Raw genomic sequence first — 57,551 nt, 5'->3', positions numbered from 1 at the left:
CACGCTGGTGATGACCGCGACGCCGATCCCTCGCACGGTGGCGATGACGGTCTACGGCGACCTCGAGGTGTCGATCCTCGACCAGCTGCCCGGCGGCCGCTCCCCGATCGCCTCGCACGTCGTGCCCGCGGCCGACAAGCCGGCCTTCCTCGACCGGGCCTGGCGCCGGCTGCGCGAAGAGGTCGACGCGGGTCACCAGGCCTACGTGGTCTGCCCGCGGATCGGTGACGGCGCGGCCTCCGACGCCGACGAGCCGCCGCCCGACGACGACGGCAGCGCCCGCCGGCCGCCGCTCGCCGTGACCGAGGTGGCGCCGCTGCTCGCCGAGGGTCCGCTGCACGGACTGCGGATCGGCGTGCTGCACGGCCGGCTGCCGGCCGACGAGAAGGACGCGGTCATGCGCACGTTCGCGGCCGGCGACCTCGACGTGCTGGTGGCGACCACGGTGGTCGAGGTCGGCGTCGACGTGCCGAACGCCACCGTGATGATCGTGATGGACGCCGACCGGTTCGGCGTCTCCCAGCTGCACCAGCTCCGCGGCCGGGTCGGCCGGGGCTCCGCCGCCGGGCTGTGCCTGCTGGTGACCGAGGCGGTGGAAGGCTCCGCGGCCCGCGAGCGCCTCGACGCGGTGGCGTCGACGACGGACGGTTTCAAGCTGGCCGAGCTCGACCTCGAGCAGCGCCGCGAGGGCGACGTGCTCGGCGCGACCCAGTCGGGCCGCCGTTCCCACCTGCGTCTGCTCTCACTGCTCAAGGACGAGAAGCTGATCGGCGAGGCCCGGCAGGAGGCCATCGACCTGGTCTCCGAGGACCCGGAGCTGACGGCACACCCCGCCCTCGCCCGGTCGATCGCCCTGCTCGTCGACGAGGAGCGCGCGGAATACCTCGAGAAGGGCTAGCCTGCCGAGGCATGGATGACTGTCTCATCTGTGCCAAGCACCGCGGCGAGGGTCCGCTGGTCGGTCCCGAGATCTGGCGCGATGACCTCGTCGCCGTCTCGCACGGTTCGCCGGGTGATGACGGCGTCCTGCTCGGCTACCTGTTCGTCGAGACGCTGCGGCACGCGCCGCACCTCGACGACCTGACCGATGTGGAGGCCGCGGCGGTCGGCTCGGTCGCGCGCCGGGCCGCGATCGCGATCCGCTCCGAGCTCGACCCGGAGCATGTGTTCTCCGCCGTCATCGGCCGCGGCATCCCGCACTTCCACCAGCACGTCTTCCCGCGCCACCGCGGCGTCCCCGACGAGACGCCGTGGCACGACAGCGCCTACGCGCCCGAGGCGCCACGCGGCGGCGCGGCCGAGGTGACCGCGCTCGCCGAGCGCCTGCGCCGGTATTTCACCGCCGTCTAGAAGAGGTCAGTGCAGGCCGCTGCCACGGCGCAGCGCCGTGCGGATCAGCCGGTCAACCAGCTTCGGATATTCGAGCCCGCTGGCCGCCCACATCCGCGGGAACATCGAGGTGGCGGTGAAGCCTGGCATCGTGTTGATCTCGTTGAGCAGCACCTCGCCGGCGTCCGTGACGAAGAAGTCGACGCGGGCCAGCCCGGCGCAGTCGAGCGCGGCGAACGTCCGCACCGCGTAGTCGCGCACCTGCTGCGTCAGCGGCTCCGGCAGCCGGGCGGGGATGTCGTACTCGCAGTCCTCGCCGAGGTACTTGGCCTCGAAGTCGTAGAAGTCGTGGCCCCCGCCGGTCACCCGGATCTCGGCGAGCACGGACGCCTCCGCGCTGCCGCCGGCCTCGGCCTCCAGCACGCCGCACTCGATCTCGCGGCCCACGATCGCGGCCTCGATCAGCACCTTGGGGTCGATCTGGCGCGCGGTCGCGACGGCCGCGTCGAGGTCGGCCCAGTCGGAGACCTTGGTGATCCCGTACGACGAGCCCGCCCGCGACGGCTTCACGAACACCGGCAGCCCGAGCCGCTCCTTGTCGGCCTCGCTGAGCGAGACGCCGTTGCGCAGCACCACGTAGTCGCCGACCGGGATGCCCTCGGCCGCCGCGAGCTTCTTGGTGAACTCCTTGTCCATCGCGGCCGCGCTGGCGAACACGTTCGCCCCGACGTAGGGGATGCCGGCCATCTCCAGCAGCCCCTGGATTGTGCCGTCCTCGCCGTAGGCGCCGTGCAGCGCGGGGAAGACCACGTCGACGTCGCCCAGCGCGCTCAGCCCGGCGGACGGCTCGACCACCATCAGGCCGCGCGAGGTCGGGTCGCCCGGCAGCACGACCGCGGTGCCGGCGGCGGCGGTGACCTCCGGAAGGCGCGCACCTTCGATCGCGAGGGCGCTGGGGTCACCGTCGGTGAGCACCCACTGACCTTCCCGGGTGATCCCGACCGGAATGACCTCGTACTGGTCTGGGTCGAGCACCCGCAGGATGCTCCCGGCGCTGACGGCCGAAATCGCATGCTCGGTGCTCCGGCCGCCGAACACGACCGCGACGCGGATCTTCCTAGGTCTTGTCACGGTCAGGACCATACTCTGCCGGGGCACGGGAGGCGGGCTGGTCCGGCGATCACGCTCCGTACGCGCCGTTTTCCAACCTGCCCCACGGGGAACACCCGGGCCCATGACGAAATGGGAGTACGCGCTGCTGGTGCGCCGGCGCATGGCGCGGGTCGACGCGGCCGGCTGGGAGGTCACCTTCCACTGGTACGGGCCGGACGGCTCGATGCTCGACGTCTCACCCTTCGGCGAGACCGCGCTGGCCCACCTCAACCGGGCCGGCGAGCAGGGCTGGGAGCTCGTCTCGGTGAGCGAGAACCCGAGCCTGGAGGGCACCTCCGAACTGCACCGCTACCACCTCAAACGGACGGCACCGGCACCCGCGCCCCGAGCCCGGCTCGGCGGCGGCTCCCGCGGCGTGCGCCGCTCACGCGACTAGGCTGCGTCGAGCGCGGCGGTGATGTCGGCGACCAGGTCGGCCGCGTCCTCGATGCCGCACGAGAGCCGGACGAAGCCCGGCGCGGTGTCGTCGCCCCACTGCTCACGCCGGTCGGCGCTGGTGTGCACCCCGCCGAACGACGTGGCGGCCGCGACCAGCCGGGACGCCGCGAGGAAGCGGCCCACCCGGTCGGCCGAACCGAGGTCGAACCCGACGATGCCGGGGATCCGGCGCATCTGCCGTGACGCCACGTCGTGTGCCGGGTCGCCCGGCCGGCCCGGCCAGCGCAGCGCGGCCACGTCCGAGCGCGCGGCGAGCGCCTCGACCACCGCGGCGGCGTTGGCGGACTGGCGGGCCAGCCGCAGGTCCAGCGTGAACAGCGAACGGTGGGCGAGCCAGGCGTCGAACGCACCCGGGATCGAGCCGGTCGTGTTGCGCCACCCGGTCAGCGACTCCAGCAGCTCCGGCGAGCGGGTGGCCACGTACCCGAGCAGCAGGTCGGAATGCCCGGTCAGCGCCTTGGTGCCGGACGCCAGCGAGATGTCGGCGCCCAGGTCGAGCGGCCGCTGGCCCAGCGGGGTCGACGCGGTGTTGTCGACGGCCAGCAGCGCGCCGGCGGCGTGCGCGCGCTCGGCGAGCGCCGCGACGTCGCAGACGTCCAGGCCGGGGTTGGCCGGTGTCTCCACCAGCACCAGGCGCACGCCGGTGTAGTCCGGCCGCGGGCCGGCGGTCGGCGCGAACACCGCCGTGACGCCGAGCTCCGCGAGCGTCGAGGTGGCGAAGCCGCGCACCGGGTAGTAGCCGTCCGACGGCAGCACCACGGTGTCGCCGGGCCGCAGGATCGACAGCAGCACCGCGGTCACGGCCGCCTGACCACTGGCGAAGGCCAGCGTCGGGCCGCCCTCCAGCTCGCCGATCGCCGCCTCCAGCAGCCGCCGGGTGCGGTTGTCGGGCCGGCCGTAGCCGTTGGGCGACGCGGACGGACCGGCTGCCGGATCGAGGTGGTACGGCGCCGCGAACACCGGCCCGGGCAGGAAGGGCTCACCAGGGACCGCCGGCGGCAGTCCCGCGTGCACGGACCGCGTGCCGTCGCCGTATTCCTTCACGTCACTCGGCTTTCGTGGTGCGGGTCATCAGGATCGTCAGCGCCTCGCGCGGGTCGGCGCCCTCGTGGCAGACCCGCTCCACCTGCTCGGTGATCGGCATCTCCACGTTGTTCTTGTGGGCCAGGTCGCGAATCGCGAGGCAGCTCTTGACGCCCTCGGCCGTCTGCCCGACCGCCGCCTGCGCCTGCTCCAGCGTCTCGCCCCGGCCGAGCCGCTCGCCGAACGTGCGGTTGCGCGAGAACGGCGAGTGGCAGGTGCCGACCAGGTCGCCCAGCCCGGACAGGCCCGCGAAGGTCAGCGGGTCCGCGCCGAGTGCGACGCCGAGCCGGGCGGTCTCGGCCAGGCCGCGGGTGATCAGCGTGGCCTTGATGTTGTCGCCGAGCCGCATCGCCTCGGCGATGCCGTAGGCCAGCGCGATCACGTTCTTGACGGCGCCGCCGAGCTCGGCACCCACCACGTCGTCATTGGTGTACGGCCGCATGTAGGGCGTGGTGATGGCGTCCTGCACCAGCGTCGCGCGGCGCAGGTCGATGCCGGCCGCGACGGTGGCCGCCGGCTGCCCGGCGGCGATCTCGGGTGCCAGGTTGGGTCCGGAGACCACGACGACCCGGTCTGCCGGGACGTTGGCCGCCTCGATCACCACTTCGCTCATCCGCTTGGTGGTCCCGAGCTCGATGCCCTTCATCAGCGATACCAGCGTGGAGTCGGAGTCGAGGAAGGGCCGCCAGTCGGCGAGGTTTCCGCGAAGCGTCTGCGACGGCACGGCGAGCACCACGATCTCCGCACCGGCGATGGCCTTGCCGGCGTCGGAGGTGGCGGTGACCCGCTCCGGCAGGCGCACGTCGGGGAAGTAGTCGGGGTTGCACCCCGTCTCCCGGATGCCCACGGCGACGGCCTCCCGGCGCGACCAGATGGTCACGTCCCGACCGGCGTCGCCGAGCACCTTGGCGAACGCCGTGCCCCACGAGCCGGCGCCGAGGACGGCGACGTGACTCATACGAGGTCACCACCCGTCGCGGTGTCGGCGGGCTCGTCCTGCGCCGCGGCCCGGGCGGCCGGCTTGCGCGGAGGCGACCACAGCGGCGGCGGATCGGTCACGCCCCGCAGGTCGGCCAGCATGTCGCGCAGGTGCAGCATGATGGTCTCGGTCATCGCGTCGAGGGTCGCCCGGGTGGGTGCCGCGCCGGCCCACCTGCTCAGGTCGATCGGCGCACCGGCGTTGACCCGCACCGGGATCCGAGCCCGCAGGCCCACCTTGCCGGTGCGCGGGTCGAACAGCGCCTGCGGGCCGTCCATCACGACCGGGATCACCGGTGCGCCGGTGATCAGGGCCAGCCGGGCGGCGCCGGTCTTGCCCTTCATCGGCCAGAGGTTCGGCTCCTTGGTGGTGGTGCCCTCGGGATAGATGATCACGCTGCTGCCGTCTTTGACGGCAGTGACCAGCGTGTCCAGCGACCGCGCGGCGTCGACCGAGCCGCGCTCGACCGGGATCTGCTGGCAGCGGCCGATGATGTAGCCGATCACCGGCACCCGGAACACGCTGGCCTTGGCCAGGAAGCTCGGCCACCGGCCGGTGTCGTAGACGTAGTGCCCGATGACCACCGGGTCGGCGTGCGACAGGTGGTTGGCCACGATGATCGCGCCGCCGCTGCTCGGGATGTGCTCCATCCCGGTCCAGGTGCGCTTGGTCCAGCCGGTCAGCACCGGCTTGACCAGGGCGACCACGAACCGTCGCCAGAACCCGAGCCTCCGCCGTGCCACCCTGCCTCCTCGCCCACCGCCGACCGCGCCCGCCCGCGCGGCCCGCAGCGAAATCATGCCTGCTCCGGGGCGCGGAGGGCCAGCCAGGGACGGCCGACGTGCCTGGCACCATGGGCGGGTGCGCGGGAACTGGGCGGTGGTGCTGGCGGTGAAACCGCCCGCCGCCGGCAAAAGCCGCCTGCGCGGCGCGCTGCCGAACGTCCCGCACGAAGCGCTCGCCCTGGCGCTGGCACTGGACACCGCGACGGCGGCGCTGGCCTCCCCCGACGTGGCCGAGGTGGTGGCGGTCACCGGCGACGCGGGCGCGGCGGCGGCGTTGACCGCGCTGGGCGTCCGCACCGTGTCGGAGCCGGCCGGGGGTGGGCTCAACCCGGCGTTCGCGCACGGCGCGGCGGCCACGGCCGGCCGCCCGGTCGCCGCGCTGCAGGCCGACCTGCCGGCGCTCGACCACCACGAGCTCACCGAGGCGCTGAGAACCACGGGCACCCTGCGGAGGTACGCGGCCGACTCCCCCGGCACCGGCACCGTTCTCCTGACGGCGCCGGCGGGCGTACCCCTGGATCCGAGGTTCGGTCCTGGGTCCGCGGCAGCGCACGCGGCGTCGGGCGCCGTGCCCCTGGAGGGTGCCTGGCCCACCCTGCGCCGCGATGTGGACACGGCGGCCGATCTCGCCGCGGCGGCCGCGCTCGGTCTGGGACCGCACACCGCTCGCCTCGTGGGCTACGGTGCTGGCATGCAGGGCACCGTCGCCACCTATGACCCGGACAGCCGCTCCGGCACTGTGCTGCTCGACGACGGCAGCGAGCTCACCTATCCGGCGGCCGCGTTCGACGCCTCGGGCCTTCGCCTGCTCCGCCTGGGCCAGCGCGTCAGCATCGAGCAGGATCCATCGGGAGCGGTGACCCGCCTCACCATCCCCACCATGCCCTGAGCCGCCACGAGTCGACTGAAGTGCATTTCACGTTCAGCTCGATCAGGTAATGATGATGGGGTGACCCAGACACCACCCGGCCGACGCATGCCACGACCGCGGGGAACCGACGGGCGGTTCCTCCCGATCATCACGTCCGGTGAACATGCGGCCCTGGTGTCCGTCGCGGAACAGCCCGTGGCCGGCCCGACCGGGACCCGCAGCGCCCCTGCTCCGCACGGCCGGGGCGCACCACGCGCGGGGCACGGGCCGGCACCGGAGAACCCGGCCCCACCGACCGCCAACGACCACGTCGACGGCCCGCCGCCGGACGACGTGCCGCCGCTGGGCTCGGACCCGTTGCCCGAGGACCGCTTCCTCAACCGCGAGCTGTCGTGGCTCGACTTCAACGCCCGGGTGCTGGCCCTCGCCGAGGACCCGTCGACGCCGTTGCTGGAGCGGGCCAAGTTCCTCGCCATCTTCGCCAGCAATCTCGACGAGTTCTACATGGTGCGGGTCGCGGGCCTGAAGCGTCGGCTCCAGGCCGGCCTGCCGGTCCGCGGTGGCGACCAGATGCCGCTGCGCACCCAGCTCGAGTTCGTCGCCGAGAAGACCGCCGACCTGGTCGCCCGCCAGGCCGCCTGCTTCGTCGACGAGGTGCTGCCCAAGCTCAGCGCCGAGGGCATCGAGCTGCTCCAGTGGGACGACCTCGCCGCCGACGAGCGCGAGCAGATGCGCACCTACTTCCGCGACCACGTGTTCCCGGTGCTGACGCCGCTCGCGGTCGACCCGGCGCACCCGTTTCCTTACATTTCCAACCGGTCGCTGAGCCTCGCCGTCTCGGTGAAGGACCCCGACGGTGGGCAGGTGCTGTTCGCCCGGGTCAAGGTGCCCAACAACGTGCCGAGGTTCGTCCGGGTCGGGCGCACCAACCGGTTCCTGCCGGTCGAGGAGCTCATCTCCACCCACCTGAGCCAGCTCTTCTCCGGCATGCAGGTGGTCGAGTGCCACCTGTTCCGGGTCACCCGCAACGCCGACCTCGAGGTCGACGAGGACCGCGACGAAGACCTGCTGCAGGCCCTGGAGCGGGAGCTGGCCCGGCGCCGGTTCGGTCCGCCGGTGCGGCTCGAGGTGGCGGCGTCGATCTCCGACCACGTGCTCGACCTGCTGGTCCGCGAGCTCGACATGGAGGACAGCGACGTGCTGCGCGTGCGCGGCCTGCTCGACCTCTCGTCGCTCTGGCAGATCTACGGCGACGTCGACCGCCCCGACCTCAAGGACCGCCCGTTCGTGCCGGCCACCCACCCGCGGCTGGTCGAGGGCGAGGTGCCGCGCAGCGTGTTCTCCGTGCTGCGCGACGGCGACGTGCTCGTGCACCACCCGTACCACTCGTTCTCGACCAGCGTCCAGCGGTTCATCGAGCAGGCCGCGGCCGACCCGAACGTGCTGGCCATCAAGCAGACGCTGTACCGCACCAGCGGCGACTCACCGATCGTCGACGCGCTGATCGACGCCGCCACCGCCGGCAAGCAGGTGGTGGTGCTGGTCGAGGTCAAGGCACGGTTCGACGAGGTGGCCAACATCGGTTGGGCGCGCATGCTGGAACGCGCCGGCTGCCACGTGGTCTACGGGCTGGTCGGCCTCAAGACGCACTGCAAGACGGCCCTCGTCGTGCGCCAGGAGGGCAACCAGATCCGCCGCTACTGCCACATCGGCACGGGCAACTACCACCCCAAGACCGCTCGGCTGTACGAGGACTTCGGCATGCTGACGGCCGATCCGGAGGTCGGCGCCGACCTGACGGACCTGTTCAACGTGCTGACCGGCTACAGCCGGCAGACCGCGTACCGCCGGCTGCTGGTGGCTCCGCACGGCATCCGCAGCGGGCTGATCGAGCGGATCGACCGCGAGGTCGACAAGGTCCGCATGGGCGGCCAGGGCCTGGTCCAGATGAAGGCCAACGGCCTGGTCGACGAGGAGATCGTGGACGCCCTCTACCGGGCGTCCCAGGCCGGCGTGCACGTCGACCTGATCATCCGGGGCATGTGCACGCTGCGGCCGGGCGTGCCGGGGCTGTCCGACAACATCCGCGTGCACTCGATCCTCGGCCGGTTCCTCGAGCACTCGCGCGTCTTCCGCTTCGGCGTCGACGGCAACGACCCGGAGACCGAGTTCTGGATCGGCTCGGCCGACATGATGCACCGCAACCTCGACCGCCGGGTCGAGGCGCTGGTGCTGGTCACCGACCCGGTCGCGCGGGCCGAGCTCGACAGCGTGCTGACGGCCTCGATGAGCGACGACGCCGACACGTTCGTGCTGCACGGCGACGGCAGCTGGACCCGACGCACTTCCACTTTGGACAAGCCACTGGAGCACGTACAGGACCGGCTGCTGCGCCGTATCGTCGGCACGGCAAGCTGATTAGGCTAGGTCGATGATCGAAGAGGAGCGCAAGTTCGGCGCCGACGACGCCTTCCATCTGCCCGATCTGACCGACCGACTCCCCGCCGGCGGCTCCGTGGTCTCGGCGCCGCCGGCCACGCTCACCGCGACCTACTACGACACCCCTGATCTGCGGCTGGCCCGCGCCGGGGTGTCCCTGCGCCACCGCAAGGGCGACAGCGCGCCCTGGACCGTGAAGCTGCCGGCGGCGGTGCCCGGCCTGCGGCACGAGGTCTCCCGCAAGGGCCGTGCCGGCAACCCTCCCGCCGAGCTGCTGGCGCTGGTCACCGCCTGGTCCCGGGGCGCGGCGCTGGCTCCCGCCGCGAAGATCCAGACAGTGCGGCACGCGTACGACCTGACGGACACCGACGGCACGGTGCTGGCCGAGGTGGCCGACGACGCGGTCACGGTGTTCGACGGCAAGGCTGTGCGGATGGCGTTCCGCGAGATCGAGGTGGAACGCAAGGGCGGCGATCGCGCGCTGCTCGACTTCGTCGCCGCGGCGTTGCTCGATGCCGGCGCGGTGGAGGGCGAGTTCACCCCCAAACACGTGCGGGCACTGGGCGCGGCGGCCGCGTTGCCGCCGGACCTGACGCCACCGGGCGACCTGCCCGAGCAGCCCTCGGCGGCCGATGTGGTGGTCGCGGCCGTGCGCTCCGGCGTCGGCCGGATCCTGGCGCACGACCCGCTGGTCCGGCTGGGCCAGCCGCTCGAGGACGGCGACACCGCGGTGCACCAGATGCGCGTGGGCTGCCGCCGGCTACGCAGCGACCTGCGTACCTTCGCCGCGCTGCTGGACCGCGAGTGGGTCGGCCGGATCCGCGACGAGCTCCGCTGGATCGCCGGCGTGCTCGGCGAGGCGCGCGACGCCGAGGTGCTCCGCGAGCGCCTCCAGCACACCGCGAACGCCGACCCCCTCTGCCCGGTCGACCCGGCCGCCGTCGCCAAGTTCGACGAGGCGCTCGACGCCCGGCAGCGACAGGCCCTGGCCAACGTCGACGAGGCGCTGCGCGGCGCCCGCTACCACGCGCTGCTCGAGCTGCTCGTCGACGCGGCCCGCGAGCCACGGGTCGCACCGACCGCGGCCCAGCCGGCGCTGCGGCTGCTCCCCCGCATGGTCGCCAAGCCCTGGCGGCGGTTGGCCTACGGCGCGAAGGGCGTCGACGGCGCCGCCGACCTCGACCCGCTGGCCGCCGACGAGCGTTGGCACGCGGTGCGGATCAACGGCAAGCGGGCGCGGTACGCCGTCGACGCGGTCGCCTCCGTGATCGGCGGACCGGCCGCCAAGCTGGCCAAGGCGCTGGGCAAGGTGCAGAACCTGCTGGGCGAGCACCAGGACGCCGCGGTCGCCGCCGACACCTGGGTTGCGCTGGCCGCCGGGTCACCCGGCGACACCGACCTCGCGGTCATCGCGGGCCGGCTCTACGAACGGGAGCGGGCGTCGATCCGGGCTGTCCGGGCCGCTTTCCCCGAGGCGTGGGCGGTCGCCGCGGAGCCGACGAGGACACGATGGTTGCCGTGATCCGCGCCGCCGGCGGCGTGGTGTGGCGGCCGGCGCGGCGCGGCGTGGAGATCTGTCTCGTGCACCGCGAGCGGTACGACGACTGGTCCCTGCCCAAGGGCAAGCTCGAGGCCGGCGAGCATCCGCTGGCCGCGGCGGTGCGTGAGGTGGCCGAGGAGACGGGTGTGCACGCCGTGCCGCAGGTCCGTCTGCCCGGCGTGCGCTACACGGTGCGGGAGGGCTTCCCGAAGACCGTCGACTACTGGTCGATGCGCTACTCCAGCGAGGAACCCGCGCTGGTCGAGGACTCCGACGAGGTCAACGAGACCCGCTGGCTCTCGGTCGACGACGCGCTCGCGCTGCTCTCCTACTCGCACGACACCGGGGTCGTGCGGGACTTCGCCGCGCTGCCACCCGTCACCGCCGTCTGCGGTCTGGTCCGGCACGCCCACGCCGGCAAGCGGAGCACCTGGTCCGGCCCGGACTCCGCGCGGCCGTTGGACCGGCCGGGCCGCGACCGGGCCGCCGAGCTCGCCCCGCTGCTGGCCCTGGTGCGGCCGGCCCACCTGGTGTCGGCCACCCCGCTGCGCTGCGTGCAGACCATCGAGCCGCTGGGCGCGCTGCTCGACCTGCCGGTGGTCGCGGACTCCGCCCTCGACGAGCCCAAACCGGGCCAGGACCCGGACGAGAAGGCCCTCTCCACCGCCGGCCGGCTGGCCGAGCTCGCCGCCGAGGGCAGCGACTTCGTCGCGTGCAGCCAGGGCAAGGTGATGCCGGGCGCCCTGTCCCGGTTGCTGGGCACGGGACCGTCCGCGGACTACCACACCCCCAAGGGCGGCGGCTGGCTCGTCGCCTTCACCGCCGAAGGCGCTCTCGCCGCCGACCGCCTCTGATCCTTGGCTGGACCACCCTCGGGCGAGCCGATCGCAATCTGGTGGATCTGAGCGGGCGCGACGGGTGTCTCAGGAGACCTTGAGGGTGGCCGCCACCGGGAGGTGGTCGGACGCCTCGGTCCGGGGCGCGACGACCTCGCTCACGCCGATCGACGGCGACACCAGCAGGTGGTCGATCTGCTCCCGGGGCGCGTCGGCCGGCGAGGTGAGCAGTGGACGGTCGGCGGCGAACCCGTCGACCAGCCCGACGTCCGTGAACGCGGCGAAGGCCGGGTCGCCCGGCTGCGTGTTGAGGTCCCCTCCGACCACCAGGGGCCGGCCTGCGGCGAAGCCACGCGCGAACGCGGCGACCTCACGCGCCTGGCTCAGCGGCCCGCCGTCCGGCGGCGGTTGCAGGTGCGTCGAGACGACCGCCACCTCCGTGCCGCTGACGTCGACCACGACGCCGAGCGCCTGAGCGCCGGTTGGCGCGCCCACCGCCCGGAGCCGGGTGGTCGCCGTGTAGACCACGGGAAGGCGGGTCAGCACCGCGTCTCCCCAGACCGCGTCGGCGGCGGGTGCGAAGCGGAACGGCATCTCGAGCCGGTGCGCGAGCAGCGCGAGCGTGTCGTGGCCGCCGTTGAGCAGCCACGCCCGGTCGACCTCGCTCAGCAACACCACGTCAGGGCGCTGCGCCTCGATCGCGGCGGTGAGCCCGGCCAGGTCGAACCGGCCGTCGAGACCGAAGCCCATCCGGATGTTGTAGGCCACCACCCGGATCGCGCCGGGCGCCGCCGGGCCGCTCGTTCGCCCCGTGCCGGCCGGCATCAGCAGTGCGGCCGACAGGGTGACCACCACCGCCACCGGAACGCCGGTCCAGGACCAGGAGCGGTCGATGCCCATGCGGGGGTACGGCGGTCGTCCGGCGACAACCGCGACGACGGCCGCGACCGCGGGCGGCACCCACTCGTTGGGGTAGCCGATGTCATATGAGGCGTAGTAGAGCACGGCTGCGACGGCGAACACGGTCAGTCCACCGACCGCCGCGAAGCCACGCCGGCGCGCACCGGTCGCCGGATCCGGGTCGGAGGTGCGCCAGCCGGCGGCGCACAGCAACAGGCCCAGCCCCAGGGCGGTAGCCGGAATCGCCAGCAGCAGACTGGATCCCCAGGACAGCCCGAAGGTGGCTGTGCCGACCCCGAGCGTGACCAATCCGGCGATCGCGACCAGGAGGGAAGGCCGCGGCAGCGACGCACCCGCGGCGAGGAGACCGACCGACAACGCCGCCAGTGCCGCGAGCGGGACCGCCGAACCGGGGCCGGGGCCGGCGATCCCCGACTCCTCGCCGAGCGCGTAGGAGAGGGCGGTGCCGGCCAGTGCCGGCGAGCCCGCGACCATCGTCCACAGCAGCAGGACGGGTCCGACGACGAACCACGCCGCGGGGCCAGGCACGGATCCGGTGGTGTGATTGGTCAATGCCGGCAACAGAGCGCCGAATGCCAGGCACAGCAGGGTTGTCGCCGACCATCCGAGCGCCCCACCGCGCCACGTCAGGTCGAACGTGCCGGCGGCCGCGTGCAGGGCGGTGCCGGCCGCGAGCCCGAGAACCAGGCCTGGCACGGGTTGCGCGCCGCTGACCGCGATCGCGGCGAGCCAGACGAGACCGGCCAGCAGACCGGCGCTGGCGAGATAGAGCTGTGGCTGCCCACCGTCCGTGGCGAGCAGACCGATCCGGCAACCGGCGAGTGCGAGCCCTGCGACGAGCGCCACACCGCGTGGCCCCAACGGGCGCAGCAACGGCACGACCGCGAACGCGCCGGCGAACCACAGCAGCGCGAAGCCACCCATCAGCTCGGCCGGCGTCGACGCGGCCTGGCCGAAGATGGTGATGATCGACGGAAGCCACACCCGCAGCACGTCCGTCAGCAGGATCACACCGAGGGCGATCCCGGTGGCGGTAAGAAAGGGACGGCGCACCCGAGACATTCTCGCTAGCGCACCGACCCGCGTCTACGGCTGGTCGGGCACCGGTCCACAGCGGACCGGTGCGGACAGACCAAGGCGCCCACCGAGCTCCGGTGGGCGCCTTCGTCGTCTCGTCAGGTCAGCGGGCCTTCTTGGCCGGCGCCTTCCGGGCCGGGGCCTTCTTGGCCGCGGCGGTGGTGCGTGCCGTGGTGGTCTTCTTGGCAGCCGCGCTGCTGGTCTTCTTGGCGGTCGCCGCCTTGCGGGCGGTGGTGGTCTTCGCCGCGGTCGACTTGGCGGCCGTCTTGGCGGGAGCGGCCTTCTTCGTCGCGGTGGCGGTCTTCTTGGCAGCCGCCGCCTTCGTGGCGGTGGTGGCCTTGGCCGCAGTCGACTTGGCCGCGGTCGACTTGGCGGCGGTCGCCTTGGCGGTGGTCTTCTTGGCGGCAGCGGCCTTCGGCACGCGGCCGGCAGCGACCATCTCCTTGAAGCCCGCACCGGCGCGGAATGCCGGGACGGACGTCTTCTTGACCTTCACCGCTTCGCCGGTGCGCGGGTTACGGGCTGTTCGGGCACCGCGCACGCGCTTTTCGAAGACACCGAAACCGGTGATGGCCACCCGGTCTCCCTTGGTGACCGCCTGCTGGACCTCGGCGAGGACCGCGTCGAGCGCCGCCGTCGCCGTCTTCCGGTCCCCCAGGCGAGCGGCGAGCGCCTCGATGAGCTCGGCTTTGTTCACAACTTCCCTCCGATGTTTGCATGGCCTCAACGCGAGCCATTCTGCGCGCACCGTATGCCCATTGTCATCGGTACACAAACATCTCGCCGAAAAAAGGCGTTGTGTCGTAACGGATTCGCCCCCTCCGGTGGAGTCCGGAGGGGGCGAATTAGCGCCTGGGACCGGCCGTGTGGCCGACAAAGAGCTAGCCGATAGCCGGCAGGAACGCCGGTCGGTGCTGCTCATACTGCGTGATTTCCGCCTCATGACGCAAGGTCAGGCCGATGTCGTCAAGCCCTTCGAGTAGCCGCCAACGGCTGAAGTCGTCGAGCGGGAACGCCCAAACGTGGTCACCCGCACGGAGTTCCCGCTTCTCGAGGTCGACCGTCACCTGTGTGGTGGGTTCGGCCTCGACCAATGCCCACAGCTCTTCCACAGCCGGCAGTTCGAGCTCGACCGGCAGCAGACCCTCCTTGAGAGCGTTGCCACGGAAGATGTCGCCGAACCGGGGCGACACGACGGCGCGGAAACCGAAGTCGCGCAAGGCCCACACGGCGTGCTCACGCGATGACCCGGTGCCGAACTCGGGACCGGCGATCAGCACGGTGCCCCCGGCGAAGGACTCGTCGTTGAGCACGAACGACGGGTCCTCGCGCCAGGCGGAGAAAAGGCCGTCGGCGAAGCCGGTGCGCGTCACCCTCTTGAGGTACACCGCCGGGATGATCTGGTCGGTATCCACGTTGGACCGCCGCAGCGGGACCGCGGTGCCGGTGTGCACGGTGAACTTGTCCATCTTCTCTTCTCTTCCTGTTGTCGCCGACGTCACAGGTCCGCCGGCGACGCCAGCCGGCCGCGGACGGCGGTGGCGGCGGCGACTGGAGGCGAAACGAGGTGGGTGCGGCCGCCACGACCCTGGCGGCCCTCGAAGTTGCGGTTGGAGGTCGAGGCGCAGCGCTGGCCGGGCGAGAGCGTGTCGGGGTTCATGCCCAGACACATGGAGCAGCCGGCGAACCGCCACTCCGCACCCGCGTCGGAGAAGACCTTGTCGAGGCCCTCCATCTCGGCCGCCTCGCGGACCGCCGCGGAACCGGGCACGACGAGCATCCGCACGCCGTCGGCGACCCGGTGGCCGCGGATCACCTCGGCCGCGGCGCGCAGGTCCTCCAGCCGCCCGTTGGTGCACGAGCCGACGAAGACCACGTCGACGGTGAGGTCGCGCATCGGGGTGCCGGGCGTCAACGCCATGTATTCCAGTGCCCGGGTGGCCGCCGCCCGCTCGCCCTCGAGGGCGAAGTCCTCCGGCGCGGGCACGGAGGCGTCCAGCGGCACGCCCTGGCCGGGGTTGGTGCCCCACGTGACGAACGGGCTGATCCGCGTGGCGTCGAGGGTCACCTCGGTGTCGAACACCGCGCCCTCGTCGGTCGGCAGGCTGCGCCAGTAGTCCAGCGCGGCGTCCCAGGCGTCTCCCTGCGGCGCGTAGGGCCGGCCCTTGAGGTAGGCGTAGGTGGTCTCGTCCGGCGCGATCATGCCGGCCTTGGCGCCCCACTCGATCGACATGTTGGCGATCGTCATGCGCCCCTCCATGGAGAGGTCGCGGATCGCCTGGCCCCGGTACTCGACGATGTGGCCACGGCCGCCGCCGGTGCCGACCTGTGCGATCAGCGCCAACACAAGGTCTTTGGCGGTGACGCCGGGCGCGAGGTCGCCGACCACGTTGACGGCCATGGTCTTCGGGCGCGACTGCGGCAGCGTCTGGGTGGCGAGGACGTGCTCCACCTCGCTGGTGCCGATGCCGAAGGCCAGAGCGCCGAAAGCGCCGTGTGTGGCCGTGTGTGAGTCGCCGCACACGATGGTCAGACCGGGCTGGGTGACGCCGAGCTGCGGCCCGATGACGTGCACGATGCCCTGGTTGTCGTCGCCCAGGGGGTGCAACCGGATGCCGAACTCGGCGCAGTTGCGGCGCAACGTCTCGATCTGGGTGCGCGACGTCGGGTCCGCGATCGTCAGCGGGTCACCGCGCCTGAGGTTGAACGCCGGGTTGCTGTAACCCGTGGGCGTGTTGTGGTCTTCGGTGGCGAGGGTGAGATCCGTGCGCCGCACCGTGCGCCCGGCGGCGCGCAACCCGTCGAACGCCTGCGGGCTGGTCACCTCGTGCAGCAGGTGCAGGTCGATGAAGAGCAGATCCGGCTCACCCTCGGCGGATCGCACCACGTGAGCGTCCCAGACCTTCTCGGCCAGGGTCCTCGGCGACGTTGGCTTCGGAGTGACTCCCACCATCTGGACATCCTAAATTCTGGGAGGTATGTTTCGGCTTGTGGGACACAGTATGAGCGGTGTCGGCGTCCTCGACAAGGCGGTGGTGATCCTCGCGGCCTGTGTCGACGGCGCCAGCCTGGCCGAACTGGTGGAGCGGACCCGGTTGCCGAGGGCCACCGCACACCGTCTGGCGCAGGCGTTGGAGATCCATCGCATGCTCGTGCGCGACACGCAGGGCCGCTGGCGTCCCGGCCCACGCCTGGGCGAGCTGGCCAACGCGGCGCCTGACGTGCTGCTCACCGCCGCCGAGCCGCTGCTGTCCGCATTGCGGGACGCGACCGGCGAGAGCGCCCAGCTCTATCTGCGCCGCGCGGACGAGCGGATCTGTGTCGCCGCCGCGGAACGCGCCAGTGGCCTGCGCGACACGGTGCCGGTCGGTTCGGTGCTGCCGATGACGGCCGGCTCGGCCGCCCAGATCCTGCTCGCCTGGGAGCCGCCGGAGGCGGTCATGCCCCTGCTGCCCCGCTGCAAGTTTACCGGCCGCACGCTGGCCGAGGTCCGGCGTCGAGGCTGGGCCCAGAGCGTCGCCGAGCGCGAGCCGGGCGTGGCCAGCGTCTCAGCACCCATCCGCGACCGCACGGGCCGCGTGATCGCCTCGATCAGCGTCTCCGGCCCCATAGAGCGCCTGGGCCGCCGCCCCGGCGACCGTCACGCCATGGCCGTGGTCCGAGCGGGCCAACGCCTCTCCGGGCTCTAGACCGACGATGGTCGGCCGCCGTCGGCGGCCGACCCACAGTGGACAGATCGGCGACCAACCGCGGACCTGGCAAACGGAGCGAAGCGGAGTGATCACCGGCGGGAGCAACGGTCCGAGCCACTGCGGACCCGGGAAAGCCAGCTCTTGATCTGGCTCTTGGAAAAAGCAAAACCCCCCGATTGCTCGAGGGGTGCTCTGTAGCCCCGATGGGATTCGAACCCACGCTACCGCCTTGAGAGGGCGGCGTCCTAGGCCGCTAGACGACGGGGCCAGGACTTCCGATGTCGCTGTGGCGACGGAGCGGAACTCTACCAGAGTCCAGCGCCGGTGCCATGTCGGCATCGTTGCTGGGGTACCAGGACTCGAACCTAGACTAACTGAACCAGAATCAGTTGGGCTGCCAATTACCCCATACCCCATTGGCGCTCGGAAGCGCCGAGTGAGAACTTTACCGGAGGGGGTGGCGACGAACAAATCCGCCACCCCCGCTTCGATCTCAGTCGATGGCGGTGACCGGGTTGGTCAGCTCGCCGATGCCCTCGATCCGCACCGACACCGTCTCGCCGGCCAGGATCGGGCTGACGCCGGCGGGAGTGCCGGTCAGGATGATGTCACCCGGGCCGAGGGTCATCACGTGCGAGACGTACGACACGATCGTCGGGATGTCGAAGACCATGTCCCGGGTGTTGCCCAGCTGCCGCACCTCGAGCTCCTCGGGCGGACGGCCGACCTCGCACCGCACCTCCAGGTTGCTGACGTCGAGGTCCGTGACGATCCACGGGCCGATCGGGCAGAAGGTGTCGAATCCCTTGGCCCGGGTCCACTGCCCGTCGGTGCGCTGAAGGTCACGCGCGGTCACGTCGTTGGCGGCGGTGTAGCCGAAGATGGCCCGCTCGGCCCCGGCCCGGTCGACCCGGCGGGCGCCCTGGAGGCCGATCACGACGGCGAGCTCGGCCTCGTGCTCCACCTGCTTCGACTGGATCGGCAGCTCGATCGCGTCGCCAGGCCCGATCACCGACGACGGCGGCTTGAGGAAGAGTAGCGGTTCCTTGGGCACCTCGTTGCCCAGTTCGGAGGCGTGCTCGACGTAGTTGCGGCCCACCGCGATGATTTTGCGGGGCAGCATCGGCGGCAGCAGCCGCACGTCGGCCAGCGCCCAGCGCCGGTTGGTGAACTTGATGTCGCCGAACGGCAGGCCCTCGATCTCGGCCACGGTCAGCGCGTCGGGCCCCGCGCCGGTCTCACCCTCGACGACACCGAACGACTGCCCGTTGGAATGGGCGAACAAAGCGATACGCACATCCCAAACTTAGCCGTCGCACACGGTGTCCCCACTTCCGGCGGCTCCCTTGGCATGCTAAGTGCCGGGGACGGGGAGGTCCTGGTGCGTTACGAGCAACCCAATGTGGCCCGCATGTGGGACTACCACCTCGGTGGCGACCGGGCGGGCGCGGCCGACCGGCGGTTGGCCGACGCGGTCACGGCCGCCTGTCCCGAGGTGCCGCAGGCCGCCCGCGCCAGCAGGGCGTTCCTGGGGCGCGTGGTGCGCCACCTGGTCGACCTCGGTGTGCGGCAGTTCCTCGACCTCGGTGCCGGCCTGCCGACCGACCGCAACACCCACCAGATGGCCTGCGGCAGTCGCGTGGTCTACGTCGACATCGACCCGCTGGCCGTGCTGCACAACAGGATCGGCGTCGTCGGCAACCCCGACGTCACCGTCGTCCAGGCCGACGTGCGCGACCCGGAGCTCGTCCTGCGGCACCGCGACGTGCGCCACTACATCGACTTCGCACGCCCGGTCGCGGTGCTGGCCCTGGCCGTCTACCACCTGGTGCCCGACGTCGAGGCGCCGGCGGCCGGTGCGGCCGCGATCTACGACCATGTCGCGCCCGGCAGCTATCTCGCGATCAGCCACGCCAGCGCCGACCAGTCACCGCAGCGGGCGGCCCGGGTGACCGACCTCTACGCGGCCGCCGGGTTGACGCTGCGTCCCCGCAGCCGGGCCGAGATCACCAGGATCTTCGATCGCTTCGGGCTGGTCGGGCCGGGGCTGGTGGCGGCCGACCGATGGCACCCGGCCGCGCCGCCGGAGCCGGTCGTGCCGGCGGGATGGTACGGCGGGCTGGGCCGCAAAGCCGACCTATAGACCTTGCTCGGTTTACGCACCCGGGGGCATCCGGCCGAGCCAGGATCTGGGCATGACTGACAAAACTATGCGCTACACCGACCAGGAGCGCGACACCCTGCGCAACTCGGCGATGGGCGCGATGATGCTCGTCTCGAAGTCCGACCCGGGGATGATGGGCACGATCAAGGAGATGATCGCGGGCTCGAAGGCGCTCCGCGGCGCCTCCCCTGAGATGCAGGAAATCTTCAAGGGCGGCGGCGGCATGCCGAAGATGCCCAAGGGCTCGTCGGCCGACATGGAGAGCAACGTCATGTCGGGGCTGCAGCAGTCGATGCAGATCCTGTCGAAGTCGCCGCAGGACCAGCAGAACTTCCGTAACACCATCATGAACGCCTGTGACCAGGTCGCGAAGGCGCAGGGTGGCGTCAGCGACAACGAGATGACCATGATCAACAAGATCCGGTCCGCCCTGGGTGGCTGACCCGCGTTCGGGCCGACGGTGGCGCCGCGGGCACGGAGGGCGCGGCGCCACCGCTGGCTAGGCTGGGGCGCGTGACGGTTCTGGAGCGCCCCGCCTGGGTTGCCCGCCGGCTCGCGCACGAGGAGCGGGTCGACGGGTGGATCGGGCCGCACCTGAGCCGCCGCAAGGCCGGCCGGCGGCATCCGGTCGAGGACTTCCTGTTCACCTACTACTCCCACCGGCCCGCCCAGCTACGCCGCTGGCACCCCGGGGCCGGGGTGTTCCTGGCCGACGCCACAGTCGAGGACCTGGGTCGCGACTACGTCGCCCGGCCCGCCGGGGTGACCGTCGACTCCGCAGCCGTACGCGCGCGCCGGGCCGACTCGATCGCCTGGATCCGCACCCTGCTCACCCGCACCGCCGCCCGCCCCGCCCAGCTCGGCTGCTTCGGCATGCACGAGTGGGCGATGGTCTACCGCCAGACCCAGCAGGAGGTACGGCACGACGCCTGGCCGTTGCGCCTCTCCCCCGCCGAGACCGCGACCGTCGTCGAGGAGCGCGGGGTGCGCTGCAGCCACTTCGACGCGTTCCGGTTCTTCACCGCCCCGGCCCGGCCGCTCAACGTGCTGACGCCGACCCGGGAGCTGCAGCACGAGCTCGAGCAGCCCGGCTGCCTGCACGCCAACATGGACCTCTACAAGTGGGCCTACAAGCTCTCGCCGCTGGTGCCGAGCGAGCTCGTAGCCGACTGTTTCGCGCTGGCTCGCGACATCCGCACGCTGGACATGCGGGCCAGCCCGTACGACCTGGCCGACCTGGGCTACCCGCCGGTGCGGATCGAGACCCCGGCCGGCCGCGCCGAGTACGCCGCCGCCCAGCGCGCCTTCGCGGACCGCGCCGCGCCGCTGCGCAGCCGACTGGTGGACGCGATCTAAGCTCCCGCGCGCTGTTTGTGGTAGTGCCGGCGCGCTCTGGCCCGGTTGCCGCACATCCGACTGTCGCACCACTGTCTACTGTGGTTGCGGCTCTCGTCGACGAACAGCCAGCCGCAGGTCTCGCCCGGGCACTGCTTGAGCGGTGGGGCGTCCGGTGAGCCGAGCACGGCCACGGCGTCGGCGGCCGCCTCCCAGGACGGCACGTCGAGGCCCGTCCAGCCCGGCCGGTAGCCGCGACCCTCCCCGACTCCCACGCGGATCTGGCGCATGCCGGCCCGGAAGACCCGGTCCAGCACGGCGATGTCACTCCCGTCCGGCTCGGTGCCGGCCGCGACCGCGGAGAAGAGCCGGAACAGCGCCTCGCGCAGCGCCAGCGCCCGATCCAGGGCCGCCGAGGCACCGGCGGGGTCGGCGGCGGCACCGGCCTCCAGGTCGGTCAGCGCGGCGTCGTCGAGCCCGCCCGCGTCGCGCAGGTAGCCGGCCAGCGCGGGGTAGTCCGTGATGCGCTCGATCGGGTCGGCCGACCGCCGCCACAGCACGCTGTTGACCAGGGCCAGCGACAGCCTGCCGCCCAGGGCGTGGGCGATCGGGCGGGCGGGTCGCAGTTCGACGCTCAACACCCTAACGAGTCTAAGGGCCTTGACCCGTTAAGCCCGACAGCCATACCGTCTCTAACATGTATGTGACGTCAGACTTGTTAGGCGAAGGCTATCGACGTGGGCCGGTCCCGGTGACCGAGCATGGCGTGGAGGACCGCGGCGGCGTGCTGGTCCGTGACATCACCTACGCCGCGAGCGAGCGCGAGCCCGTGCGCGCCTACCTGGTCGAGCCGGCCCGCGGGGGCCACTATCCGGCCGTCCTTTACCTGCACTGGTTCGAGCCACCCAACCCGACCAGCAGCCGCCTGGAGTTCCTCGACGAGGCGGTCGCCAGGGCCCGCGACGGCGCCGTCGCGCTGCTCCCGGACCTGACCTTCCCCTGGTCCGTCGACCCGGTCGGCGACGGCCGCGACGTCGCCAACGTGGTGGCACAGACCGTCCGGCTGCGCCGCGGGCTCGACCTGCTCACCGCTGCACCGGACGTGGACCGGTCGCGGGTCGCGGTCGTCGGGCACGACTACGGCGGCATGTACGGGCTGCTGCTCGCCTCCGTCGACCGGGACCGGATCCACGCGGTGGTGGCGATGAACGCGGACGCCACCTTCGGCAACTGGTTCGCGACCTTCTTCCTGGGCCTCTCCGGCGACGCCACGATCCCCTACGAGGAGCTGTTCGAGCCGGTCGACCCGATCCGCTACGTGGCCGACCGGGGCGGCGTGCCGCTGCTTCTCCAGTACGCCGAGCCCGACTTCTTCGTGCCCGACTCGACCCGGCGCACGCTCGTGTCCCTGGCGCAGCGACCCAAGGACTACCGCCTCTACGCCGGCGCCGGGCACGAACTCGACGGGGCCGCCCGCGCCGACCGGGAGGCCTGGCTCGCAGCCCGGTTGAAGGTCTAGCCGCCGCCGGCGATGATGCGGTCGGCTGCCTGGGACGCCTGCTCGATCGGGATCGCGAACCCGATGCCGATCGACCCGCCGCCCTCCAGCGACGCGATCGCGGTGTTGACGCCGACGACCTCGCCACGCCCGTTGACCAACGGCCCGCCGGAGTTGCCGGGGTTGATCGACGCGTCGGTCTGGATGGCCGTCTGGCGCCGGCCCTTCGGCAGCTTCACCTCGCGGTCGAGCGCGCTGACGATGCCGGCGGTGACCGTCCCGGAGAGCCCGAGCGGCGACCCGACGGCGATGACGGGCTCACCCACCTGGGTGGTGCCGGTCTTGGCCAGCGGCAGTGGGCGCAGGCCCGTGCTCGGCGGCACCTTCAGCACCGCGATGTCGCGGTCCGGGTCCCGACCGACCAATGTGGCCGGTATCCGCCGCCCGGACGGCGTCTCCACGTACACCGCCTTGGGCTCTCCGGCGCCGAGCGTGTGGTCGTTGGTGACGATGTTCTGGTTGCCGTCGAGCGCGAACCCCGAACCGCCGGAGACGCTGCCGTCCGCGGCGCGCACCTCGACGGAGACGACCCCCTCGAGCGTGCTCTTGGCCGCGTTGATCATGTCGCCCGACAGTCCGCCGGCCATCGTGCTCGGCGTGGGCGACGGCTGCGCGCCGGGCCGGGTCTCGTGCCGCGCCACCAGTCCTCCGGCGAGCCCGCCGGAGGCGGCCGAGACCATCACCACCGCCGCTCCCACGAGGGCGGCGCGCCGCCAACCGGCCGTCGAGAAGGACCGCCTACGGCCGGGACCGCCGGGCGGGCCGGCGCCGCCGCCGATGAGGTCGAGGTCGGGCGAGACGTACTCGGGGCCACGCGGCTCACCGAGCCCGGTCGGACTCGTCGGTGTGGTCGTCATCGCCTGTCCCTTCTCACGGGATCCTGGAGAACCAGAACATCGACGCGAGCGCGGTCACCATGGCCAGGATGAGGGCGAGGCCGATGAAGCGCGCCGAGACGTCCGCGCGTTCGTTGACATAGCCGACCGACGTGCCGATGTCGGCGTACACCGCGCGCAGCTCCTCTTTGGAATCCGCCTCGTGGTAGCTGCCGTTGGTCTGCTCGGCCACCCCGCGCAGCGTGTCACCGTCGACCGGCACCGACATCGCGACCCCGCCGCGCCGGGCGATCTCGCCCGCGGTGGTGCCGAAGGAGATGGTGTCGACCGGGATGCCGGCGGTGTCGGCTTCGTTCGCCGCCTCGTCGGGGTCGCGCCCGGACGTGTTGGCGCCGTCGGAGAGCAGCACGATCCGGGCCGGCGGCGGGTCCTTGTCCGCCCGCGCGTCGATGCTCCGGATGGCGTCCAGCGAGGTGGTGATCGCCTCGCCGATCGCGGTGCCGCCCAGGCCGGCGGTGGTCTCGGAGAGCCGGTCCACGCCGGCCTTGAACACGTCGCGGTCGGGGCTCGGCGGCACCACCACGGTGGCGTTGCCGGCGAACGCGACCAGGCCGACGTTGAAGTGGCGGGGAAGCTGGTCCGCGAACTCCCTGGCTGCCTCCTTGGCCGCCCGCAGCCGGTCCGGCGGCACGTCCGTGGCGAGCATCGAGGCCGACACGTCGACCGCGATCATCACGGTGGCGCGCTCCTTCGGCACCCGCACCTCGTCGGTGGGCCGCGCGAAGCCGACCACCAGCAGCGCGAGCATGGCGATGAAGAGCGCGGCCGGCACGTGGCGGCGCCAGGCCGGACGGGACGGCGCGACCTTGTCGAGCAGGCGCAGGTTGGTGAACCGCACGGCGTACCGACTGCGCCGCCGTTGCATGTAGACGTAGCCGACCGCCACCGCCGCGACACCCAGCAGGAGCCAGAGCCGGCCCGGGCTGAGGAAGGCGACGTCCGGAACCCCGTTCACCCGGCACCTCCGGCGGGTCGCGGCCGGGCCGGGGCGGCGGCCGCTCGCCGGCGTTGGCTCAGCACGTGGTGGACGATGTCGGCCACCCAGTCGCGATCCGTCCGCAGTGGAAGGTGGCCGACGCCGATGCGGCGGAGCGCGGCCGAGACCTCCGCGCGTTGCTCCAGCGCCGCCGCGGCGTACCGCTCCCGGAGCTGGCGGTTGCCGGTCGAGACCTCCCGCCGCCGGCCGGTCTCCGGGTCGACGAACGTGATCAGGCCGACGTCGGGCAGTTCGAGCTCGCGTGGGTCGGTCACCTCGACGGCGAGCACCTGGTGCCGGGCGGCCAGCCGCTTGAGCGGGCGCTCCCAGGCGAACTGCCCGTCGGCCGCGTCGTCGAGGAAGTCCGACACCACCACGGCGAGTCCCCTGTGGATCGCCGCACGTTGCAGGCCTTCGATGGCGGTGGCGAGATCGGCGCCGTCGGCACCCTCCTCCTCGCGCTTCGCGCCCAGCAGGTCGTGCAGCAACGCCTGGAGGTGCACCCGCCCGGTACGCGCCGGGACTCGGCGGATCCCGTCGCGGCGCAGCACGTGCGCGCCGAGGCGGTTGCCGGCACCGGCGGTGAGGAAGCCGACCGCCGCGACCGCGGCCACCGCCAGCTCGCGCTTCTCGACCTCGGCGGTGCCGAAGTCCATGCTGGCCGAGCCGTCGACCAGCACCCAGGTGATCAGCTCCCGGTCCGCGTCGACCTCGCGTACGTGCGGCACGTTGGTGCGGGCGGTGACCGCCCAGTCCATCCAGCGCACCTCGTCCTCACCCGGCCGGTACTCGCGCGAGCCGGCGAACTCGGATCCGGGGCCGGGCAGCAGGCCGAGGTACTGGCCCTGGAGCATGCCGTCGAGGCGCCGAGTGACCATCAGCTCGAGCCGGCGCAGCCGCTCCTCCGGTGCGAGCTGCCGCACGGTCGTCTCGGCCGCGCCGCGGGTCATGCCGCCGCCAGTCCCCGAAGCTCCGCGTCGGTCTCCGGCGCCAGATGGGGCGGCGGGACCACCTCGACGAGCTTTTCCACCACCGACTCCGCCGTCACCCCGTCGGCGATCGCGTCGAAGGAGAGGACGAGCCGGTGCGCGATCACCTCGGCGGCGAGCTCGCGGACGTCGTCCGGCACCACGTAGTCACGGCCGCGCAGCAGGGCCAGGCCCCGGGCGGCGGCGACCAGACCGAGCGTCGCCCGCGGGCTCGCGCCGTACGCCAGGTGCTTGGCCACCTCGATCAGGCCGAACCGGGCCGGGTCGCGGGTGGCCAGCACGAGGCGGACGACGTACTCGGCGATGGCGTGATGCACGAAGACCTTGCGGTTGAGGTCCTGGAGCTCGCGCAGCCGGGCCGGGTCGAGCACCCGCCTCGGCTGTGGCCGCTCCCCGCTCATCCGGTAGAGGATGCTCAGCTCCTCCTGGTCGGTCGGGTAGCCGACGACCACCCGCATCAGGAACCGGTCCCGCTGGGCCTCGGGGAGGTGGTAGACGCCCTCGGACTCGATCGGGTTCTGGGTCGCGAGGACCAGGAACGGCTCCGGCACCGGGTACGAACGGCCGCCGATCGACACCTGCCGCTCGGCCATCGCCTCCAACAGAGCCGACTGCACCTTCGCCGGCGCCCGGTTGATCTCGTCGGCCAGCAACAGGTTCGCCATCACCGGCCCGAGCTCCACGTCGAACGACTCCGTCGACGACCGGTAGATCCGCGTACCCACGATGTCCGACGGCACCAGGTCTGGCGTGAACTGCACCCGCGAGAACGTCCCCCCGACCGTCTCGGCCAGGGTCTGCGCGGCCAGCGTCTTGGCCACGCCCGGCACACCCTCCAGCAGGCAGTGACCGTCGGCCAACAGCGCGACGACCAGGCGCTCGACCAGCCGGTCCTGCCCCACGATCACCCGCTTGACCTCGAAGAGCACTTCCTCCAGGACCGCGCTGGTCTGCCGCGCGGCGGCGGGGTCGGAGCCGGCCGCGTACGCCTCGTCGGGCGTCTCCTCCGCGAAGTCGAACTCGGACGGCGGCGGCAAGCTGGGCGTCATGTGTCGAGACTCCCGGTTGGACACGCGATTGGGAGCCTTTTAGCCCAATTTGTGGCGAGTATTCTCTAGATCATCTAGGTTCTCGCAGGTCAGCGACGAAAGCCGGCAGATCCCGCAGCCGGTCGGCGGCCGTGCGATCCAGTTGTCCGATCGAAAACGGCCCCGGGTCGCCTTCGCCCAGTGTCCACCTGATCCGCTCGGCGAGCCGGCTGAGCATCAGTCCGGCCCGGCGGGCGAAGCGGTCCCGCGGGGATGGCAGCCGCCTGCCGTGCGCCAGGTAGGCGGCCAGCGCGCGGTCGGTTCGGGGGCCATGACCACCACCGAAGGCGTACGCGGCGTGGGCGGCGACCAGCCCGGCACTGTCGGCACCGGCGCCGTCCCAGTCGATGATCACCGGACCGGCCGGGGTCATCAGGACGTTCCAAGGCTCCAGGTCGCGGTGGGTTGCCACGTAATCGCCGGCCCTGGCGAACGCGCCGGCCACCCAGTCGGTCGCCTCGGCCACCTCTTCCTGGCGCCGGGCCAGCAACGCCGCCCACGGCCTGGCCTGGCGGTGCCCCTCGGCCAGCCAGGCGGTCCAGCGCTCCGGCGGGTGGATGCCGTAGACGACCGGCTCGGCGGCCGCCATCGGGTGCAGCGTGTTGAGCCGGGCCACGGTGGCGCCCAGCCAGTCGGCGAGGTCGTCGCGGGCCTCGACCGGCCGGCCGTCGAGCCACTCGGAGACCCGGACCAGCGTGCCGTCCGGCAGCCGGGCGGCACACCCGACCACGGGGTGCGGTGGCTCGACCGTCCGTGGCGTGGGGATGCCGGCGGCCCGCGCGATGTCCTCCAGCGCCATGGCGGCGCCGATCTCGGCCACCCACGCCTCCGGGACCCGCTTGACCAGGAACCGGTCGCCTCCTGCCGTCAACCGCCAGGTCACGTGGGTGTGCTCGGCGATCGTCGCGCCGCGCTCGGGCAACCCGAACGTCGCACACACGGCTTCCGCGGTGACGGGCACCGGCCGACGATACCGGCGGGTGGATCTCCGTCGGAAGCGCACCAATCCTTCACACCGGATGGTTAGCGTGCTTGGTGTGAAGACGGCCCGTCAGCAGGTCATCGCCGCCGCCCCCGACCAGCGGGGGCGGTCGGTCGCGGCGGCGGTGGCCTGCGCTCTGGCCGTCACACCGGGCGCGGCACTGGCCGTGGTGCGCCTGGGCGGGTGGGAACGCGGCCCGCTGGTGCACCTGGTGGCCTACACCCCGTACGCGGCCGGCCTGAGCGTCCTGCCGCTGCTCGGCGCGCTGGCCCTGCGGCGCTGGAAGGCGGCGGCGGTCGCGGCCCTGTCCCTGGCCGCGCTGAGCGCCGTGGTGCTGCCCCGCGCCCTGCCCGGTGCGGCGGCCGACGTCGGCGGTCCTCGGCTGCGGGTGCTGACGGCCAACATCAAGCACGGCGAGGCCGACCCTGCGGCGCTGGTCGAGCTCGTCCGGGAGCACAAGATCGACGTGCTCGCGGTGCAGGAGCTCAACGCCGCTTTCATCGCGGCCTTCGACGCCGCCGGCATCGGCGCGGAACTGCCGCACCGGATCGTCGACGACCCCGCTGTCTACGTCAACGGCGGGCTCTACTCCCGGGTCCCGCTCACCGATCCCGGCATCCACCAACACGAGTCCGGCTTCACGCAGGCGTACGCGACGGTGACGTTGGCCGGCGGCGCACCCCTGGTGATCGAGTCCGTGCATTCCTGCGCACCGCTCAGCTTGGCCGATGTGCCGTGCTGGTTCGCCGGCCTGCGCGGCCAGCGACCAGCCACATCGGACGGACCGGTGCGGTTGCTGATGGGCGACTTCAACGCCACATTGGACCATGCGCCGATGCGGGCCTTGCTGGCAACGGGATACGAGGACGCCGCGGCCAACATGGGACGCGGGCTGGCGGGCACGTGGCGGCCGATCGACCACGGCTTCTCGTTGCCGCCCATCGCGATCGACCACATCCTGATCGACCCACGGCTGGCGATCCGCGAGTACGCGGTGTGGCCGCTGCCGGGCAGCGACCACAGCGCCGTCTTCGCGGAGGTCTCCCTGCCGCCGGTCTAGCTTCGCGTGGTGGCTTCTTCGCGGTTGAGGCCGTAGGTCAGCGCGTCGACCAGGGCGTGCCAGCTCGCCTCCACGACGTTCTCGTGCACGCCGACGGTGGTCCAGTCGCGTCCGTGGCCGTCGTTGGTCTCGACCAGCACCCGCGTCACCGCACCGGAGCCGTGCGAGCCCTCCAGGATGCGGACCTTGTAGTCGGCGAGCACGAAGCTCGTCAGCTCCGGGTAGTGCTTCGACAGGGCCAGCCGGAGCGCCTCGTCGAGGGCGTTGACCGGGCCGTTGCCCTCGGCCGTGGCGATGACCCGCTCGCCCTTCACGCGGACCTTGGCGGTCGCCTCGGAGACCACCGCGCCGTCCTCACGGTGCTCGACCAGCACCCGGTAGGACTCCAGCGCGAACGGGCGCGGCACCTCCGCGAACTCGCCCCGGACGAGCAGCTCGAAGCTGGCGTCGGCGGCCTCGAACGACCAGCCGCCCGCCTCGAGGTCCTTGACCCGCTGGGTGACGCGGGACAGCTCGGTCGGATGGCCGGCCAGGTCGATACCGAGCTCACGGCTCTTGAGCTCGATGCTGGCCCGGCCGGCCATCTCGGTTACCAGGATCCGCATGTCGTTGCCGACAACCGAGGGCTCGACGTGGTTGTAGAGCAGGGGATCCACTTTGATCGCGCTCGCGTGCAGGCCCGCCTTGTGGGCGAACGCCGCAGCTCCCACGTACGCCTGGTGGGTGTCGGGTGCGATGTTGGCGATCTCGGCGATCGAGTGGGACACCCGCATCGCCTGTTCCAGGCAGCCCTCCGGTAGGACGGGCAGGCCCAGCTTGAGCTGGAGGTTCGCGACGACGGCGAACAGGTCGGCGTTGCCGGGGCGTTCGCCGTAGCCGTTGGCGGTGCACTGGAAGTGCTCGACGCCGGCCTCGACCGCGGCGACCGTGTTGGCCACCGCGCACGAGGTGTCGTTCTGGCAGTGGATGCCGAGCTGGTCGGCACTCACGCCTAGTCGGCTGGTGAGGTCCTGGATCGCGGCGGTGATCCGCGACGGGAGCATGCCACCGTTGGTGTCGCACATGACCACGCGTTCTGCGCCGCCTTCGAAGGCCGCCTGGACCACCGCCGCCGTGTACGCGGGATCGTGGCGGAAGCCGTCGAAGAAGTGCTCGCAGTCGAGGAAGACGCGGCGGTCGTGCTTCACGAAGTGGGCCACGGTCTCCCGGACCATCGCGAGGTTCTCGTCGCCGGTCGTGCGCAGGGCCCGCTCCACGTGCCGGATGTCGGACTTCGCGACCAGGCAGACGGCCGGCGTCTCGGCGTCGAGCAGCGCGCGCACCTGCGGGTCCTCGTTGACCCCGACGCCCGCCTTGCGGGTCGCGCCGAAGGCCACGAGCTGGGCGTGTTTGAGGTCGAGCTCCTTGCGGGCGCGGCGGAAGAACTCGGTGTCCTTCGGCATGGCGCCGGGCCAGCCGCCCTCGATGAAGGTCACGCCGAACTCGTCGAGCAGGCGGGCGACGGCGAGCTTGTCGACCACCGAGTAGCTGATCCCCTCGCGCTGTGCCCCGTCGCGCAGCGTGGTGTCGTACACCTGGTAGGGCATGATCCTGTCGTCCTTTCGGAGGCGGTGGGGCTTCGCGCTTCGCAACAAAAAGACCCCCCGCGAATGCGGGAGGTCTGCGCGCTCGGCGGTGTCGGTTGCCGGCGCGCTAGCTGCCAATAATGAGGGCGAGCGGTGTCACGCTCCGTACTTTGCCACGGTCGCGCCGTGACACCAAACACCTGACCACATGTCGGGAACCCCCGTTGGTGGTTTTCGTCCGCGTTGCGCGGGGTAGGAACTTGTCGACCGAGTACGACAGTCGATACGAGGAGTGAAGGTTCTCATGGACCGGCTCAACCCTCAGCCGACACCGCCCTCCGGCGCCCACGGCGGCGTGCCCACCGGCGCGTTCGACGCGTGGTCGTTCCGCGAAGAGGCTGGTGTGACCGGCTCGGACCTGGTCGGCTACAAGGTCGAGGCGACCGACGGCAGCATCGGCAAGATCGATGCGCACAGCTCTGACGTCGCCGCGAGCTACCTGGTGGTGGACACGGGCGCATGGATCTTCGGCAAGAAGGTCATGCTCCCCGCGGGTGTCGTCAACCAGGTCGACCACGACGAGCGGAAGGTCTACGTCGACCGGAACAAGGACCAGATCAAGTCGGCTCCGGAGTACGACGCGGACAGCCACGACGATCCGGCCTACCGGGACAAGCTAGGCGGCTACTACGGCGGAATGTACGACTCCTCCGGGCCACGCTTGTAGCTCGTTCCATGGGGCGCCCACCGGTCTCCGGTGGGCGCCCTTTCATTGTCTACAGTGGATTCGATGTGATCGGTTAAGGTCTTGGGCATGGAGCCGAACCGGTCGTACCCCCTTGACGGCGTCTTCAACTTCCGCGACATCGGCGGCTATGCCGGCCAGGACGGCCGCACGGTGCGGTGGCGCCAGGTGTTCCGGTCCGATTCGGTGCACCGCATCTCGCCGGCCTCGCTGCCGGAGCTGGGGGTGCGGACGGTCATCGACCTGCGCCGCCCGCGCGAGGTCGCCCGGGACGGCCGGGTGGTCGACTATCCGGGGCTGAGCTACCGGCACATCCACCCGGAACACCCGGAGTGGGCGGTCGCCGGCCCGGACGAGCCGGTCGACCGCTTCATCGCGGACCGCTACCAGGAGCTTGCGGAACTGGGCACGGCGGGGATCGGCGCGGCCCTGAAGGTCATCGCGGACCCGGCAGCCGGCCCGGTGGTGGTGCATTGCGTGGCAGGCAAGGACCGCACGGGAGTGGTGTGCGCGCTGACGCTGTCCTTGCTGGGGGTGTCGGACGGGGACGTGGCAGCGGACTACGCCCTGAGCACGGCGGCGTCGGAGCGGTTCTCGGCGTGGTTGCGCACCGCACTCCCGGACGCGGAGGTCCCCCCGACCCCGTTCATGGCGTCCCCCGCGGCGGCGATGCTGTTGTTCCTGAGCGAACTACGAGACCGACACGGCTCGATCGAGGGCTACGCGAAGCACGCCGGCCTGACAACCGAAGACCTGTCGGCCTTGCGCGCCCATCTGCTCAGCGACGGCCGCGGCGCGGCGTAGACGCGCTCCGCGCCGCGCGCGTATTCACGCAGCGACGCGAACCGCTCCGCTCAGGGTGCCCCCTACCTCGGGGCCGCACTTTGTAACAGGCTCACGGCAGACGATCTGGCCGTATTGCGTGCCATCCGCTCAGCGGCGGGGAACGCGCCGGGTGGGCGCGCTCCCCTTCGCAGGCGTTACTTCTTGATGGGCTCCAGGCAGAGCACGTGGCCCGTGCCGTTCTTTTCGCCCGTCCAGTACGAGACCGTCGTGGTCTTCCAGGGGTCGCAGGTGGGGTCGTTCTCGCCGGCGGCCATGAAGTCTTCCTGGCGGATGCTGTCGACGCGGCCCAGTACGGTCCACTCGGCGGTCGCGTCGTCGCAACCCACGATCTTCATGTCTTCGGCGGTCTGGCCGATCAGGCAGTCACCGGCCCCGGCGATCTCGGGGTCGCCGGTGACGACCTTCCACACAAAGCCGACGCCGAGTACGAGCACCAGGCCGATCACCGCGCCGAGGAGCTTGCGGATAACGATCGACTTGTTGCTCATCTTGGTCGGGTCAATCATCTGCGGCCCGCCCGCGGGAAAGTCACTGGCCGGCGGAGGCGTGAAGGGCGGCAGGGTGTTGCTGTTGGCGGGCGGCGGGGTGGGCGCCCCAGCCGAAGGCTGCGTAGCGGGCGTCGGGGTCGTGGACTGCTCGGACACGGATGTTCCTCTCGAAGATCAAACTCCGAGCGGAGACGCTAGATCATCAATGCGCCGCCCGTTGCCCCGAGCTGATCATCCGTTCGGCCCACATGTACCCCCGAACGACGCCCTTGACCAGCCACTCCGCGCCTGCCCCGCGGTTCGATGCCGGCGACCAAACCTCACCAACGCCGCCCAACGAAAACCCAACGCGGACCAGCCGCCCAAAAGCCCACCGCGCCCCGGTCGGACGGCATCGCCCAGCTCGGCCGCAGTCCGCGACCGACCCCAAGCCTGAAATGCCCCCGCGAAAGGCCCCGATGCGAGCCGGTGTAGCGCCGCCTAGCGGGGAAGCGAGGTCTGGCGCGGGGTTCGGGGGACGTAGGTCGCCGTTCGCGGCGCGCCACGGCGGCCTTCATTCCACGAGGCTCACAACGACGACGTAGGTCGCGGTCGTGGCGCGCCACGGTCGCCTTCATGGCACAGGGCTCACAACGACGTACGTCGCGGTTCGCGCCGCCCCGCGGTGGCCTTCATGGAACAGGGCTCACAACGACGCACGTCGCGGCTCGCGGCACGCCACCAAGGCCTTCGTGGCACGAGGTCACAACGACGCACGTCGCGGTTCACGGTGGGCCTTAGTGGAATCGGTGGGTCGCGGCTCTCGCCGGATCGGCACCGCCTGCGTGGTGTGGCGGGACGCCGGCCCATGCGGACGATTCATAACCATGCGCGTCCCATCAGCACGTTGAATCATCGCGCGCTCGTTGACGAATGCCTTGCCAGGCAACCAGCTTTCCGGGCCACGCAGCCGCCGCCTACAGGGAATGCCTTACGCCGAGGCAGGATCGTCCGGCTGATGGTCGCGGTGGCTCCCTTAGCTGTCGCCGTTTCTGGCCGCCGGTGACGGAGTGAATCCGCGTGTTGTGTGGCCGTGTCTACATCGGACGCATTCATCAGTCCAAGGAGGACGACACAGAGCGAGCCTACGACTTTGCCTGAGGCTTCGAACGTTCAAGGGCGCGCCGGGAAGAACCCGGCGCGCCCTTGAACGGAAAACAGCTCAGAAAACCTTGTGCACCCAGCCATAGGGGTCCGCGGCACGGCCGCGCTGGATGTCGACCAGGCGCTTCCGGATGCCCATCGTCACCTCGCCCGAGGTGCCGTCGCCCACCTTGAACGAGCCGCCTTCGAAGCGGACCTCGCCGATCGGCGTGATGACCGCTGCTGTGCCACAGGCGAAGGCCTCGCGGATGCGGCCGCGGTCCGCGTCCGCGTGCCACTCGTCGAAAGCGACCGGCCGCTCGATCACCGCTCGCCCGTCGTCGTCGGCCAGGCGCATGATGGCCTCGCGCGTGATGCCCGGCAGGATCGTGCCCAGCGGTGGCGTGACCAGCGTGCCGTCGTCGTACACGAAGAAGATGTTCATGCCGCCGAGCTCGTCGATCCAGCGCTGTTCGACGGCGTCGAGGAACACCACCTGGTCGCAGCCGTTGGCCGCCGCCTCCTGTTGGGGCAGCAGCGATGCCGCGTAGTTGCCGCCGAACTTCGCCGCTCCTGTGCCGCCCGGGGCCGCTCGCGTGTAGTTCGGGGAGACCCAGACGTTGACCGGCTTGATGCCGTGCTTGAAATAGGAGCCGACCGGCGACGCGATCACCACGTAGAGGTATTCCATCGCCGGGCGGACGCCCAGGAAGACCTCGCTCGCGAACATGAACGGGCGCAGGTAGAGGCTGCCTTCGTCGTCGTTCGGGATCCACTCGCGGTCGATGCTGATCAGCCGGCGCAGGGAGTCGACGAACGCTCCCTCAGGGAGATGGGGCATCGCCAGGCGGGTGGCCGACGTGGTGAACCGCGCGGCGTTGGCCTCCGGGCGGAACATCGTCACCGTGCCGTCGGCGTTGCGGTAGGCCTTGAGGCCCTCGAAGATCTCCTGCGCGTAGTGCAGGACCGCGCTGGCCGGGTCCATGGGGATCGGGGCGCGGGCCTCGATGCGGGCCTCGTACCAGCCCTTTCCGTCGGCGTAACGCGCGGTCACCATGTGGTCGGTGAAGACCCGCCCGAAACCGGGGTCGACCATGAGCGCGGCGCGCTCGGCGGCGGGTACCGGCTGGGGATTCGGGCGAATCTCGAAGTCGAGCTTTTCACCACCGCTCATCGGCGTTGGACCTCCAGGTAAGCCGGCAGGGAGCCGGCAACACTCAGTAAAGGTAAAGGCTGCGCAAGAAACTTACCCCGAACGGTCGTTCAAGGGCGAGAGGGCGTCGGACGAAACGATTCGCCCGGAGGGTCCTGGTTCGCGCGACGCCTAATGATGCGAAAAGCAATCAGCCCACGGCGCCGGCGGCGAGCCGGTCACCGACCTCGGCGGTGCGCAGCTGCGTGCCGGACGTGCGTCCGGCCAGCTCGGCCGCGACCGCCTCGGCTACTCGGTGTGCGGCGTCGGCGTGCCCGAGGTGGTCGAGCAACAGCGACACCGAGAGCACGGCGGCGGCCGGGTCGGCCACGCCCTTGCCGGCGATGTCGGGTGCCGAGCCGTGCACCGGCTCGAACATCGACGGGTGGACCCGCCCGGGGTTGATGCAACCACTGGCGGCCATGCCGATGCCACCGGTCACGGCGGCGGCGATGTCGGTGAGGATGTCACCGAAGAGGTTGTCGGTGACGATCACGTCGTAGCGCTGCGGCTGGGTCACGAGGAACATCGCGGCGGCGTCGACGTGCTGGTATTCGGTGGCCACGTCGGGGTGCTCGGCGGCAACCGTCTCGAACGTGCGCGCCCACAACGAACCGGCGTGGGTCAACACGTTGGTCTTGTGGACGAGGGTGACCTTGCGGCGGGGGCGGCGGGAGGCCCGCGCGAACGCGTCGCGGATCACGCGCTCGACACCGTGCCGGGTGTTGAGGCTCTCCTCGGTCGCGATCTCGGCGGGCGTGCCCCGGTGGAGGCCGCCGCCGGCGCCGGCGTAGAGACCCTCGGTGCCCTCGCGCACCACGATCATGTCGATCTCGCCGGGCTTGACCCCGGCCAGCGGGCTGACCACGCCCGGGAAGAGCCGCGAGGGCCGCAGGTTGACGTATTGGTCGAACGCGAAGCGGAGCTTGAGCAGCAGGCCGCGCTCGAGCACGCCCGGCGGCACGGTCGGGTCGCCGACGGCGCCGAGCAGGATCGCGTCGTGGCCGCGCAGCTCGTCGAGCACGGAGTCGGGCAGGACCTCGCCGGTGCGGTGGTAGCGCGCGGCGCCGAGGTCGTATTCGGTCGCCTCGACACCCGGGAGCACCGCGTCGAGAACCTTGCGCGCCTGGTCGATCACCTCGGGACCGATGCCGTCACCGGCCACCACCGCGATCCGCGCCACAGACACGTCAAAGCTCCTTCTGAACGAAACGGCGTCTAACAAACGTTAAGCCATCGTCCCGCCAAGCGGTATATGACTCCCACCATGCGGAATCGGGCAGACTTACCCAGGAAACTCTCAGCCGGTGCTCATGCCCTCGTCATCCGCAAATCCTAGGTTTAACGCAGTCCAAGCCGGAAGGGGGCCTAATGCGCCCAGACCTACGCCTAGGCGGCGGCTCGGCCACCACGCTCGCCCACCCCGCCGCCGCCAACGGTGGCTTGGTCGCACACCACAACGTGCAGACCTCGACGGCGGGTTTCACGTTGACTCTGGTCAGCCCCTCGACGATGACCCGCAAGGACCTCGCGGCCGCCATCGCCGACGCGGTCGGGGAACTGCGCGCGATCGACGTCGCCTACAGCCCGCTGCGTGAGGCCAGCCTGGTCGCTCGCCTGCGCCGAGGCGAGGTCTCGCCCGACGCCTACGCGCCCTTGGCCGACCTCGTGGCCCGCTGCGACGCGATGCGCGCCGCCACCGACGGCTGGTTCGACGCCTGGGCCGCACCCGGCGGCTTCGACCCGAGCGCCCTGGTCAAAGGTTGGGCCATGGAACGCGCCGCCGCCCGGGTCCGGGCCGCGGGCATCACCGACTACGCGGTGGCCAGCGGAGGAGATCTGACGGTACGCGGAAACGCCCCGCACGGCGGCCCATGGAAGGTCGCGGTGCACCACCCGTACGACGCGCGCCGCAAACCGGTCCAGCTCGAGCTCACGTCTGGCGCCATCGGCACCTCGGGCGTCACCGGCCGGCGGGGTCACGTCATCGACCCGCACCGCGCGAGTCCGGTCGACGAGATCCGCGCCGCCACGGTGATGGGCCCCGACCTGGCCGTCGCTGACGCATATGCGACAGCCCTCTACGCGGCCGGCGACGCGGGCCTCGCGTGGTTCCCCACAGCGGAGGGCTACACGGCGAGTTTGCTGCAGGACGAGTACGCGACACGCGGCGCCGTCTGACTCTTGCGTCGCCGACCGGAGAATCGATAGCGTGGTCACGCGGTTACGCAGTGAGGTTTTCCGGCGCGGATCAGGTCTTCGGGTGACCTTGGATGCGTCGGTACTGTGAGCCACCCTCCGTAGTGCGCAACCAGTGCACCGCGAACGTGAATCAGCTCCCCCACTGCCATTGCCGAGGCAGCGGGGGAGCTGATTTTTAATGTGCGGTCCAAGATGCGCGAACGCGTAGTGGCGCGGTCGTCGCCACGTAGCCCACAGGCCAATGGCACACTATCCGGCGTGAGTTTCGATCTGGTGGTCTGGGCGATGGAGCCGGACGCCTCGGCAGAGGATGTGGGCGCGGCCTTTGAGCTGTGTCGACAGGGCGAGCACGTGGACGGTGCGCCGCACCGGAAGATCGCCGACTTCTATGCCGCTATGACGTCGGCGTACCCGGACCGAAACACGAACGGTTCGCCGTGGGCGGTCACGCCCCTGCACGTGGCGAGCGACCACGTCGAGATGAAGCTCGACGAGGACTGCCCCGACGAGGTGCTGCTGGCCGTCGAGGAGCTCGCCGGCAAGCACGGGCTGCTGTTGTTCGATCCGCAAGGCGGCACGGTCTATCCGCCGGGAGCGATGACCTCCTGACAAACGAATAAAAGGGGACGGGCGGCACACTGGCCGCCCGTCCCGTTTTCGTGCGCCAGGAGACTTATTCGGTGCGCAGGTCGACCGCGCTGGCCGAGCCGGCGCCGATCTTGGCCTGGGCGGCCGCGAGCAGCTCGGCGTCGACCGAGTTGTCGACGGTCAGCGTCATCAGCGCCTCGCCGCCGGCCTCGCGCCGGGCCACCTGCATGGCGGCGATGTTGACGCCCGCCTCGCCGAGGATCGAGCCGATCGCACCGACCACACCGGGCCGGTCGGCGTACCGGAAGAAGAGCAGGATGCCGTCGGCGGCCAGCTCGAGCGCGAAACCGTCCACTTCGGTCAGCTTGGCGACCTCGCGGCTGCCCGAGACCGTGACGGTGCCCGAGACGCTCACGGAACGGCCGTCGGGCAGCGCGCCGCGGACCGTGACCAGCGTCGGCTGCTCGCTGGTGTCGGTCAGGGTGACGAGGTCGACCTCCACGCCGCGGTCCGCCGCGATGTGCGGGGCGTTGACGTAGGTCACCTGCTCCTCGACCACGGAGGCGAAGAGGCCCTTGGTGGCGGCGAGCTTCAGCACCGACACCTCGTTGGTGAGGATCTCGCCGCTGACCTCGACGGTCACGCTGGCGGCGACCCCACCGGCGACCGCGGTGAACGCGCGGCCGAGCTTCTCGGCGAGCGGCAGCAGCGGGCGCACGTCTTCGGCGACGACGCCGCCGGCCTGCACGTTGACCGCGTCGGGCACGAACTCGCCCTGGAGCGCCAGCTTGACCGAGCGCGCCACGGCGAGGCCGGCCTTGTCCTGCGCCTCGGCGGTCGACGCGCCCAGGTGCGGGGTGGCGACCACGTTGTCGAATGCGAACAGCGGCGACGAGGTGCAGGGCTCCTTGGCGTACACGTCGATGCCGGCGCCGCCGACCCGGCCCTCGGCGATCGCGTCGGCGAGCGCCTGCTCGTCGATCAGCCCGCCGCGCGCGGCGTTGACGATGCGGACGCCGGGCTTGACCAGCGCCAGCTCCTTCTCACCGATCAGGCCGACGGTCTCCGGCGTCTTCGGCAGGTGGATGGAGATGAAGTCGCTCTCCCGCAGCAACTCCTCCAGACCCACGAGGCGCACGCCGAGCTGCGCGGCCCGGGCCGGCTGCACGTAGGGGTCGTAGGCGATCAGCCGGGTGCCGAACGCCGCGATCCGCTGGGCGAACAGCACGCCGATGCGACCCAGGCCAACGACGCCGACGGTCTTCCCCTGGACCTCGACGCCGGTGTACTTGGACCGCTTCCACTCCCCCGCCTTGAGCGCGGTGCTGGCGCTCGCCGTGTTGCGCGCGACGGCGAGCAGCAGCGCGACCGCCTGCTCCGCCGCGGACACGATGTTGGACGTCGGTGCGTTGACGACCATGACGCCACGCGCGGTGGCGGCGGGGACCTCGACGTTGTCGAGGCCGACACCCGCGCGGGCCACGACCTTGAGGCGCGGCGCGGCCGCGATGGCGGCGGCGTCGATCTGGGTGGCGCTGCGGACGATCACCGCGTCGGCTTCGGCGAGCGCGGGCAACAGTGCCTCGCGGTCAGAGCCGTCGACGTGCCGGACGTCGAAGTCGTGCGCGAGCACGTCGATCGCGGCGGGGGCCAGTTCTTCGGCGATAAGAACTACGGGAGTCATAGGTCCTCGTAAATTAGGGAAAGGGCGCCGGCAGCGGCTGCCTACCACTGAAATGGTAGGCGGCCGGCCGGCGCCCCATGTTCTCCGTCTGGCGTGTTTGCCCTCACAAGGGGAGCTATCGCCCCGAACGAGGTCCGAACGTGTCGATCGTCACGCGGTCTCGGTGATCGGGCGGTCGACCCAGCTCATCATGCCGCGCAGCTTGCGCCCGGTCTCCTCGATCGGGTGAGCCGCGCCTTCCTGACGCCACTTGGTGAAGTTCGGGCGGCCGTTGTCGTCCTCGGCGATCCACTCACGAGCGAACTCGCCGGACTGCACCTCGGAGAGAATGCGCTTCATCTCTTCCTTGACGCGGGCGTCGACGACGCGCGGGCCACGCGAGTAGTCGCCGTACTCGGCGGTGTCCGAGACGCTGTACCGCATCCGGGCGATGCCGCCCTCGTACATCAGGTCGACGATGAGCTTGAGCTCGTGCAGGCACTCGAAGTAGGCGATCTCCGGGGCGTAGCCCGCCTCGGTGAGCACCTCGAAACCGGTCTGCACCAACGCCGACGCGCCTCCACAGAGGACGGCCTGCTCACCGAACAGGTCGGTCTCCGTCTCCTCCTTGAAGGTGGTCTTGATGCCGCCGGCCCGCAGACCACCGATCGCCTTCGCGTACGAGAGGGTGAGCGCGAACGCCTCGCCGGTCGCGTCCTGGTCGACAGCGACGAGCACCGGCACGCCCTTGCCGTCGACGTACTGCCGGCGGACGAGGTGGCCCGGGCCCTTCGGCGCGACCATCGCGACGTCCACGTTGGCCGGTGGCGTGATGAAGCCGTAACGGATGTTCAGGCCGTGACCGAAGAACAACGCGTTGCCGGCGGCCAGGTTGGGCTCGATGGCCTCGGCGTAGAGCTTGCGCTGGGCGGTGTCGGGCGCGAGCACCATGATCACGTCGGCCCAGGCCGAGGCGTCGGCCGGCGTCTCCACGCGCAGGCCCTGCTCCTGTGCCTTCTCGCGGCTCTTCGAGCCTTCCGGCAGACCGATCACGACGTCGACGCCGGAATCCCGCAGCGACAGGGCGTGCGCGTGCCCCTGGCTGCCGTACCCAAGGACGGCGACCTTCTTGCCCTGGATGATCGACAGATCGGCGTTGTCGTCGTAGAAAACCTCTGCGGTCATTGCTTCCCTCTCGCGTGTTGCTGTCTCTTAGGCGGCGCGGAGCGCCGGCCCCGTGGTGATGGAACGTGACCCGCGCCCGATCGCGACCATCCCCGACTGGACCATTTCCTTGATCCCGTACGGTTCGAGGTCGCGCAGCAGCGCGTCCAGCTTGTCCGATGTGCCGGTCGCTTCGATAGTCAACGTGTCAGCGGCCACGTCGATGACGCGGGCCCGGAACAGGTCAACGGTCTCGAGCACCTGGGAGCGGATCGCGCGGTCGGCGCGCACCTTCACGAGGACGAGCTCGCGCTGCACCGACTGCACCGGGTCGAGCTCGACGATCTTGAGGACGTTGACCAGCTTGTTGAGCTGCTTGGTGACCTGCTCCAGCGGGGACTCGTCGGCGTTGACGACGATGGTGATCCGGGAGATCTCAGGGTGCTCGGTCTCACCGACCGCCAGCGAGTCGATGTTGAAGCTCCGCCGGGAGAACAGCCCCGAGACGCGGGCCAGGACACCGGGCTTGTTCTCCACGAGCACAGACAGGGTGTGCTTGGTCATCACAACTCATCCTCGTCGAAGGCCGGGCGGACGCCGCGGGCGAACATGATCTCGTCGTTGCTGGTGCCGGCGGCCACCATCGGCCACACCATCGCGTCTTTGCCGACCACGAAGTCGATGACGACCGGGGCGTCGTTGATCGCCATCGCGGCCTCGATCGTCTTGTCGACGTCTTCCTTCGTCTCGCAGCGCAGCCCGATGCAGCCGAGCGCCTCGGCGAGCTTCACGAAGTCGGGGATACGGTGCTTGTGCGTGCCCAGGTCGGTGTTGGAGTAGCGCTCGCCGTAGAACAGCGTCTGCCACTGCCGGACCATGCCGAGGTTGCCGTTGTTGATCACGGCGACCTTGATCGGGATGCCCTCCAGCGCGCAGGTCGCCAGCTCCTGGTTGGTCATCTGGAAGCAGCCGTCGCCGTCGATCGCCCACACCGTCGTGCCGGGCATGCCGACCTTGGCACCCATCGCCGCCGGCACCGCGTAGCCCATCGTGCCCGCGCCGCCGGAGTTGAGCCAGGTGTGTGGCTTCTCGTAGCTGATGAACTGCGACGCCCACATCTGGTGCTGACCGACGCCCGCGCAGTAGATCGCGTCCGGGCCGGCGATCTTGCCGATCCGCTCGATCACGTACTGCGGTGCGAGCGTGCCGTCGGAGGGCTCGTCGTAGCCGAGCGGGTAGCGCTGGCGCAGGTCGTCGAGCTGCGCCCACCACGCGGTGCGGTCGCCGGTGCGGCCCGCGGCCTGCTCGGCGGTGATCGCGCCGATCAGCTCGTCGATCACGTAGCGGGCGTCGCCCACGATCGGGACGTCGGCCGCGCGGTTCTTGCCGATCTCGGCGGGGTCGATGTCGGCGTGCACGACCGCGGCGTCCGGCGCGAACGAGTCGAGCTTGCCGGTCACCCGGTCGTCGAACCGCGCGCCGAGGCAGACCAGCAGGTCGGACTTCTGCAGCGCGTAGACGGCGGCGACCGAGCCGTGCATGCCGGGCATGCCGAGGTGCTGCGGGTGCGAGTCGGGGAAGGCGCCGCGGGCCATCAGCGTGGTGACCACGGGGATGTTGGTGAGCTCGGCGAGCTTGCGCAGGCCCTCGGTGGCGCCGGCCTTGAGCACGCCGCCACCGACGTACAGGACGGGGCGCTTGGCGCCGCTCATCAGCCGCGCGGCCTCGCGGATCTGCTTGCCGTGCGGGTGCATCGTCGGGCGGTAGCCGGGCAGGTCGAGCGTCGGAGGCCAGCTGAAGGTGGTCTGCGCCTGCAGGATGTCCTTGGGCACGTCGACGAGGACCGGGCCGGGCCGGCCGGTGCTGGCCAGGTGGAACGCCTCGGCCAGGACTTGCGGGATCTCCTCAGCGGTCTGCACGAGGAAGTTGTGCTTGGTGATCGGCAGGGTGATGCCTTGGATGTCGGCTTCCTGGAAGGCGTCCGTGCCGATCGAGGGCCGCGGCACCTGACCGGTGATCGCGACGACCGGGACCGAGTCCATGTACGCGTCGGCGATCGGCGTGACCAGGTTGGTCGCGCCCGGCCCGGAGGTGGCGATGCAGACGCCGACCTTGCCGGTGGCCTGGGCGTAGCCGGTGGCCGCGTGACCCGCGCCCTGCTCGTGGCGGACGAGGATGTGGCGGACGGACGAGTCGTAGATCGGGTCGTACGCGGGGAGGATCGCTCCGCCGGGGATCCCGAACGCGACCTCGACGCCGAGCGACTCGAGCGACTTGACGAGCGACTGCGCGCCGGTGATCTTGGCCGGGGCGGGCTGGGCGGCCGGCGCCGGGCGGTCGGCCTGGTGCCGCTCCGTCGACTGCTGCGCTCGCTCGGCGTGATTGCCGTGCGCGGCCTGTGCGGCGACCGTCGCGGGAGTGGCGTGGATCCGGTGGGCGATGGTCTCGGGAGTGGGTCTCGTCATGGCGGGTGCCTTCGCTCGGTTCTGCGCTCGTGTGGTGTTGGTGTTCTTTGGTGACCTTCAGTGATCGGGGTCACGTGTGTCCGGGCACAAAAATGGCCCTCGTGCTTGATGCACGGGGCCAGCGCACTCTCTAAGAACGAGAGTGCGCTCAGGTAAGTACTCGAGACGACCAGCGTGGCGACATGGGGCTAACTCTGACGTATCTCGCGGGATGAGTCAACTGATCCCACATCCTGGACAGGGGGTGTCGGAGCCAACCGCTGGGCGGGCGGCGCGAGCTCCCCACACGCAGGGCGATCAGCGATCTTGTCGGACTTGACCTTCTCGGGCCGCGCACCGGGCGAGGTGGCGGCGTCGAGCAACGCCTCGAAGTGCTCCGCCGGCACACCCCAGCCGAAGAGCTGGCCCTGACCGAACCGGCATCCCGCGCCCTGGACCGCGGCCTGCTCACGCTGGTTGGTGACACCCTCGGCGATCACCTCGAGGCCGAGCCGGTGGCCCAGCCGCACCACGATGTCGACGAGCGGGCCGCCGCCCTGGGGCTTTCCCTTTCCGGCGGGCTCGAGGCCGCCGGCCAGCGTGGCCAGCGGTGCGAGCCCGTGGTCGACGCTCGGCTCGGTCTCGGCGACCAGGCTGTGGTCGATCTTGAGGATGTCGATCGGCAGGCGGCGCAGTTGGCCGAGCGAGGAGAACCCACTGCCGAAGTCGTCGAGTGCGATGCGTACGCCGATCGCGCGCAGCGCCCGCAACCGCTTGATCAGTTCGTCGAGGTCGATCGCGACCGCCTGCTCGGTCACCTCCAGCACCAGCCGTTGCGGCGGCACCCGGTGTGCGCGAAGCGCCTCGGCGACCTGGTCGACGTATTCCGCGGCGTGCAGTTCGCGCGGCGACACGTTGACGCTGACCCAGACGTCGTGCCCGTCGGCCAACCACCGGGAGAGCTGGTGGCACGCCTGGTGGAGGACCCAGGCGCCGATCTTGGCGATCATGCCGCACTCTTCCGCGATCGGGATGAAGTCGTCGGGTCGCACCTGGCCGAGCTCGGGGTGGTGCCAGCGGATCAGGGCCTCGGCGCCGACCGGGCGGATCGACGGCATGATCACCACGGGCTGGAAGGCGAGGTGCAGCTCGCCCCGGTCGATCGCGCCGCGCAGCTCGTGCTCGATCGTGGTGCGCCGCCGCAGCAGCTGGTCGTAGGAGGCGTGGTAGCGCTCGACCCGGTTCTTGCCGCGCTGCTTGGCGTAGCGCAGGGCGAGGTCGGCGTGCTGGAGCAGGGTGGTGTCGTCGGACGCGGTCTCGCCGCCGGCGACGCCGATGCTGACGCTCAGGAAGACCCGGCCGGACTGCTGCTCGTAGGGCTTGTTGAGCACCCTGAGCAGGCGCTCCGCGGCACCCTGCGCCTCGTGCGGCTTGGCCCACATCAGCACCGCGAACTCGTCGCCGCCGAGCCGGGCCGCCACGTCGCCCGGGCGGAGGTTCATCCGAAGCCGCTGGCCGACCTCGACCAGCACGTCGTCGCCGACGTCGTGGCCGCGCATGTCGTTGACGTTCTTGAAGCCGTCGAGGTCGAGGCCGAGCAGCACGCACGGCTTGTCGGGCTCGACCTCTTCGGCGAGCGCGCGGAGCAGGCCACGCCGGTTGGCCAGGCCCGTGAGCGGGTCGGTGTGCGCCAGCTCCTTGAAGTGGGCCTCGCGGTCCTGCATGCGGACGGCGTAGTTGCGCACGTCGCGCAGGGCCACGAACTGCCGGACGGCCAGGGCGAAGCCTTCCAGGCTGCCGAGAGCGATGCCCATCGTGGTGATCTGGCCGCCGGCCATCACGTGCACCATGCCGGAGATCGCCATCCCCATCATCGGGACGAAGGCGTAGGACGCCCCGTGCCGGATGACGTCGAGCTCGGCGATCGCCTCGGTGTCGCGGCCACGGCCGGCGAACGCGACGACCATCAGCGCGATCGGCATCACCACACCGCTGAGCGTGGCCAGGCCGGGACCGCCCTGGCAGAGCCCGGCGGTGAGCCCGACGCCGCAGACGGCGACGGAGATCGCACCGCAACCCATCAGCAACAGGCGCAGCCGGGAGCCGGCGCCGCGCATGGTGACGATCACGACGATGCCGACCGCGAGGGCCGCCGCGCCGGCCGCGATGAAGATGCCGACGCACGGGCGCGGGGTCGCCTTGCCGAAGATCTGCGCTGGCGGGGAGACCAGCACCCAGCCGACGAACCACAACGCGAACGCGATCACCAGCGCGTCGAGCAGGTGCCGGCCGGCGATGCGCCGGGTGCCCGCCGCCCACGGCAGCCGGAGCAGGCCGGCGCACATGACGATGCTGCTGATGGCCGTGCCCAGGCCGATGCCGATGGCGAAGTCGGTGCGGGCCGCCTGGTGGTGGCCCCATTGCTCGGCGAACGTGAGGACGCCGACGAGGGCGATCGCGGTGGTCAGCGCCGCCAGGGCACTGCCGATCGCGAGCATGAGGTGGGCCTGCCGCGCGGCACCCACTCGGGCGCGCGCGGACGAGACCAACAGGACCGTGACGACAGCGGCCGCCAAGGTGCCTGCGGCGGCCGCTAATGCAGCACCGGTCCCGAAGTGCACGTATCAACTGTGCCGGATCGAAACCGTGCATGGGGGACTGTCTGTGCGACGCGTAATGTACTGACTCGTTGCGCACATTCCGGCATATGGTGCGAATCACGCCGGCCGTTGTCCCGCCTGGTGGACGTTCGGCGTACCTGGCGGGCGCTCGTCCGGTTTCGTGGTGCGAGACTTGACAACATGCCTGAGCTGCGTTCCAGAACTTCCACCCACGGGCGGACGATGGCCGGCGCCCGGGCCCTCTGGCGGGCCACCGGGATGACCGACGACGACTTCGGTAAGCCGATCGTGGCGATCGCCAACAGCTTCACGCAGTTCGTACCCGGGCATGTCCACCTTCGCAACATGGGCTCGCTCGTGTCCGAGGCGGTCACCGAGGCCGGCGGCGTCGGCCGCGAGTTCAACACGATCGCCGTCGACGACGGCATCGCGATGGGCCACGGCGGCATGCTCTACTCGCTGCCCAGCCGCGAGCTGATCGCGGACGCGGTCGAGTACATGGTCAACGCGCACTGTGCCGACGCCCTTGTCTGCATCTCGAACTGCGACAAGATCACGCCGGGCATGCTGATCGCCGCGCTCCGGCTCAACATCCCCACCGTGTTCGTCTCCGGCGGCCCGATGGAAGCCGGCAAGACCATCGCCATCGACGGCGTCGTGGGCAACAAGCTCGACCTGATCGACGCGATGATCGCCTCGTCCAACGACTCGGTGACCGACGCCGAGCTCAGCGAGATCGAGAAGTCGGCCTGTCCGACCTGCGGGTCCTGCTCCGGCATGTTCACCGCCAACTCGATGAACTGCCTGACCGAGGCGATCGGCCTGGCCCTGCCGGGCAACGGCTCGACGCTGGCCACCCACTCGGCCCGACGCCAGCTCTTCCTCGACGCGGGGCGGACGGTCGTCGACCTGGCCCGCCGCTACTACGACGGTGACGACTCCTCCGTCCTGCCGCGCAACATCGCGACCCGGCCGGCGTTCGAGAACGCGGTCGCGCTCGACGTGGCCATGGGCGGCTCCACCAACACCGTGTTGCACCTGCTGGCCGCCGCCCGGGAGGCCGAGCTCGACTTCGGCGTCAAGGACATCGACGCGATCTCGCGCCGGGTGCCGTGCCTGGCCAAGGTGGCGCCGAACACGCAGAAGTACCACATGGAGGACGTGCACCGGGCCGGCGGCATCCCGGCCATCCTGGGCGAGCTGGCCCGGGGCGGGGCGCTGGACACGGCGGTGCACTCGGTGCACTCGCCGTCGCTGTCGTCCTGGCTCTCCGAGTGGGACATCCGGAGCGGGTCGGCTTCGCCCGCCGCGGTCGAGCTCTTCCACGCGGCTCCGGGCGGGGTGCGGACGACCGAGCCGTTCTCGACGTCCAACCGTTGGTCCACGTTGGACACCGACGCCGCCGACGGGTGCATCCGGGACTTCGCGCACGCGTACACGGCCGATGGTGGTCTGGCCATACTGCACGGCAACCTGGCGCCGGAGGGGTCGGTGGTCAAGACCGCCGGCGTCGACGAGGAGCTCTGGACCTTCCGCGGACCGGCCAAGGTGTTCGAGTCGCAGGAGGCCGCGGTCGACGCGATCCTGGCCAAGGAGATCCAGCCGGGCGACGTGGTGGTCATCCGCTACGAGGGGCCGAAGGGTGGGCCGGGCATGCAGGAGATGCTCTACCCGACCTCGTTCCTCAAGGGACGCGGGCTGGGCAAGGCGTGCGCTCTCATCACCGACGGCCGGTTCTCCGGCGGCACGTCGGGCCTGTCCATCGGGCACGTCTCGCCCGAGGCGGCGGGTGGTGGGTTGATCGCGTTGATCGAAGAGGGCGACGAGATCGTCATCGACATCCCCACGCGGGCGTTGACGCTCAACGTGGCCGACGACGTGATCGAGGCGCGGCGGATCGCGCAGGAGAAGCGCGACAAGCCCTACACCCCGATCGACCGGGTACGGCCGGTGTCGGCAGCGCTCCGGGCGTACGCGTCGATGGCGACCTCGGCCAGCGACGGCGCTTACCGGAAGGTGCCGGAGTAGCTAGTCGTTGACGCAGCGGAGCACGGGCTTGCTCGTCAGCTCGTCCAGGGCGGCGGCGGTCGCGACGGTGAACGTGACCGCCTCGCCCGGGAACAGGGTTCGTAGGGCGTCGTCGACCTCGGCGGCGGGGTCGAGGCGGTCCGGGTAGATCGTGAGGTCCCGCAGGAACGTGCGGGCCGTGACGGTCAGCTTGTTCCGCCCGGTTGACGCGACGTCGTACGCGGCCTTCGGATAGGCGACGTCCTTGTCCTCCGCGTAGAAGTGCCACGCGCGGTCGGCTCCGTCGGCCTCGGCCCAGAGCACCTCCGCGCGCTGGTCGTCGGGTGGGGTCACGTCGTGGGCCAGCTCTTCTTTCCCGTATGGCGGCACGGTGACGTGGATCTTCGTTTCCGCCTCGACGTAGCCGTCCAAGGTGGACCGTCGCACGACCAGTTCGGTGTGCCACGGTGTCGCGGTCTCGTTGACCAGCACTGCCCTGGTCTCGTCGAGGACCAGGAGCCGGTCCGCGTACGCGCGGCGCAGGGCGTGCCACATGGGCTTGCGCCTGCCCGCCCCGTCGACGGCGCTCCAGGACGTGACGGGCCAGCAGTCGTTGAGCTGCCAGACGATCGTGCCCATGCAGTGCGGCCTCATGGCGCGGAAGTGCTCGATGGCGGTGGTGATGGCGCGCGCCTGGTTGACCTGGGTCAGATAGTGCCAGTCGTCGGTGTCGCGGGGTTCCCTGAAGTGCCGGTCGAGCCCCCGTCGGAGTTTGCGGTCGCCGTCGGTCGCCTTCTGGTGGTGGCGCATGCCCGGTGACGTCGGGGTCAGGGGGTCGTCGCTGATGGCCTCTTTCAGGGTCGCCCAGGCGGGAGGGGCCTGGTAGCCGAACTCCGCCACGAAGCGTGGGCTGTGGTCGCGGTAGTGGCCGTAGTCGAGCTGGTTCCAGACGTCCCAGATGTGCATGGTGCCGTGGGCGGGGTCGTTCGGATGGCGGTCCTGCGTGCCCGACCACGGGCTGCCCGGCCAGTACGGGCGGGTCGGGTCGAGCTCGTTGACGATGTCGGGCAGCACGCGGTGGTAGTAGCCGGCGCCCCAGGTGCGCTCCCCCAGCCGGTCACGCCAGCCCCAGTCCTCGTGGCCCCAGAGGTTCTCGTTGTTGCCGCACCACCAGAGCAGGCTCGGGTGGTGCGAGAGGCGGACCACCTGCTCGGCCGCCTCGGCCGCGACCTCGGAGGCGAACGGCTCCTCCTCCGGGTAGGCGGCGCAGGCGAACAGGAAGTCCTGGGTGACCATGAGGCCGTGCTCGTCGGCGAGGTCGTAGAAGTCGTCGGACTCGTAACGGCCGCCGCCCCAGACGCGGAGCAGGTTGACGTTGGCTCCCTGGCCCTGGCGGAACCGGTGCTCGAGCCGGTCCCGGGTGATCCGCGTCGGGAAGACATCGTCGGGGATCCAGTTGACGCCGCGTACGAAGATCGGCCGGCCGTTGACCACGACCGTGAACGGGGTGCCGTGCTCGTCGGGCGTGGTGTCCAGCCGGACGTCGCGGAACCCGACCTTCCGGTGCCAGCTGTCGAGCTTGGCGCCGGTGCTGTCGGTCAGGGTGACCTCGAGGTCATAGCGGTCCTGCTCGCCGTGGCCTCGCGGCCACCAGAGCCGGACGTCGGGCACCTCGACGATCGCGGCGGCGGTGCTGCTGTCGACGGCGGCGGTCGCGCGGTGGCCCGCGATCGTCGCGGTCAGGGTGAGCGGACCGTCGACCGCCCGCTCGACATCGGCGTGCACCTCGACCCGGCCGGCCTCGGCGTCGACCGTCACCAGTGGACGGACGCGGCGCAACCGGGCGGTGTGCCAGAGGTCGAGCTCGATCGGTTGCCAGATGCCGGCGGTGACCAGCGTCGGTCCCCAGTCCCAGCCGAAGTTGCAGGCCATCTTGCGGATGAAGTTGAACGGCTCGGGATAGGCGTTGGGCCGGTCGCCGAGCTCCTGCTGCCAGTGCCGGGCGTACTCGCGGGCCGGCCTGAAGACGATCCTCAGCTCGTTGGCGCCCGGGCGCAGTCCGTCGCGCACGTCGAAGCGGTAGGACCGGTGCATGTTGGCGGTGCTGCCCAGCGGGACACCGTTGAGCTCGATCTCGGCGACGGTGTCGAGCCCGGCACAGACGAGATCGACCCGGTCATGGCCGCCGCCGCCGTGCCAGTCGAAGGTGGTCGCGTAGTGCCACGTCGCCTCGCCGATCCACCGCAGCGCGCTCTCGTTGCTGTCGTGGAACGGGTCCGGGATCAGGCCCGCCGCGAGCAGGTCGGTGTGCACGCAACCCGGCACCGTCGCGGGAATCGGGCCGGCCGCCGCCACCTCGGGCGGCACCGCGTCGCCGGACGCGGGCATCAGGGTCCAGCCGGAATTGAGCATTTTCCGCATGGGCGTCGACCCTTCGCCGATCCGACCTGCTGAACCGGATAAGTAAAATTGACGGTACGATGAGCGCGGGAATGCTGTCAACGGCGGTGATAGCTTGCCCTTGTCGTGGTCCTGCGGGTGCGGGAGGCATTGGGTGAAGCGGCCGACGATTGCCGACATCGCCGCCCGGGCGGGCGTGTCCAAGGGCGCGGTCTCCTACGCGCTCAACGGCCAACGCGGCGTCTCGGAGACGACGCGCCGGCGGATCCTCGCGATCGCCGAGGAGATCGGCTTCAACCCGCACAGCGCGGCGCGTGCCCTGTCCGGCGCTCCGGCCGACACGATCGGCCTGGCGCTGCGCCGGCCGGCCCGGGTGCTCGGCTTCGAACCGTTCTACATGGAGCTGATCAGCGGCGTCGAGGCCGAACTGTCGGCCCGCGGCCAGGCGCTGATGCTGCAGATCGTCGCCGACGCCGACGCCGAGATCGACGTCCACCGGCGGTGGTGGGGCGAACGCCGCGTCGACGGCGTGCTCATCTGCGACCTGCGGGTCGACGACCCGCGCATCCCGGTGGTCACCGACCTGCGGTTGCCCGCGGTCGTGGTCGGCGGGCCGGAGGGCGTGGGCGACCTGCCGCACGTCTGGAACAACGACGCCGTCGCGCTGACCGAGACGGTCGAATACCTGGCGGCGCTCGGCCACCGCCGGATCGCCCGGGTGGCGGGGCTGCCGGACCTGTGGCACACCCAGGTGCGGGCGTCCGCGTTCGAGGGCGCGTGCGCGCGCCTCGGCGTCAGCGCCGCGCTGACGGTGAGCACCGACTACTCGGGCGAGGAAGGGGCGCGGGCCACCCGGCGCCTGCTCAGCGGCGAGACCCGACCGACCGCGGTGATCTACGACAACGACGTGATGGCGATCGCCGGCCTGGGGGTGGCCCAGGAGATGGGCCTGACGGTCCCCGGCGACCTGTCCATCGTGGCCTTCGACGACTCGTCGCTGTGCCGGCTGGTGCATCCCGCTCTGACGGCGCTGACGCGCGACATCCCGGCCTACGGCGCCCTGGCGGCCCGTCAGCTGCTGGCGGCCATCGCGGGTCAGCCGGTCGGCTCGGTCGAGGACACTCCCGCCAAGCTGGCGCCGAGAGCCAGCACCGGCCGCCCGATCGCCTCTACTTAACCGGTTCATCCCATCGCCGGTGCAAATGCGGCACAGCCGCGAGCAGATCGCGGGTGTATTCGTGGCTCGGGTTGGTGAAGACGGTTTCCGTGGGGCCGGCCTCGACCACCTCCCCGGCACGGAGGATGACGGTGCGATCGCTGATGTACGTGCCGAGAGCCAGGTCGTGGGTGACGAACAGAACGCCGAGCCCCGTCGCCTTGAGCTCCCCCAGCAGGTTCAGCACGTCGATCCGGGTCGAGGCGTCGAGCATGCTGATGATCTCGTCGGCCACCAGCAGGCGGATGTCGAGCAACAGCGCCCGGGCGATCAGCATCCGCTGGAGCTGGCCGCCGCTGAGCTGGTGCGGGTACTTGTCCAGGACGTCGGCCGGCTCCAGCCGCACCCCGTGCAGCGCGGCCTCCACCTTTTGGCGCCATCGGGCCGCGGGGACCGATCCGAAGAAGCCGTCGCGTACCAGGGTGAAGACCCGGTCCGCCTTGAACACCGGGTTGAAGGTGCTGAACGGGTCCTGGAACACGCCCTGCACCTGCCGGTGGTAGCCGTGCGAGGCCCGCCCGCGCAGCCCGGAGACCGGGACGCCGTCGAACGTGATCCGGCCCTTGGTGGGTGTGGCGAGCCCGAGCGCCATGCGGCCGATCGTGGTCTTGCCGCTGCCGCTCTCGCCGATGAGCGAGACCACCTCGCCCGGCCCGACAGTCAACGACACGTCCTTGACCGCCGTGAGCTCGCGACTGCCGAACGCACCGAGCCGAAAGGTCTTGGACACCTGGTCAAGCCGCAGCATGCTGAACCCGCCCTCCGGTCATGAGCCGGCCTTCCAGCAGGCCACGTGGTGGTTCTCGGCGACCTCCACGAACGGTGGTTGTTCCGCGCACTTGTCGACGGCGAGCGGGCACCGCGCGCGGAACCGGCAGCCTTGCGGCGGGTTGCGCAGGCCCGGCGGCCGGCCGGGTATGCCGGTCAACCTCCGTTCGCTGAACCGGGCACCGACCTCGGGCAGCGCGCCGATCAACAGCTGCGTGTAGGGGTGGAGCGGTTCGGTCACGACGGCGTCGGACGGCGCCTTCTCCGCCAGGCGTCCCGCGTACATCACCATGATGGTGTCGGCGATCTGGTAGACCAGCGAAATGTCGTGGGTGACGACCAGCATGCCGCGCACGTAGCCCCGATCGCGGAACTCGACCAGGGTTTGGGCGACCGCGCGCTGGTTCGAGACGTCCAACGCCGAGGTCACCTCGTCGGCCACGAGCAGTGCGGGGTCGCGGAGGGTGGACAGGACCAGCACCACGCGCTGCTTCATGCCCCCGGACAGCTCCATCGGGTAGTTGTCGAGGACCGTCTCCGGCAGTCCGACCAGCGCCAGACGGCGGATCAACTCCGGCCGGGTGGCCGCGTACGACATTCCGCGCGCGTCCAGCAGGTCCGCCACCAGCCGGCCGATGCGGCGGGTCGGGTTGAGGGCGCTCATCGCGTACTGCGGAATGATCGACACGGAGGTGAAGCGGAACCGGTTCATCGCGCGGTCGTCGGCGATCGGCAGGGTCTGCCCGTCGACCGTCACCGTGCCGCCCACGTGCTTCATCCGGTTGTCCAGGCGAACCAGCGCTTTGCCCAATGTGGACTTTCCACAGCCTGACTCGCCGACGACGCCCATGATCTCGCCGTCCGCCACCGTGAACGAGACGCCGTCGAGAGCCCGGACGTCGCCCCGCAGGGTCCGGTAGTAGACCTTCAGGTCGTCGACCTGGAGCGGCACGGTCACATCTCCCGCAGCTTGGGGTTGAAGACCTCGTCGAGACCGACGTTCATCACGTAGAGCGCGCCCACGATCGCGGTGATCGCCGCACCGGGCGGCACGAACCACCACCACAGTCCCAGATGGAGCGCGCTCCAGTGGACCGCGCTGTTCATCATCAGCCCGAGCGAGGTCGCGTCCGTCGGACCGAGGCCGATGAAGTCGAGGGTCGCGGCCATCAGCACCGAGCCGCCGAACAGCAGGATGAACGTCATGAACAGGTAGGAGCTCATGTTCGGCGCGATCTCCCGGCGGATGACGGCCAGCGGACGCATGCCGCTCAACCGGGCCAGGTCGACGAACTCGCGCGACCGCAGAGAAAACGTCTGCGCCCGCACCGCGCGGGCTACCCAGGGCCAGGAGAACAGGCCGATGAACAGGGCCTGCATCGCCACCGAGGTGACGCCGACGTACGCGTGCAGGATGATCAGGACCGCCAGCGCCGGAAGCACCAGGACGATGTTGGTCAGCATGTTGAGCAGCTCGTCGACCAGGCCGCCCCGGTAGCCGGCGACGAACCCGACGGTCATCCCGATCAGCCCGGCCAGGCCGCCACCCAGCGCACCGACCACGAACGTCGACCGGATGCCGTTGGCGAACTGGAGGAACACGTCCTGCCCGAAGGTGGTCGTGCCGAACCAGTAGTCGGCCGAGGGCGGTGCTGCCGGCGGGCCGACGTACTCGTTGGGTCCGTGGTCGGTGAAGAGCGGTGCCACCAGGCCGAGCACGAGGAGCCCCAGGATCACCACCACCGCGCCGACCACCTTCTTGTTGCGCAGCGCGAAATGCAGCGTCTCACGCCGCCGCCCGACCGTCGGCTCGGCGATCGCGGGCACGCCAGGCGCGGCCACGTGCTCTGTGTCGGTCACGTCGCCCCCTGCATGCCGGTCCGGGTGCGCGGGTCCACCAGGACGTAGACGATGTCGATCACGAAGTTGGCCACCAGCACGCCGATCACGATGAACAGGAAGGCGCCCTGCAGCAGGAAGAAGTCCTGGTTCTGGATCGCCTGCAGGATGAGGTGGCCGAGCCCCGGGTAGGCGAACACGATCTCGGTCACCAACGCGCCGGACACCAGCACGCCGAGCTGCAGGGCCAGCCCGGTGATCTGCGGCAGGAGCGCGTTGCGGAACGCGTACCGCCGGATCAGCCGGCGCGGTGCGCCGAGCGCCGCGAGGTAGCTGGCGTAGTCGGCCTCCAGCTCGTAGATGATCAGGTTGCGCATGCCGATCGCCCAGCCACCGAAGGCCACCAGGAACAGCGAGAGGAACGGCAGGAACCAATGCTGGGCCAGGCTTCCGACGAAGGCCCACGACCAGTCCGGGCGCAGCTCGAAGCTGTAGCCGCCGGCCACCGGGAACACGCCGGCCACGATCCCCAGACCCCAGGCGAGCAGGATGCCCAGCCACATGTACGGCGTGGCGGTCAGCGCGTACGAGACCGGCAGTGCGGTGTTGTCGAGCCACGTGCTGCGGGCCGCCAGCGCGCCCACCTTGTTGCCGGCCCACCAGCTCAACAGGATCGAAGGCAGCAGGAGCGCCAGCGTGTACGGCACCGCGTCGAGGATCACGTCGGCCACCGGCGCGGGGAACAGCCAGACACTGACGCCCAGGTTGCCCTGGAACAGCTCGACCCAGTAGTTGACGTACTGCTTCCACAATGGAACGTCGAGCCCGAAGAGGTCCTCGTAGTACGCCCGCATCGGCGCGATCGCGTCGGGGTTCGAGACCGACGTGCGGGTCAGCATCCGCAGGACCGGGTCCCCCGGCATGAACCGGGGGATGATCCAGTTGAGCGTCACCGCGACGACGAAGGTCAGCGTGTAGATCGCGAGCTTGCGGCCGAAGTACCGCCTCATCCGGCGACCGGCTTCAGCTGGGTCAGCATCTTGACGCTGCCCATCTCCCACAGGTTGTTCCAGGTGGTCGGCAGGTCCTTGGGCGCGCCGTCGGCGGACGACGGCCAGTTCGTCCAATGTGTGGTGTTGAACTGTGCCCACAGGCCGTTGTACCAGAGCGGGATCATCGGCAGCTCCGTGAGGTGGATCCGCTCGAGCTCGCTCATGGTGGTCTTGAACTCGGGCGCGTCCTTGGACGTGCGGGCCAGCTTCTGCACGAGGTCCCACGCCGCCTTGTTCTCGTAGCGCGCGAAGTTGGCGGTGAACTGCTGCTTCCGCACGGGGAGCTGGAAGACGTAGTTGTAGTAGTTCCACGGCGTGTTGGACAGCCCGGCCCAGTTGTTGAGCACCAGGTCGAACGTGCCGGCCGTGCGGGCGTCGTCGAGCGCGCCAGCGTCGGGGAACTCGGGCACCACGTTGATCCCGGCGGCCTGCGCGCCGGCGCTGATCACCCGGGCGGCCTCCATCCAGTCCGTCCAGCCGGCCGGCACGATCAGCGACAGCTTGACCGGCTTACCGTCCTTGCCCTCGACGAAGCCGTCCCTGTCGGTGTCCCGGTAGCCGGCGTCCGCGAGGGTCTTCTTCGCCTTGGCGGTGTCGAAGCTGAACCCGTTCTGGCTCACCACACTCTGGTCGACGAACTGGTCCCAGACCGGCAGCAGCCCCGTCGGGTTGGCGGCGCGCACGATGTTGCCGTACACGCCTTCGACGATCTTCTTCGTCTCGATCGAGCTGGCCAACGCCCGCCGGAACGCGACGTCGTTCATCGGCGCCTTGGTGGTGTTGGGGATCAGCATCGCGATGTTGGCGGACAGCATGTAGGGCGGCTCGGCGTAGTACGTCTTGATCTTGAATTCGCCCTTGACCAGGTTCGCGATGCCCGGAAGGAAGTTGTTGGACAGGTCCATGTTGCCCTGCAGCAGCAGACCGAGCGCGACCTCGTTGCTGGAGTTGACGATGTCGACGATGTAGTTGGGCTTGACGTCGAGGTTGAGCGCCTTGGTCGCCCACCAGTCGGCCTTCTTCTTCCACACCATGCGGTCCTGGTCGTGGGTCAGGTACTCGTACGGCCCGGTCCCGATCGGCTTCTCGTTGGCGGTCGTCGTGATGTCGGCCTCGGAGCGCGACTCCCACACGTGCTTGGGCACGATGGCGTTCTCGTAGAGCCAGTTCTCCCACTCCTGGATCCGCGGGTCGGAGAAGGTGAACCTCACGGTGCGCGGGTCGACCACGTCGACGGCCGCGAGCCAGGTCCAGAGATTGCTGTACGGGACGGCTTTGATCTTTCCGAGCTCGACCGTGTACTTGACGTCGTCCGCGGTCAGCGGCTTGCCGTCGCTCCAGTTGACGCCCTCGCGCAGGGTCAGCGTGTAGGTCTTGTCGGCCCACTCGCCCTTCTCTGCCAACCAGGGGGTGATCTCGGTCTGCTGCGGGTCGAAGAGGAACAGCGGCTCGTACGCCAGGCCGACCGTGCCCATCGCGTGGCCGGGGATGATCGGGTTCCAACTGTTCGGCGGCCCCCACTGGGTGCCGCTCGTGTAGAGCGTCTGGTTGCGCGGATAAGCCCCGCCGCCCCCGCCGGGGCCGGGCAGTCCGCCGGCACCGGGCGTCGCCGCGCCGTCGTCGCCGGTGCACCCGGCCATTCCCATGGTGAGCGCCAGCGCGCCCGCCACCAGCCACCTTGACCGCCTGCGCATTGCCGTCCTCCTCGACTGGGAGCCGCCCGACGTGCGATGTAACGGAGATCACTTAACCGGATAAGTAGAGACACTGAAACACGGGTTTTCCGCATCGTCAAGAGCGCTCCCACGGTCTTCGGGCAGGCTTCGGTGTCTCCGGTGGGAGCGCATCCACTTAACCGGTTGCTTCAGCAGTCTTCGATGCCTTGGCGTTGCGGCTGTCGCGTACCGCGGATTCGGCTAGCATTTCCGGGTACTCGCGACTGGCGCAGCGAGGTGGAACTGACCACCGGGGAGCGATCGAAGGCAACGCCGCACCGCGCGCCTGGGTGTGGTGTTCGTCAGATGCCTCAGGAGACGCCGTGCATGTGCCACCGATCCCCCACCTGACCGCCGAAGACCCGCAGCTCGCCACGCTGATCGAGGCCGAGGCCACCCGCCAGCACGACAAGCTGCGGATGATCGCGTCCGAGAACTACGTCTCCGAGGCGGTGCTCGAGGCGAGTTCCACCGTGCTGACGAACAAGTACAGCGAGGGCTACGCCGGCAAGCGCTACTACGAGGGCCAGCAGCTCATCGACCCGATCGAGACACTGGCGATCGACCGGGCGAAGAGCCTGTTCGGTGTCGACCACGCCAACGTCCAGCCGTACTCGGGCTCACCCGCCAACCTCGCCGTCTACCTGGCTTTCCTGCAGCCGGGCGACACGGTGATGGGCATGTCGCTGCCGATGGGCGGCCACCTGACGCACGGCTGGTCGGTCTCGGCGACCGGCAAGTGGTTCAACCCGGTCCGCTACGCGGTCAACCGGGATTCGGGCCGGATCGACCTCGACGAGGTACGCGACCTCGCGCTCGCCTCGCGGCCCAAGGTGATCTTCTGCGGTGGCACCGCCGTGCCCCGGACCATCGACTTCCAGGGTTTCGCGGCCATCGCCCGCGAGGTCGGCGCGGTCCTGGTCGCCGACATCGCCCACATCGCCGGCCTGATCGCGGGCGGAGCGCACCCGTCGCCGGTGGGCCACGCCGACGTGATCACCACGACCACGCACAAGACCCTCCGCGGCCCGCGCGGCGCCATGATCATGGCGACCGCCGAGCACGCGACGGCGATCGACAAGGCTGTTTTCCCTGGCCTGCAGGGTGGCCCGCACAACCACACGACCGCGGCCATCGCGGTGGCGCTGCGGGAGGCTTCGACGGCGGACTTCCGCGCGTACGCGCACCAGGTCGTCGCCAACGCATCGGCGCTCGCTAGCGCGCTGACCGAGCACGGGTTCACGTTGAGCTCCGGTGGCACCGACAACCACCTGATCCTGGCCGACCTGACCAGCAAGGACATCGCCGGCAAGCCGGCCGCCCAGGCGCTCGACCGGGCGGGGATCGAGCTCAACTACAACACGGTGCCGTACGACACCCGCAAGCCGTTCGACCCGTCGGGCATCCGGCTGGGCACGGCGGCCCTGACCACCCGCGGCCTGACCGAGGAGCACATGCCGCAGGTGGCCGCGTGGATGGACGAGACGGTCTCGGCCGCGCTCAAGGACGACGAGGCGACGATCGAACGGATCGCCGGCGAGGTCCGCGACCTGCTCACCGCGTTCCCGATGCCGGGTTACCGCGCCGCCTGATCGCTATCGAGTGGGCCGGTGCCGGCGAGTTCAGGACGTTCGTCAAGGTCGCGCTGCCGCTCCTGCGGCCGGTGATCGTGACCGTGCTGCTGCTGTCGGTCGTGCAGTCGT

General features: G+C 70.8%; 48 protein-coding genes, 2 tRNA genes, 3 pseudogenes and 1 riboswitch (1 of these 54 running past the window's edge). Of the genes and pseudogenes, 21 read left to right on the top strand and 32 right to left on the bottom strand.

All coding sequences use genetic code 11. From position 1 onward, the window contains the following. On the top strand, window positions 1–898 hold the final stretch of the coding sequence (gene recG / locus AB0J88_RS38170; protein WP_364358579.1) for an ATP-dependent DNA helicase RecG. Its footprint begins 1,283 nt before the window's first position; only the last 898 of its 2,181 coding nucleotides appear in the window; the start codon falls outside the window, past its left edge; its stop codon occupies window positions 896–898. A gap of 11 nt (window positions 899–909) precedes the next feature. Continuing rightward, window positions 910–1,350, top strand: a complete 441-nt coding sequence (locus tag AB0J88_RS38165; protein ID WP_364358582.1) for a histidine triad (HIT) protein — start codon at window positions 910–912, stop codon at window positions 1,348–1,350. A 6-nt stretch (window positions 1,351–1,356) separates the two neighbouring features. Here AB0J88_RS38165 and AB0J88_RS38160 read toward each other — a convergent pair whose 3' ends face one another. Next, on the bottom strand, window positions 1,357–2,460 hold the full coding sequence (locus AB0J88_RS38160) for a D-alanine--D-alanine ligase family protein (protein WP_364358584.1): 1,104 nt from the start codon (window positions 2,458–2,460) through the stop codon (window positions 1,357–1,359). 103 nt (window positions 2,461–2,563) lie between these two features. On the opposite strand from AB0J88_RS38160, the pseudogene AB0J88_RS38155 reads away from it, so the two are divergent. Further along, window positions 2,564–2,806, top strand: a pseudogene (locus AB0J88_RS38155) (hypothetical protein); the annotation flags it as partial. A gap of 68 nt (window positions 2,807–2,874) precedes the next feature. Here the strand turns inward: AB0J88_RS38155 and AB0J88_RS38150 are convergent. The 3 genes from AB0J88_RS38150 to AB0J88_RS38140 are packed head-to-tail and all read right to left on the bottom strand — an operon-like array spanning window position 2,875 to window position 5,745. Then, window positions 2,875–3,984, bottom strand: a complete 1,110-nt coding sequence (locus tag AB0J88_RS38150; RefSeq protein ID WP_364358587.1) for a cystathionine gamma-lyase — start codon at window positions 3,982–3,984, stop codon at window positions 2,875–2,877. 1 nt (window position 3,985) lies between these two features. Beyond that, window positions 3,986–4,981: an NAD(P)H-dependent glycerol-3-phosphate dehydrogenase gene (locus AB0J88_RS38145; protein WP_364358590.1), complete on the bottom strand. Its 996-nt coding sequence runs from the start codon at window positions 4,979–4,981 to the stop codon at window positions 3,986–3,988. Continuing rightward, complete coding sequence (locus AB0J88_RS38140; RefSeq protein ID WP_364358593.1) at window positions 4,978–5,745, bottom strand: lysophospholipid acyltransferase family protein; 768 nt, start codon at window positions 5,743–5,745, stop codon at window positions 4,978–4,980. Before AB0J88_RS38140 ends, AB0J88_RS38145 begins: the two co-directional genes overlap by 4 nt. 118 nt (window positions 5,746–5,863) lie before the next feature. Between AB0J88_RS38140 and cofC the strand changes: the two are divergent. The 5 genes and pseudogenes from cofC to AB0J88_RS38115 form a co-directional block, all read left to right on the top strand. Beyond that, a pseudogene (gene cofC / locus AB0J88_RS38135) lies at window positions 5,864–6,466 on the top strand (2-phospho-L-lactate guanylyltransferase); the annotation flags it as partial. Between the two features lie 12 nt (window positions 6,467–6,478). Then, complete coding sequence (locus AB0J88_RS38130) at window positions 6,479–6,676, top strand: cold-shock protein (protein ID WP_364358879.1); 198 nt, start codon at window positions 6,479–6,481, stop codon at window positions 6,674–6,676. Between the two features lie 336 nt (window positions 6,677–7,012). Beyond that, window positions 7,013–9,076: pseudogene (locus tag AB0J88_RS38125) on the top strand (RNA degradosome polyphosphate kinase); the annotation flags it as partial. Window positions 9,077–9,089: 13 nt separating this feature from the next. Further along, the gene (locus AB0J88_RS38120) at window positions 9,090–10,619 is read left to right on the top strand and encodes a CYTH and CHAD domain-containing protein (RefSeq protein WP_364358596.1); all 1,530 of its coding nucleotides are present in this window, start codon (window positions 9,090–9,092) and stop codon (window positions 10,617–10,619) included. After that, window positions 10,607–11,491: an NUDIX domain-containing protein gene (locus tag AB0J88_RS38115; protein ID WP_364358599.1), complete on the top strand. Its 885-nt coding sequence runs from the start codon at window positions 10,607–10,609 to the stop codon at window positions 11,489–11,491. Before AB0J88_RS38120 ends, AB0J88_RS38115 begins: the two co-directional genes overlap by 13 nt. Before the next feature lie 69 nt (window positions 11,492–11,560). Here AB0J88_RS38115 and AB0J88_RS38110 read toward each other — a convergent pair whose 3' ends face one another. The 4 genes from AB0J88_RS38110 to leuC all read right to left on the bottom strand — a co-directional run bounded on the left by AB0J88_RS38110 (window position 11,561) and on the right by leuC (window position 16,424). Beyond that, window positions 11,561–13,447 carry an endonuclease/exonuclease/phosphatase family protein gene (locus tag AB0J88_RS38110; RefSeq protein ID WP_364358602.1) on the bottom strand — a complete coding sequence of 629 codons (1,887 nt, stop codon included), beginning with the start codon at window positions 13,445–13,447 and terminating at the stop codon, window positions 11,561–11,563. A 127-nt stretch (window positions 13,448–13,574) separates the two neighbouring features. After that, window positions 13,575–14,168 (bottom strand): HU family DNA-binding protein, encoded by a 594-nt coding sequence (locus AB0J88_RS38105; RefSeq protein ID WP_364358605.1) that lies wholly within the window; start codon window positions 14,166–14,168, stop codon window positions 13,575–13,577. 184 nt (window positions 14,169–14,352) lie between these two features. Further along, on the bottom strand, window positions 14,353–14,940 hold the full coding sequence (gene leuD, locus AB0J88_RS38100) for a 3-isopropylmalate dehydratase small subunit (protein ID WP_364358608.1): 588 nt from the start codon (window positions 14,938–14,940) through the stop codon (window positions 14,353–14,355). A gap of 29 nt (window positions 14,941–14,969) precedes the next feature. Further along, window positions 14,970–16,424, bottom strand: a complete 1,455-nt coding sequence (gene leuC / locus AB0J88_RS38095) for a 3-isopropylmalate dehydratase large subunit (RefSeq protein ID WP_364358611.1) — start codon at window positions 16,422–16,424, stop codon at window positions 14,970–14,972. Window positions 16,425–16,473: 49 nt separating this feature from the next. Here leuC and AB0J88_RS38090 point away from each other — a divergent pair, with 49 nt between their 5' ends. Beyond that, window positions 16,474–17,160, top strand: a complete 687-nt coding sequence (locus AB0J88_RS38090; protein WP_089254997.1) for an IclR family transcriptional regulator — start codon at window positions 16,474–16,476, stop codon at window positions 17,158–17,160. 198 nt (window positions 17,161–17,358) lie between these two features. Here AB0J88_RS38090 and AB0J88_RS38085 read toward each other — a convergent pair. From AB0J88_RS38085 to AB0J88_RS38075, 3 genes are all read right to left on the bottom strand, one after another. After that, a tRNA-Glu gene (locus AB0J88_RS38085) sits at window positions 17,359–17,431 on the bottom strand. Between the two features lie 76 nt (window positions 17,432–17,507). Continuing rightward, window positions 17,508–17,579 (bottom strand) — tRNA-Gln (locus AB0J88_RS38080). A gap of 77 nt (window positions 17,580–17,656) precedes the next feature. After that, the gene (locus tag AB0J88_RS38075; RefSeq protein WP_364358614.1) at window positions 17,657–18,460 is read right to left on the bottom strand and encodes a fumarylacetoacetate hydrolase family protein; all 804 of its coding nucleotides are present in this window, start codon (window positions 18,458–18,460) and stop codon (window positions 17,657–17,659) included. A gap of 84 nt (window positions 18,461–18,544) precedes the next feature. Between AB0J88_RS38075 and AB0J88_RS38070 the strand changes: the two genes are divergently transcribed. The 3 genes from AB0J88_RS38070 to AB0J88_RS38060 all read left to right on the top strand — a co-directional run bounded on the left by AB0J88_RS38070 (window position 18,545) and on the right by AB0J88_RS38060 (window position 20,683). Next, window positions 18,545–19,306, top strand: a complete 762-nt coding sequence (locus AB0J88_RS38070; protein WP_364358617.1) for an SAM-dependent methyltransferase — start codon at window positions 18,545–18,547, stop codon at window positions 19,304–19,306. A 52-nt stretch (window positions 19,307–19,358) separates the two neighbouring features. Next, on the top strand, window positions 19,359–19,769 hold the full coding sequence (locus AB0J88_RS38065) for a hypothetical protein (RefSeq protein ID WP_364358620.1): 411 nt from the start codon (window positions 19,359–19,361) through the stop codon (window positions 19,767–19,769). A gap of 62 nt (window positions 19,770–19,831) precedes the next feature. Continuing rightward, window positions 19,832–20,683, top strand: a complete 852-nt coding sequence (locus AB0J88_RS38060) for a 3-methyladenine DNA glycosylase (protein ID WP_364358882.1) — start codon at window positions 19,832–19,834, stop codon at window positions 20,681–20,683. Here the strand turns inward: AB0J88_RS38060 and AB0J88_RS38055 are convergent. Continuing rightward, on the bottom strand, window positions 20,680–21,303 hold the full coding sequence (locus AB0J88_RS38055; RefSeq protein WP_364358623.1) for a CGNR zinc finger domain-containing protein: 624 nt from the start codon (window positions 21,301–21,303) through the stop codon (window positions 20,680–20,682). The genes AB0J88_RS38060 and AB0J88_RS38055 overlap by 4 nt on opposite strands. A gap of 110 nt (window positions 21,304–21,413) precedes the next feature. On the opposite strand from AB0J88_RS38055, the gene AB0J88_RS38050 reads away from it, so the two are divergent. Further along, window positions 21,414–22,181 carry a dienelactone hydrolase family protein gene (locus AB0J88_RS38050; protein WP_364358626.1) on the top strand — a complete coding sequence of 256 codons (768 nt, stop codon included), beginning with the start codon at window positions 21,414–21,416 and terminating at the stop codon, window positions 22,179–22,181. Here the strand turns inward: AB0J88_RS38050 and AB0J88_RS38045 are convergent. From AB0J88_RS38045 to AB0J88_RS38025, 5 genes are all read right to left on the bottom strand, one after another. Then, entirely contained in the window at window positions 22,178–23,077 is a 900-nt protein-coding gene (locus tag AB0J88_RS38045) for a trypsin-like peptidase domain-containing protein (RefSeq protein ID WP_364358629.1), read from the bottom strand. The two genes, AB0J88_RS38050 and AB0J88_RS38045, sit on opposite strands and share 4 nt — an antisense overlap. A gap of 13 nt (window positions 23,078–23,090) precedes the next feature. After that, window positions 23,091–24,071, bottom strand: coding sequence for a VWA domain-containing protein (locus AB0J88_RS38040; protein ID WP_364358632.1), 981 nt, complete (start codon window positions 24,069–24,071; stop codon window positions 23,091–23,093). Then, on the bottom strand, window positions 24,068–25,042 hold the full coding sequence (locus AB0J88_RS38035; RefSeq protein ID WP_364358634.1) for a DUF58 domain-containing protein: 975 nt from the start codon (window positions 25,040–25,042) through the stop codon (window positions 24,068–24,070). The genes AB0J88_RS38040 and AB0J88_RS38035 overlap by 4 nt, the downstream gene beginning before the upstream one ends. After that, entirely contained in the window at window positions 25,039–26,130 is a 1,092-nt protein-coding gene (locus tag AB0J88_RS38030; protein WP_364358637.1) for a MoxR family ATPase, read from the bottom strand. Before AB0J88_RS38030 ends, AB0J88_RS38035 begins: the two co-directional genes overlap by 4 nt. Window positions 26,131–26,200: 70 nt before the next feature. Continuing rightward, entirely contained in the window at window positions 26,201–27,130 is a 930-nt protein-coding gene (locus AB0J88_RS38025; protein WP_364358640.1) for an aminoglycoside phosphotransferase family protein, read from the bottom strand. 145 nt (window positions 27,131–27,275) lie between these two features. On the opposite strand from AB0J88_RS38025, the gene AB0J88_RS38020 reads away from it, so the two are divergent. Next, window positions 27,276–28,211, top strand: a complete 936-nt coding sequence (locus AB0J88_RS38020; protein WP_364358885.1) for an endonuclease/exonuclease/phosphatase family protein — start codon at window positions 27,276–27,278, stop codon at window positions 28,209–28,211. Here the strand turns inward: AB0J88_RS38020 and cimA are convergent. After that, entirely contained in the window at window positions 28,208–29,797 is a 1,590-nt protein-coding gene (cimA, locus tag AB0J88_RS38015; protein ID WP_364358643.1) for a citramalate synthase, read from the bottom strand. The genes AB0J88_RS38020 and cimA overlap by 4 nt on opposite strands. 283 nt (window positions 29,798–30,080) lie before the next feature. Here cimA and AB0J88_RS38010 point away from each other — a divergent pair, with 283 nt between their 5' ends. Further along, window positions 30,081–30,503 (top strand): PRC-barrel domain-containing protein, encoded by a 423-nt coding sequence (locus tag AB0J88_RS38010; protein WP_364358646.1) that lies wholly within the window; start codon window positions 30,081–30,083, stop codon window positions 30,501–30,503. An 87-nt stretch (window positions 30,504–30,590) separates the two neighbouring features. Continuing rightward, a complete protein-coding gene (locus AB0J88_RS38005) occupies window positions 30,591–31,325 on the top strand; it encodes a tyrosine-protein phosphatase (RefSeq protein ID WP_364358649.1) in 735 nt (244 codons plus the stop codon). Between the two features lie 176 nt (window positions 31,326–31,501). Here the strand turns inward: AB0J88_RS38005 and AB0J88_RS38000 are convergent, their stop codons facing one another. The 3 genes from AB0J88_RS38000 to AB0J88_RS37990 form a co-directional block, all read right to left on the bottom strand. Next, window positions 31,502–32,011 (bottom strand): hypothetical protein, encoded by a 510-nt coding sequence (locus tag AB0J88_RS38000; protein WP_364358652.1) that lies wholly within the window; start codon window positions 32,009–32,011, stop codon window positions 31,502–31,504. A 1,045-nt stretch (window positions 32,012–33,056) separates the two neighbouring features. Then, complete coding sequence (locus AB0J88_RS37995; protein ID WP_364358655.1) at window positions 33,057–34,151, bottom strand: branched-chain amino acid aminotransferase; 1,095 nt, start codon at window positions 34,149–34,151, stop codon at window positions 33,057–33,059. Window positions 34,152–34,320: 169 nt separating this feature from the next. Continuing rightward, complete coding sequence (locus AB0J88_RS37990) at window positions 34,321–35,352, bottom strand: 3-isopropylmalate dehydrogenase (RefSeq protein ID WP_364358888.1); 1,032 nt, start codon at window positions 35,350–35,352, stop codon at window positions 34,321–34,323. 188 nt (window positions 35,353–35,540) lie between these two features. Between AB0J88_RS37990 and AB0J88_RS37985 the strand changes: the two genes are divergently transcribed. Together AB0J88_RS37985 and AB0J88_RS37980 are read left to right on the top strand one after the other, a co-directional pair. Next, window positions 35,541–36,350, top strand: a complete 810-nt coding sequence (locus AB0J88_RS37985) for an FAD:protein FMN transferase (protein WP_364358658.1) — start codon at window positions 35,541–35,543, stop codon at window positions 36,348–36,350. Between the two features lie 279 nt (window positions 36,351–36,629). Next, entirely contained in the window at window positions 36,630–36,980 is a 351-nt protein-coding gene (locus tag AB0J88_RS37980; protein WP_364358661.1) for a hypothetical protein, read from the top strand. Window positions 36,981–37,044: 64 nt separating this feature from the next. Here the strand turns inward: AB0J88_RS37980 and serA are convergent, their stop codons facing one another. The 5 genes from serA to AB0J88_RS37955 all read right to left on the bottom strand — a co-directional run bounded on the left by serA (window position 37,045) and on the right by AB0J88_RS37955 (window position 44,851). Continuing rightward, window positions 37,045–38,643 carry a phosphoglycerate dehydrogenase gene (gene serA, locus AB0J88_RS37975; protein WP_364358663.1) on the bottom strand — a complete coding sequence of 533 codons (1,599 nt, stop codon included), beginning with the start codon at window positions 38,641–38,643 and terminating at the stop codon, window positions 37,045–37,047. A gap of 150 nt (window positions 38,644–38,793) precedes the next feature. Further along, the gene (gene ilvC, locus AB0J88_RS37970) at window positions 38,794–39,807 is read right to left on the bottom strand and encodes a ketol-acid reductoisomerase (protein WP_364358666.1); all 1,014 of its coding nucleotides are present in this window, start codon (window positions 39,805–39,807) and stop codon (window positions 38,794–38,796) included. Between the two features lie 27 nt (window positions 39,808–39,834). Further along, window positions 39,835–40,350 (bottom strand): acetolactate synthase small subunit, encoded by a 516-nt coding sequence (ilvN, locus tag AB0J88_RS37965; protein ID WP_364358669.1) that lies wholly within the window; start codon window positions 40,348–40,350, stop codon window positions 39,835–39,837. Then, entirely contained in the window at window positions 40,350–42,251 is a 1,902-nt protein-coding gene (locus AB0J88_RS37960) for an acetolactate synthase large subunit (RefSeq protein WP_364358672.1), read from the bottom strand. Before AB0J88_RS37960 ends, ilvN begins: the two co-directional genes overlap by 1 nt. Window positions 42,252–42,439: 188 nt before the next feature. Then, the gene (locus AB0J88_RS37955) at window positions 42,440–44,851 is read right to left on the bottom strand and encodes a bifunctional diguanylate cyclase/phosphodiesterase (RefSeq protein ID WP_364358675.1); all 2,412 of its coding nucleotides are present in this window, start codon (window positions 44,849–44,851) and stop codon (window positions 42,440–42,442) included. A gap of 180 nt (window positions 44,852–45,031) precedes the next feature. On the opposite strand from AB0J88_RS37955, the gene ilvD reads away from it, so the two are divergent. Beyond that, window positions 45,032–46,879: a dihydroxy-acid dehydratase gene (ilvD, locus tag AB0J88_RS37950; protein ID WP_364358677.1), complete on the top strand. Its 1,848-nt coding sequence runs from the start codon at window positions 45,032–45,034 to the stop codon at window positions 46,877–46,879. Here the strand turns inward: ilvD and AB0J88_RS37945 are convergent, their stop codons facing one another. Next, window positions 46,880–49,279, bottom strand: coding sequence for a glycoside hydrolase family 2 TIM barrel-domain containing protein (locus AB0J88_RS37945; RefSeq protein WP_364358680.1), 2,400 nt, complete (start codon window positions 49,277–49,279; stop codon window positions 46,880–46,882). A 133-nt stretch (window positions 49,280–49,412) separates the two neighbouring features. Between AB0J88_RS37945 and AB0J88_RS37940 the strand changes: the two genes are divergently transcribed. After that, the gene (locus AB0J88_RS37940; protein WP_364358683.1) at window positions 49,413–50,435 is read left to right on the top strand and encodes a LacI family DNA-binding transcriptional regulator; all 1,023 of its coding nucleotides are present in this window, start codon (window positions 49,413–49,415) and stop codon (window positions 50,433–50,435) included. Here the strand turns inward: AB0J88_RS37940 and AB0J88_RS37935 are convergent. Genes AB0J88_RS37935 through AB0J88_RS37915 form a run of 5 tightly spaced genes read right to left on the bottom strand, consistent with a single transcriptional unit; the run spans window position 50,428 to window position 55,827 of the window. Further along, window positions 50,428–51,222: an ATP-binding cassette domain-containing protein gene (locus AB0J88_RS37935; RefSeq protein ID WP_364358686.1), complete on the bottom strand. Its 795-nt coding sequence runs from the start codon at window positions 51,220–51,222 to the stop codon at window positions 50,428–50,430. The two genes, AB0J88_RS37940 and AB0J88_RS37935, sit on opposite strands and share 8 nt — an antisense overlap. Window positions 51,223–51,240: 18 nt before the next feature. Continuing rightward, complete coding sequence (locus AB0J88_RS37930; protein ID WP_364358689.1) at window positions 51,241–52,200, bottom strand: ABC transporter ATP-binding protein; 960 nt, start codon at window positions 52,198–52,200, stop codon at window positions 51,241–51,243. Then, entirely contained in the window at window positions 52,197–53,102 is a 906-nt protein-coding gene (locus tag AB0J88_RS37925) for an ABC transporter permease (protein WP_364358692.1), read from the bottom strand. Before AB0J88_RS37925 ends, AB0J88_RS37930 begins: the two co-directional genes overlap by 4 nt. Continuing rightward, a complete protein-coding gene (locus AB0J88_RS37920; protein ID WP_364358695.1) occupies window positions 53,099–54,091 on the bottom strand; it encodes an ABC transporter permease in 993 nt (330 codons plus the stop codon). The genes AB0J88_RS37925 and AB0J88_RS37920 overlap by 4 nt, the downstream gene beginning before the upstream one ends. Continuing rightward, the gene (locus tag AB0J88_RS37915) at window positions 54,088–55,827 is read right to left on the bottom strand and encodes an ABC transporter substrate-binding protein (protein ID WP_364358698.1); all 1,740 of its coding nucleotides are present in this window, start codon (window positions 55,825–55,827) and stop codon (window positions 54,088–54,090) included. Before AB0J88_RS37915 ends, AB0J88_RS37920 begins: the two co-directional genes overlap by 4 nt. A 236-nt stretch (window positions 55,828–56,063) precedes the next feature. Further along, window positions 56,064–56,147, top strand: a riboswitch (ZMP/ZTP riboswitch). A gap of 24 nt (window positions 56,148–56,171) precedes the next feature. On the opposite strand from AB0J88_RS37915, the gene glyA reads away from it, so the two are divergent. After that, complete coding sequence (gene glyA / locus AB0J88_RS37910; protein ID WP_364358701.1) at window positions 56,172–57,440, top strand: serine hydroxymethyltransferase; 1,269 nt, start codon at window positions 56,172–56,174, stop codon at window positions 57,438–57,440. Window positions 57,441–57,551: the final 111 nt, after the last annotated feature.

Origin of the sequence: Asanoa sp. NPDC049475, assembly GCF_040676915.1 — a bacterium.
GTDB lineage: Bacteria > Actinomycetota > Actinomycetes > Mycobacteriales > Micromonosporaceae > Asanoa.
The sequence above is the reverse complement of the archived record's forward strand: the minus strand, read 5'-3'. Positions and strand labels throughout refer to the sequence as shown.

Coding starts and splice junctions, on each gene's coding strand:
- AB0J88_RS38165 (WP_364358582.1), top strand. CDS start 910: ATGGATGACTGTCTCATCTGTGCCAAGCACCGCGGCGAGGGTCCGCTG.
- AB0J88_RS38145 (WP_364358590.1), bottom strand. CDS start 4,981: ATGAGTCACGTCGCCGTCCTCGGCGCCGGCTCGTGGGGCACGGCGTTC.
- AB0J88_RS38130 (WP_364358879.1), top strand. CDS start 6,479: ATGCAGGGCACCGTCGCCACCTATGACCCGGACAGCCGCTCCGGCACT.
- AB0J88_RS38120 (WP_364358596.1), top strand. CDS start 9,090: ATGATCGAAGAGGAGCGCAAGTTCGGCGCCGACGACGCCTTCCATCTG.
- AB0J88_RS38115 (WP_364358599.1), top strand. CDS start 10,607: ATGGTTGCCGTGATCCGCGCCGCCGGCGGCGTGGTGTGGCGGCCGGCG.
- leuD (WP_364358608.1), bottom strand. CDS start 14,940: ATGGACAAGTTCACCGTGCACACCGGCACCGCGGTCCCGCTGCGGCGG.
- leuC (WP_364358611.1), bottom strand. CDS start 16,424: ATGGTGGGAGTCACTCCGAAGCCAACGTCGCCGAGGACCCTGGCCGAG.
- AB0J88_RS38090 (WP_089254997.1), top strand. CDS start 16,474: ATGAGCGGTGTCGGCGTCCTCGACAAGGCGGTGGTGATCCTCGCGGCC.
- AB0J88_RS38065 (WP_364358620.1), top strand. CDS start 19,359: ATGACTGACAAAACTATGCGCTACACCGACCAGGAGCGCGACACCCTG.
- AB0J88_RS38045 (WP_364358629.1), bottom strand. CDS start 23,077: ATGACGACCACACCGACGAGTCCGACCGGGCTCGGTGAGCCGCGTGGC.
- AB0J88_RS38035 (WP_364358634.1), bottom strand. CDS start 25,042: ATGACCCGCGGCGCGGCCGAGACGACCGTGCGGCAGCTCGCACCGGAG.
- AB0J88_RS38030 (WP_364358637.1), bottom strand. CDS start 26,130: ATGACGCCCAGCTTGCCGCCGCCGTCCGAGTTCGACTTCGCGGAGGAG.
- cimA (WP_364358643.1), bottom strand. CDS start 29,797: ATGCCCTACCAGGTGTACGACACCACGCTGCGCGACGGGGCACAGCGC.
- AB0J88_RS38010 (WP_364358646.1), top strand. CDS start 30,081: ATGGACCGGCTCAACCCTCAGCCGACACCGCCCTCCGGCGCCCACGGC.
- AB0J88_RS38005 (WP_364358649.1), top strand. CDS start 30,591: ATGGAGCCGAACCGGTCGTACCCCCTTGACGGCGTCTTCAACTTCCGC.
- AB0J88_RS37995 (WP_364358655.1), bottom strand. CDS start 34,151: ATGAGCGGTGGTGAAAAGCTCGACTTCGAGATTCGCCCGAATCCCCAG.
- AB0J88_RS37985 (WP_364358658.1), top strand. CDS start 35,541: ATGCGCCCAGACCTACGCCTAGGCGGCGGCTCGGCCACCACGCTCGCC.
- serA (WP_364358663.1), bottom strand. CDS start 38,643: ATGACTCCCGTAGTTCTTATCGCCGAAGAACTGGCCCCCGCCGCGATC.
- ilvC (WP_364358666.1), bottom strand. CDS start 39,807: ATGACCGCAGAGGTTTTCTACGACGACAACGCCGATCTGTCGATCATC.
- ilvN (WP_364358669.1), bottom strand. CDS start 40,350: ATGACCAAGCACACCCTGTCTGTGCTCGTGGAGAACAAGCCCGGTGTC.
- AB0J88_RS37960 (WP_364358672.1), bottom strand. CDS start 42,251: ATGACGAGACCCACTCCCGAGACCATCGCCCACCGGATCCACGCCACT.
- ilvD (WP_364358677.1), top strand. CDS start 45,032: ATGCCTGAGCTGCGTTCCAGAACTTCCACCCACGGGCGGACGATGGCC.
- AB0J88_RS37945 (WP_364358680.1), bottom strand. CDS start 49,279: ATGCGGAAAATGCTCAATTCCGGCTGGACCCTGATGCCCGCGTCCGGC.
- AB0J88_RS37935 (WP_364358686.1), bottom strand. CDS start 51,222: ATGCTGCGGCTTGACCAGGTGTCCAAGACCTTTCGGCTCGGTGCGTTC.
- AB0J88_RS37920 (WP_364358695.1), bottom strand. CDS start 54,091: ATGAGGCGGTACTTCGGCCGCAAGCTCGCGATCTACACGCTGACCTTC.
- AB0J88_RS37915 (WP_364358698.1), bottom strand. CDS start 55,827: ATGCGCAGGCGGTCAAGGTGGCTGGTGGCGGGCGCGCTGGCGCTCACC.